This window comes from Acinetobacter sp. YH01020 (assembly GCF_013420275.1).
Classification (GTDB): domain Bacteria; phylum Pseudomonadota; class Gammaproteobacteria; order Pseudomonadales; family Moraxellaceae; genus Acinetobacter; species Acinetobacter amyesii.
The window spans coordinates 1-57,671 of sequence record NZ_VOYN01000011.1 but is presented as its reverse complement, the minus strand read 5'-3'; the positions used below and the strand labels follow the sequence as shown (position 1 = coordinate 57,671).

Sequence of the window (57,671 nt, the reverse complement as noted above, 5' to 3'; positions counted from 1 at the left end):
CGCGCTTCTTTTAAAAAGGCCTGACCTTCTGCAGTCAGTTCAACTTTTCGGTTGGTTCGCATCAATAATTGCACCCCAACTTCCTGTTCTAGATCTTTAATTTGCTGACTTAAAGAAGGTTGCACAGTACACATTCGCTGCGCAGCCTTGGTAAAATTTAGCTCTTCGGCAACCGCAACAAAATATCGTAGATGTCGTAATTCCATTATTCAGCTCCTAAAGCACTGCGTTTGAATTGGTTTGCCACGAATAGACGATACATCCACGTAGTGAACAGCACCATCACCGCACAAAATAAATAGGTTGCCTGAAATCCAAAATATGCAATCAGCGCACCCATAATGACCGAACCGACAGCAAGGCCAATATCAAACAAGGCAAAAAAGGTGGATATCGCATGTCCCATTCGGGCTTTTTCTACCGTTTGAATTGCGACCGTTTGCAGGCATGGGAACACTGAACCGTAGCCGATGCCCATAAAAACGGCCGATATCCAAAGCACCCATTGATTCGTGAGAAAACTAACAATCACCAAACCAAGGGCAAAGCAAATAAAGGATGGATAGATGACTGCACTCGGGCCTTTGCGATCATAAACTTTGCCAACCCAAGGACGGATGATCAACATCGACACAGCAAAAACAATAAAAAAGATACTGGTATAAGCGAGTAAATGCTTCAACTCTGCATAAGCGGTGATAAAACTCATCACACTCGAATATGCAAACGCAGTTAGTAGTGCCACAAAACTGATGGCAAGTACCCGTGTTTCGATCACATCACGCCATTGGATGGCTGCGGATTGGCTCGCTTGATCACTTGATTTAAGTTGTACGTGTTCTTGTATTTGAACTAACCACGTAAAAATATAGCCCACTGCAACCAAGAAGGCTAATACTGCAAATAAGGTACTAAAACTGCTGAATTGAATCATACTCAGCGCTAAAAATGGCCCGATCACCACGCCTAAGTTGGTCGACATGACAAAGTAGCCCATGCCTTCGCCCTTTCGATGATCTGGGATGTAATCATTTACGATGGGAACATTGACCGTGGTTAATATACTGAACCAAAAACCATGTAAAAAACGAATGACCAACAACGACCACATGCTGTCAATCCACAAATAACTCAGCGCAAAAACGACAAAAATAAAGCCTGAAATACGCACAGAATTGGCTTTACCAAAACGTTCAATAATCATGCCGGAAAAGGGACGAATCGCAATGGATGAAACCAAAAATAGCGTCAAAGCCATACCCGCTTGCTGAATCGAACCACCCAATTCTTTCATAATATAAATGGGTAATATGGTCAGCAGCGCAAAGTAATAGCTAAATAAAAACAAGTTATTACTCAGACAAAAAACAAAAGACTTGTTCCATAACGATGCCTGATGTTGAGTAGTCATGAGGTCATTGCCTCGCTGCTACGCGTGGCTTGGTGCTCCGTAAAAATCGGGTTTAGCGCCAACTGCACCAGTCGCTTGATATAGTCTTCATCTGGCTGAGTGTTAAAGAAAATGATCTGATAATGAATCGGGCCATACAACATATCCAACATGAGTTCGAAAGGATAATCCGCGCGAATTTCGCCTCGTTGAATGGCCAATTGGATCAGCTCACGTGTCGCTTCTCGTCGAGGTAACAAATACTGTTTAAAAAACACACCCGCTGCTTCACGATGCTCCGCCAAAACCACGAGCAACGCTCGACCCACGTGCTGATTTAAAGCCCGTGATAGTTTGAGCAATTGTTGATTTAGATTGAACTCTAAACTTTGTGATAAATCGAGTTCAAACACCGACGCGGTGTGTGCTTTAAAAGCATCGAAAACCAGATCGGACTTATGCTTCCACCAACGGTAAATCGTCGATTTTCCCACGCCTGCGCGAGCCGCAATATCTTCAATGGTCATGCTTCGATAATCACTTTCCGCCAAAGCATCTGTGACTGCCTGTAAGATACATTGCTTACGCCGAGAAGTTTTTTCAGTTTCACTCATAATTTAAAAACGAAACGCTACGTATCGTTTCATAATAAACAGTATTGGACTGAATGACTATCTTTAACTGAGCTTTGAAGAATAAACTTTAGTCGCACACTCGGAATTAAAATCCGTACTGCACTTTCCAAACGAATTTCAGATTAAAAAAAGATCGCCTAAGCGATCTTTTCAAATATTCAGCCACCCAAGCGATTAGCTTTGTGTCGATTTTTTATAAATACTGCAAGAAGGATGATGATTTTCCTGTAAACGTGCCACTTTACGATGTTCCGCAGCTTCGAAACGACAACGTTTCCAGTCATTATCTAAATTCAATGCCGGAATTTGTTTCGGTTTACCTTGATCATCAACAGCGACCATTGTGAAATAGCAACTATTGGTATGACGTACTGTACGTTTTTGAATATTCTGAGCTTCAACACGAATACCAATTTCCATTGAAGTACGACCTACATGGTTCACACTTGCAAGGAAAGTCACTAACTCACCCACGTGAATTGGTTCTTTAAAATTCACTTTATCAACTGATAGTGTCACCACGTAGCTACCAGAATAGCGACTTGCACAAGCATACGCGACTTGGTCTAACAATTTTAGAATCGTTCCACCATGCACATTACCCGAAAAATTCGCCATGTCAGGAGTCATTAAAACTGACATCGATAATTCTGACTGGTCGTCTAGTGCATTCGCAATTTGATCTAATGGGGACATCTTGTTTCTCTAGACTCGTGATATAACAATGATTAATGTGATTATTATATAGATTTTAATCAAAATTAAATGTTCAAATCGGCAAAAAAAACATCATTATTATTTATAGTGATCATACCATCATTCAGTAAAATATATATCGATAACGATATACACCCGATAAACAAGTATTTATCACGCTATCTATCAGTTTTTTAATCCAAGCTATGCTGTGTTTTATATTTAAAACATATTCATTAAAACGCGTTGTTCCATCGATTCAACATAGCACGGCATTAAACTTAATCTTCTAAGACTTTTAACATCTCGAAAGATACGTTGTCATAGCTGGTTTTTTGTCCACCATCATTGGTACTTTCTAGCGTATAAGAATTATCTACATGCACATGAGTGACAATAAATACGCTCTCTTCCATCATCGCAAGCTTTACTTTTTGTCCTACATCAAGCGTTTTCATCTACAGCTACCTTTAAAATATTTATTGGTTTTAAGTATTAATAACCTGACGATATTCTAAACACTTCAACAGTATTGGTAAACGTAAGCACATGAATAAAAACGCTAATATAGGTATATACTCTTAAAATCTACGTAAAACCAATTAATATGATTTTCTTAATTAATTTCAATTAATTAACTGTATATTTTCTTATTATTACGATTTTTATATTTGGCAAATCTTTTGATTAAGACCTAAAACCAATCAACATCCAATATATTAATGATTACTAGATACTATTGAGCATGGGAAGAGCTGAGAGCAAAAATTAAAATGCTTAGCTGAAATAAAAATGCACCCTGCTAGGTGAACAGGATGCATGTCAATTTACGGATCGTACCAACCTAGTCTTTGGCTGCTAAATAAGGAATATGATGTCCCTTGCTATATTGATGTTCAGCATAAACCCGAGAAATCTCTCCAAGTTTTTCTAAGGTTGCCTCTTCACCTGCAAGCATCGTCGCTTCACGACCTTTTACATCAAATATATGTGCTTTTTCACGTAAATCAGGTTGAATCACAATGTCTGCTCGCTTGAGTTCTTCTTGAGCTAAACGATTTTGCATAATATTGATATTTTGGTTAAACAAGCCCCAAACATTCGACGTTTCGGTATGAATCGGTCGTGCCAAAATATCCACCGCAATAATAATATCCGCCCCTAAATCGCGTGCAACGTCCACAGGAACAGGGCTGACCAAGCCACCATCGACATATTCTGTGTCTTCAATAATCGTTGGAATAAACATGCTCGGAATCGACACCGAAGCACGAACAGCCTGCCCCGTATTGCCATAGTTGAACACGACTTTTTTGCCATCCTTTAACTCGGTTGCCACCACATACATTGGGGTTTTTAGCAACTCTAAAGGCACGTCATCAACTTGCTCATTGATATAATCTTCAACTTTTTTACCGTCAAAAAAGCCTTTTTTGTCCAAACGTATTTCTCGAACATCATTGGCTTTCATATTTAAGGCGATATCTCTTAACTCATTGGCACTTTTACCTGAAGCATAGATTGAACCCACAATGCTACCCGCACTGGTTCCGACAATGAAATCAGGGTGTATTCCCTGCTGTTCAAGTATTTGAATGGCGCCAATGTGCGCATAACCACGTGCCCCACCACTCCCTAAAACCAAAGCAACAATCGGACGCTTTTCCTGCTTTTTCACTTTTTTAAAGTCAATGCGGTTATTCGCCACCTGTGCAGGTGCTGCTGTATAAGTCCGAATTTGTGAGGTTGTTTCAGCGCTGATCGTTTTTGAGCCCACACTTTGACAACCCACAAGGCTGATTGCTAATGCAGTCATCAAAACAGTTATGCTTTTCATTGAGAGATATTCCAAATGCAACTCGAGATTTGAAGAGAAAAAGTAGTCTAATCAGTCCGCATTCACGTCACTGTTATTATTCGTTAATGCCTCTGACCGATGCACATTATATTGACATACAACCTAGAAAGTCATTGGCTGTCAAAATTTCAATGTCTAGCAGAATTTCCACATCAGGATTTAAGCTCTTATCTAGCAAAAAAAGCCCCGACAACGGAGCTTTTTAAAGTTAATTTTTGACTTTACCAAATATCGGAATTAACACGATCCTTATATTTTGGATGTTCATCCATCTTAAACACTGGCTCTTTTACACCACGTTTTAACTGTGAGGTGTAGTCTTTCATCAACATCAATAAGAATGGAGTCAGCAATAAAATTGCAAAGAGGTTAATACTCGCCATCACGCCCATGAAGAGATCCGCTAAGTTCCAAATCAGAGGCACACTCATGATTGAACCAAAGTACACCATCATGAGGACGAATACGCGGAATACAAACATGACCTTAGGATTGTTATTGATAAACTGCACATTACCTTCAGCATAAGCATAGTTACCGATTACTGAAGAATAAGCGAATAAGAACAAGATAATAGCAAGGAAGTCATCTCCCCATGCGCCAATCTGGCTTTCAAGCGCCATTTGCGTCAAAGCAACGCCTTCAAAGCCTGCATTTTCATACAAACCGGACGCCAAAATAATGATGGCCGTACAGGTACACACCACAAATGTGTCGACAAATACACCGAGCATTTGAACTAAGCCTTGATTGACTGGGTGTTTAACGTCTGATGCTGCCGCAGCATTGGGTGCAGAACCCATACCGGCTTCATTGGAGAATAAACCACGTTTAATGCCTTGCATCATTGCCATAGAAACCATAGCACCGAAAAAACCACCTGCTGCTGCATCAAATTCAAAGGCTTTACTGAAAATTAACTGGAAAATATCTGGGAGAATCGCAAAGTTAGCAAATGCAACATAGAAAGCAACTGCGAGATAAAGCAAAGCCATAAAGGGCACAAATCTTTCTGCAACTTTGGCGATCCGTTTAATCCCGCCAAAAATAATCAGCGCAGTTATGAGCACCAAGAATAAGCCCACCCAAGAGATTTCAAAACCGAAACCACCTAAGTCTAAAATGATGTTGGCTTTATCCCAGCCCCACGCATGTGAGGTCGCACCTGTAATCGCATTGGCTTGCACCGCATTAAAGACAAAACCATAGGTTGAAATCAGCGCGATGGCAAAAACCACACCCAACCACTTTTGCTTTAAACCTTGTGTAATGTAATACGCTGGTCCACCACGGAATTGCTGATTTTGCGTATCACGCACTTTAAAGAGCTGTGCAAGTGAAGATTCCACAAATGCTGAACTCATGCCTAAAAATGCGGTAAACCACATCCAAAACACTGCACCTGGCCCACCAATTGCAATCGCAATTGCAACACCTGCGACATTACCTACGCCGACACGACTGGCCAGTCCCGTCACAAAGGCTTGGAATGGTGTAATCCCATGTTCATCATCGCCTTCTTTACGGCTAGATTTCATCACTTGAATACTATGAAAAAATAGACGAATCTGAACTGCGCCAGTGATTAAGGTATAGAAAATACCAACCGCCACTAAGAATACGACTAAGAAATCCCAAAGCGGATCATTAAAAACTTTGACCCAGCCCATGAGAGTTGCATTTAATTGTTCATCCATAATCAATACCTAAAATGCGAATACAAAAACAAAGGCTCTAAATTAGAGCCTTAGTAGAATTAAGCGAAAAATTTGAGAATTAATTGAATAACCGTCGCATTAATTAAGTCAACAAAGAATGCACCACATAGCGGCACAATTAAGAATGCCTTATGTGAAGGGCCATACATATTTGTAATCGCTTGCATATTTGCCACAGCCGTCGGGGTTGCACCCATACCAAAACCACAGTGACCTGCTGATAAAACAGCAGCATCGTAGTTTTTACCCATGACACGGAAAGTCACAAAAGCAGCATACAAAGCCATCGTCAGCGTTTGTGCACCCAAAATGACTACAAGTGGGCCAGCGAGATCGGACAATTGCCATAACTTTAATGACAACAATGCCATCGCCAAATACAAAGATAGAGATGCATTACCAAATACATCGATAGCGCGGTCAAAAATTTGTACACGGAAAATACCCTCCAGTACATTTCGCAAAATTACACCACCAGCCAGTGCCCAAACAAATGTCGGTAATTCAAATACAGTACCTTTACTAAAATCGGTCATGAAGTCCGCAAATGCTAAACACCCTGCAAATAAACCTAATGTGGTAATCGCATTATCTGCTGTAATAAGACGAACTCGATGCGGATATTCAAACGGCACATATTCTGTTGAATTAATATCTGCTAGAGGAGTGTTATCACTTTTTTCAATTTGTTCATGAGTACGAGGCGTTGCAAGTTGATAGCGGTTAATTAATAGCTTAGCCAGTGGACCACCGATAATACCGCCAATAATCAAACCAAATGTCGCACTTGCCATACCTAAGGCTAATGCACCTTGAATGCCATGTTGAACTTCTAAAATTTCACCCCATGCGCCTGCAGTACCATGACCACCGGTAAGGGTAATAGAACCTGCAATCAAACCAATAAGAGGGTCAATACCTAGCACCGTCGCAAGACTGATACCTACGAGGTTCTGCACCATGATGAATGAAGCAACAGCGACGATAAAGATGACCAAGCCGATTCCGCCCTCTTTTAATTTGGCAAAGTTTGCACTTAAGCCAATAGAAGCGAAGAAAATCAGCATGAAACTCGTTTGTAATTCACTACTCGTTGTAATGCTATAGCCCCAAAGACTGTGTACCACCAAAGAAATAATCGCGGCAACTAAACCACCGGCAACAGGCTCTGGAATGTTATATCGGCCTAAAAAGCCAATACGATTAACTAGAAACCGTCCCAACAAAAGCACAATTACCGCTGCGATTAAGGTATAAAACGCGTTAAAACTAAATTCCATATAATTTGTCCAAAATTATTTGAATATTTTTAAAGCTCTTCTATCAGCATTAGCTGCCTTTATGGTCTGAAATACAACTACATTTTGTAATTTCAAATCAATAATGCAATTAAACGACTCAAGCTAAAGAGTTTGAAAAATATTCATCATCTGATTCAAATAAGTAAGTCTGAGCTTTAAAAATCAACTCAAAATGACTAACAAATCGCTAAAAGTTTTAAATTGAGAAACAGCCTCAAATGAAGCAAATTTAATGACAGAACATTGTGTATGTCTGTACTGTTTCGCACTATTTCTGAAAAGTCGCACATTATGCAGCCTGAACAATAAAATTTCAGTACTTTTTATTACAAAAAGTTAATTTTTCTATAATTTAAAGTTATATCCAATTGTTTTTATTTAAATGCATTCGTATTTTTTATCTATATAAAATATTAAAGATTTAAGCGTGATCTATACACTGTACGTGGTTCAACGCCTGCTTTAACCAGTACGACATCATGACTCAGGCGATTTAATGAATCTATCTGTTTAGTGCTGTGAGTTCATTTGTGTTAATACATCCTCTGTTTAAACAAAAAAAGCCTGAACTAAGTCAGGCTTTTTTGATCGATTCTGATCGATGATTTGAGCTTAGAAGCTATATTTAGCCATTAAGCCAACGCGGTCATCGTTATAAGATTCACCAGCAAAGTTTTTGCGTTTACCGTTCACATATTCCAAGCCAAGTTCAACTGGTTTTACAGGTGCGTAAATAAAGTTAATCCAAGCTTGCTGTGCTTCTTCGTTCGCATTTGAATTCAATGCATCTTTCGCATACGCGCTGCCATCATCCGCAAATAGCGCGCCGTAAGCTAAAGTCGAACGTAGTTTTTCATTAAACTTATAAGTTGCACCCACTTGTACAGCAGTGAATTTGTTTTGCTCGATGTTTCCATCTACAACAGAGTAAGCCGAGTTAGAACCATATAAATAGTTGCTGTTGCCTTCTGTATACGAGACATCACCATTCAATTTCAATTGATCAGTCACTGCATAAGATGCACCCGCTGCTACACCCCAAGCTGTTTCTGTATCATCCGCAGCTTTAGATTTGTAGTTTTCAACCAATGCACGAGCTGAAGCGGTACCTTTACCTGCAGCAAAACCTTGAGTCACTTTGGCAGTTAAGTTTGGAAGGCGATATGTCGGATCTGCAGCAACAGTCCCTTTACTATCCCCTTCTTCCGCAGAAACAAATAGTTGAGTATCTGGAGCTAATTTGTAGTTATAACGAACTTGAGGAATACGTGTAGTACCACCACCCAAGTTTGTATTGAAATCAATCATTTCTGGTGCATGGCTAGACAAGAAGTTAGATGTCGTTTGACCAAATAACCAGTTGTTAAAGGTTAAGTAACCGTGACGTAAGCGAAGTCCATCATTTGAACCACTTGCATCTGCAAAGTCGACTTCAATTTTACCGCCCACTTTATTATCACCACCGACAGGTGCTGTAAAATCTAAACCAAAACGTGTGGTTTTTGCAGTTGCGCGAAGTTTATCTCGTGCTTCTTCTTTAGACGTATGTACGTTGTTGAAGTCGTTATCCGCACCTTCAATGATGTAGTTTGCATCACCACGAACAAAACCATAAAGACTTACATCTGCACCTGTTTTAGATTTCAAGCTTGCAGCTGGAGTAGCTGGTGGCGGTGGTGGTGCAACAGGACGCGCTTTAACTTGCTGAATCTCTGTTTGTTGCTGTTGTTGAACTTGCTGCTGCGCTTTAATCAAACTTTTCAGTTCTGCAACTTCTGCACGTAATTGTTCAATTTCAGAAGTATTGCTGCCTGCATGAGCCATTGAGACCGTAGCCAAACTCATGGCAACAACAAGGGTTTTCATTGGGTGGAATACAGTTTGAGTTTTCATCCTAAGCTCTCTATTGTCCTGTCATTGTTGTATGCCCTAACTCTGGGCGCTTTGTTATTCGCCTATTTGAGCGGACAAATTTCAAGCTGCATATCCGTGCTTTAGTCGCATTAAAGTCCCAACTTGCAGCCCTTAATAACGAAATACTTGAAAGCAAAAAGCAAAAACGCTGAATCCATCACTGAAAATAGACTGAAATATTTAGTTAAAATTCAGACTTAGCCGATTCAGATGGCAAAAAAGCTCAACACTCATACCTTAAAGGTAAATATCCATACCCTATAGGTATGTCATAAAAACGATAAAATCCGACACATTACCGATAGAGGCATTCGATATGTAGTGATCTAGCATAAAGCACTGTGTTTAATGCAAATAATACTTATTTATCAGTTGCTCTATTTCATTACAATGGGACTACAGCGATCCACCGTTTCACTTTTTATTTTCAAGTGGATGATTGTTTAGAGATAAATTTCGAGTAAACAGATACTGCCCTCACAATGGGAAAATAGCACCCTCATTCATCGTTATGGATGATGAACATTTATAATGAGTGACGCGGATATTTGATCAAAATACTAGTACGTTGATGACCGACGTTTAAGTCAAATGACCTAAACATCATCACCTGCATTCAGCTCACCCCATCGTTGAAGCTTTTAAACTGCGCATAGTAATCATTGCAACAACTACAAATAGCAACATAATCAGGGCCATATTGATCAGCGCTGACCATACTAAAAAGTTCAAAAACACTCCGGCCAATAGACCACAGGCAAATTGCATACTTCCCATAATGGCACTGGCTGTGCCAGCTCGTGAGCCTTGTTCAGACATCGCCAATGCCATCGCATTTGGACCAGTGAAGCCGATTGAAGCAACACATAAGAACATGCCCAACATTACAACAATGATAGAGGAAAGATTAAATAATCCTGCCGCCAATAAGATCAGCACACCACACAATTGGAGTGCATTACCCAATTGCAAACGATGGCGAACATCCAGTCGATTTGCAAGTTTCTTATTGAGGGTTGAAAACACCATAATCCCTAAAGCATTCGCCCCAAATACATAAGCAAATTGCTGTTGGCTCAGACCATAACCATCCATTAAAATGGCAGATGAGCCACTGATATAACAAAATAAAATTGCGCCAGAAAAACAGCCTGTGAGCATCGGTTTACGGAAAGTTTCGTCCTGTAAAATCGCACCATATAAACCTAAGACTTGTTTCAAACTTAATTTTAAGCGTCGCTCAACAGGCAGGGTTTCTTGAAAGAAAAAATGTACGCAGAAAAGACAAAAAATACCGACAAGCACCAATACCGCAAATATGTATTGCCATTCAAACACCTGCAATACCCATGCGCCTAAAGTAGGTGCAATGATCGGTGCAATTGTTGTCACGATCATCATACTCGCAAAGGCTTGAGCAGAAGCTTGCATACTTAAGCGATCACGAATTGCAGCACGGGCAATCACCACACCAACACAGCCACCCAAGGCTTGCAAAACGCGAGCCGCGATCAAGCTCCATTCACTATTGGCAAAGACACATAGAAAACTGGCACAAATATATAAAACCAAACCGAAATACAGCGGTGTTTTACGCCCAATGCGGTCGCTGACTGGCCCATAAATTAACTGGCCAATCGCCAAACCCAAGAAATACGCTGGAAGACTATTGGCCACTTGTTGCGTTGTGACACCAAAATCGTCGGCCATTTGAGGCAAAGCAGGCAAATACATGTCGATTGAAAGTGGCCCTAAAGCAGTCAGCAACGCCAATAAGACGATCCAGCGTTGAGAAAATTCCTTTTGTGATTCGGCGCTTTTCATAAGAATAATTCATTTATCGCAAGCAAGTTTTGCAGACAAGTTTACACTGCACATAGTATTATTTCTTGGCTTCAATGTGAAAATTCACACGATACACATTGCTTACTGCCCCATCGCTTTAGCAAAGGAATAATTTTGAACGCCTGGCTCGCACGACTGAAACAAGCAACCTATAACACGACCTTTATGTATAACTTGCGCATGGTCATTGCCTTCGCAGGAACAGCCTTTGTCCCATATTTTTTAGATCAGCAATTGATGACCATTCCCCTCACCTTGGGTGTGGTTGCCGCAGGTCTAAGTGATATCGATGACCGCTTTTCAGTCCGTGTGCTCAATCAAATTTATACTTATATTGGGTTCTTTATTACTGCGGTATCCATTTATCTGTTGTCCCCGCATCCGATTTTATTTGCATTAGGCCTGATCGTTTCTTGTATCGGTTGGATTCTTTTGGGTTCATTGGGTCGTCGCTATGCCACCATTTCTTATGGTTGTTTGGTGATCTCCGTGTATTCCATGCTTGGGGTCGAACTTTTTGAAAATTGGTATACACAAGCAGGTTTATTGGTCATCGGTGCGATGTGGTATGGACTGCTTTCGACTTTGAGCTTTCTGCTGTTTCCAGTGCGTCAAGTTCAGGACAAATTGGCGCAAAGCTATTCGTCTCTAGGTGACTTCTTATTTGCAAAATCTAACTTGTTTGATGTCGATATGACACCGGAAAGTTATCAGCAAAGTTTGATCGAGCTGTCGCTCGAAAATGGCAAATTGATTGGCATTTTCAACGATATGAAAACGGCCTTATTAACGCGTTTAAAAGGCGACCGTGGACAAAAAGATACACGTCGTAGCCTGCAATATTATTTTGTCGCGCAAGACATTCATGAACGTGCCGATTCCGCACATATTGATTATCAAAAATTGACCCGTATTTTTGAACATAGTGATATTTTATTTCGCTTTCAACGCGTGCTCTCGATTCAAGGAAAAGCCTGTAAAGATTTGAGTATCAGCATCTTACAGCGAAAACCTTATCATCATAATCAACGCTTTAAACATGCATTCCACAATCTAAAACTGTCACTCGAAAAGCTGCGTGAAGAGCAAAAATATGATGAAGTTTGGATCAACTCTTTATTTGCTTTATACCAAAACCTAAAAGGCATAGATGCGCAATTACGTAACGTCGAAACCGAGCGTTATATTGACCGACAAGCCCTGATTGAAAATCGTTTAAAAGATGATGATTTAAAAGGTTGGGACGACATCGTCATTCGATTCAAACAACATTTGAGCCCTGAGTCGGTGCTGTTCCGTCATGCTGTGCGTTTATCGACCGTGTTATTTATTGGTTATATTTTTGTCCAAGTGACCAATATCAGTTATGGCTATTGGATTTTATTGACTGCCCTGTTTGTCAGCCAGCCGAACTTTAACGCCACCAAGCGCCGCCTCTATTTACGTATCATTGGCACATTGGTCGGGATTATTTTAGGTTATGCAATTTTATATTTTGTCCCTTCTGTCGAAGGTCAGTTATTACTGCTCATTTTAAGTGGCGTACTGTTTTTTGAATTACGCAGTAAGCAATATGCACAAGCTACTGCATTTATTACCATTTTGGCGCTGATCAACTTTAACTTAGATGGCATGGGTTTTGCCGCAGCTATGCCGCGTATGATTGATACACTGATTGGTTGTGCCTTGGCATGGTTTGGTGTGAGTTTCATTTTCCCAGATTGGAAATTCCGTCGCCTGCCTCGAACCATCAGCCGTTCGATTCAAGCGCAGTGTGATTATTTGGCCGAAGTGGTTGAACAATACAAATCTGGTCGTAATAACGGGTTGAATTATCGTGTGGTCCGTCGTGCAGCCCATAATACCGATGCAGAAGTGGCTTCACTGATTTCCACTTTAGCCACCGAACCCGATACCGATCCGACTCAAAAAGCTTTAGCCTTTGAGTTTTTGTGCCTCAATCATACCTTTATTAGTTATATCGCAGCCTTGGGTGCGCATCGTGAAAAAATTCAAGACCAACAGGTCTTAACCTTATTGGATAAAGCCACAGATGACATTCAAGGTGCATTGCTGCGTGACGAAGTTCCAGACTTATCTGCGCAAAATATGTTGCAAGAAATCCGTCAGCGTTTGTCACAAAACAGTGAGGAAGATCAAAAATCCTTGATTGTGCTACAACAGCTTTCTTTGATGTTTAACGTGTTGAACCAATTTAGCCAATTGAAACAAAATCTCAGTCATGAGCATGATCAAGCATCGACGGAACTGGCTTCACTATAATTTGGATGATTTTGGAACAATATACTCACTGAATTGGTATAAATAATGCTAAACTTTTTACAGTTTTAAATCTGTTACTTTCACTATGACCGCAAAAAATTTATATGCCTACACGCTAGAGCCAGTGGCTTATGAAATTTCTGAAGAAGAACAACGTTATGCTCAACTTGTTCTGTCTCGCAGTAACTTCAAAATTGGCAAAAAAGCATGGCTAATTATGGGTGCAATTCTTGCACTGGCACTCTTGGGCCTCATCTTTATTAAGAACTATTCAACAGTATTTTGCTGGGTAGCTATTGTCTGTGTCGTGATTTACTTCCTTGTGCGTAAATTCGGTATCGAATGGTATGCGAAACGCAAACTGAACGAAGTCCCTGTACAAGAAATTAAAGGCATTCGTATGGGTGTTCAGCCGCATGGGATCTCTATGCAGCAACGTATGGGCACAAACATGGGGACGATGACTGTCGGTTGGAAAGACATTCATGAATGGTATGACACCAAAGACTTCATCCTTTTGAACTTTAAAGTAAAGGGTCAAGACGGCGCATACATCTTGCCTAAACGTATGGATAGCAAGAAGTTTCCATTTTCGACCATTCGTAAACATTTAAATGAAACTGTAGGCCCTGCTAAACCAATTTAAGCCTAACAGACATTTGTGTATAAAAAGCCTCCTCTCTTTGGAGGTTTTTTTATGTGTTTAATTTTTGAATAATTATTGATAATTACAATAATGAGAATGAATATTACTTACTTTTTCCACATTCTCCACTAAATCATCGTTTATAATTCGTCGCAATTCAGCAACCTTTTATCAATATTAAATTCATCATGTTTAAGAAAACCCTTTTCCAGATTCACTGGTTCTTGGGGATTAGTGCCGGCTTAATACTCTCGCTTATGGGGGTTACAGGTGCCATTTATTCCTATGAACAGCAAATACTTAAAGCAATCAATCAGGACAGTTTTGTGGTTCAGGCTCAACAGCAGCCTAAACTAACCCCTGCTGAGCTTTATCAGCACTTTAGTCAGTCTGATCCTGACATGAAAATTAACAGCATCTCTATTGCCTCAGATGCTACCGCCTCAAGTACCGTGAATATTGTCAAAGAAGGTGCTCGTCGTGGCTATAACATGATGGTTAACCCCTATACAGCCGAAGTTTTACCTGAAATCAAAGGTCAAAAATTCTTCCAGTTTGTACAGCAACTACACCGTAATTTAACCGTTGGCCCTGTAGGTAAACAAATTACGGGCGCATGTACACTCATGCTGATTTATTTTGTATTGAGTGGTTTATATCTGCGCTGGCCAAAAAGACATTCTGTAAAACAATGGCTTGCAGTAAAACCGAAGCTCAAAGGACGTAATTTCCTATGGGATTTACATGCAGTCGTCGGCACATGGGTGATTGTTTTTTATCTCATTTTGGCATGTACAGGTCTGTACTGGTCTTATGATTGGTGGCGTAATGGCATGTTTAAAGTCATGGGCGTTGAACGTCCACAGCCCCAATTGCAAGAAGGTCCAAAAACGAATGGACAACCTGCTGAACAGGCGGGCGAAAAGCAAAGCGCTGAAAAACAAGCCACTGAAGCAGGACAAACTCGTGGTGAACACCAAGCACGTTCTGAAAGAAACCCTGCAACGTCGAGTCCCTCTGAACACGGCTCTCAAGAAAACAAACATGGTGCTGAAGGTCGCGGAGAAAAACGTGGTCTAAAACCTAAACAAGTAAATATTGCTCTTACGCAAAGTTGGAACGGCTTTAATCAAAATATTGGTCGTGAATACTCAAGTGTCACTTTTAATATTCCGAAAAAAGCCAATGGTGAATTAGAGATTAACTTCGTCGATGCAGTCCCTCAACATGAGCGTGCTCGCAACAAAGCGACTTATAACTACCAAACGTCTGCACTCACCGATATCGAGTTATACGAAGATAAAAAGTTGAATGAAAAAATCATGACCAGCATGTTGCCTGTGCATCGTGGTAGTTTCTTCGGACCGATTTATCAGTTCTTTGTGGTTATTGCATCCCTCATGATGCCGCTGTTCTTTGTCACAGGATGGATGCTCTATCTCAAACGTCGTAAACAGAAAAAACTGACACAGCAAGCCCGTCAAAGCTTAGCACCAGTTACCATCGACCCCAATGCACAGCCTTGGTTAATTTGCTATGCATCACAAACAGGTCAGTCTGAACAATTGGCATGGCGTACAGCAACAAGCTTGCAAGAGGCTCGTCAGCCTGTCACAGTGAAAGCTGTTCAGCAACTTTCAGCAGATGAATTAACGCAAGCCTCTCAGGTTTTATTTGTTGCAAGTACCTATGGCACTGGCGAAGCACCTGACCTTGCTTCAAGCTTTGAACATAAACTGATGACACAAAACCTCGATTTGAGTCATGTTCAGTTTGCCGTATTAGCTCTAGGTTCTGAAGAATATCCCGATACTTTCTGTAGCTTTGGTAATGCGATTCATCGCTGGATGCAAAGTAATGCTGCGAAGCCCCTATTTAACACGATTGAAGTCAATAATGGCGACACCCAAGCCATTCAAGCATGGAATAGCGCTTTAGCCAAAGCGACTAAACTTGAACTTCAGCACATGCAAATTGAAAAAACTTTTGATGCATGGACATTGAGCAAACGTGATTTACTCAACCCGAACAGTTTAGGTGCACCTGCATTTAATATTGAGTTAAAACCGCAACATGAAGCCAATTGGCAAGCGGGTGATATTGCAGAGATTCAGCCGGGTAATAGTGCTGAACGTATTGCAAACTTCATGCAAAAGTACCAAATTCAAAGTCAGCAAGTGGTTGATTCTACTCAGCAACGTATTGAAGATGCATTATGGGATCGTAACCTAAATACGGATGTTGAACCCTTTGCCAACCTTGATCATTTGCTTGAACAGCTTCCACCGCTTCCAACTCGTGAATACTCCATTGCCAGTATTCCAAGTCAGCAAGTATTACGCTTAGTGGTGCGTCAGCAGTCCAATGCGGATGGTGAACTTGGCTTAGGCTCAGGGTGGTTAACACAACATGCTGCGATCAATAGCACACTACAACTGCGTATTCGTACCAATGAATCATTCCATCTGATTGCAGATAATCGTCCTGTGATTTGTATTGGTAACGGTACAGGTATTGCTGGTTTACTCAGCCTGTTACATACACGAGTTCGTCAAGACTATACGCAAAACTGGCTGATTTTTGGTGAGCGCCAACGCGCACATGATTTCTTTTATCAAGACATCATTGAAGCATGGCAAAACACGGGCTTAGTACAACGCATAGACCTCACCTTCTCTCGTGATCAAGCGGAGAAGCGCTATGTGCATCATGAGCTACGTGATCAAGCGGTCTTATTAAAATCATGGGTAGAACAAGGTGCCGTGATCTATGTTTGCGGTAGTATCAACGGTATGGCAACGGACGTTGACCACGCACTGATTGATATATTAGGTGAAGATGTCGTGGCTGAACTGCGTCAAGCTGGACGTTACTGCCGTGATGTTTACTAATAAGATGTTTACTAATCAATAGCCCCAACTCAAAACCAGACCTCGTGTCTGGTTTTTTTCACGCTATACTTAGGCCAAATACGAATACTGCTTTAATTTTTTGCATGAAAAGAATACTACTGCTTTGTGTAGGCTTGCTGCTCTGCGTAGACGCCATTTGGTTACTTACATTAGATAAAATTCATTTAGGCATTCTTTTACCCTTAGTCATTGGGTGTATTTTTCTTTTATCTGGACTATTTGCAACGCAAATCCACAATATTTTAGATCAATCTCCCAAACTCGAAAGGCTCTGGCATGCTGCATGGTGGTTGTTTTGGCTTTGGCTATTGAGCCTTTTGCTGTTTTTTGCGTATTTACACTTCAATAGCCAGCAATCCAGGCCATTTACTTCCGTCCAAGCCATCATTGTTTTGGGTAGCGGTATTGAAAATGGTCAACCCTCTCCGACCTTAAAGGCACGTCTCGATGCCGCAGCACCGTATGCCTTGAAACAGCCCAATACAATTATGATCATGACGGGTGGTTTAGGCTTTAATGAAAAAATGACCGAATCTTCTGTCATGAAACGCTATTTACTTCAACACTATGATATTTCAGCCGCACGCATATATGAAGAAAGCAGAAGTACCAGTACAGAATTCAATCTGATCAATAGTAAAATGATTTTAAAACGACATCAGATTTCGCTTGATGCCCCCATTGCGATTGCCAGTAGTGATTTTCATCTCCCACGTGCAAAAGCAATTGCACGAAAGTTAGGCTATACACAGGTGTATACCATTGCAGCGCCAACACCGCTGTACATCCGCTACAATTCTTGGCTACGAGAATATTTTGCCTTTTTGAGCGGATTTGTACTCAACGAATATTAAAAAAAGCCCTTGTTCGATTAGTGAACAAGGGCTTTTTTATGCTGTAAATAAACCATTAATTTAAACGAATGCTACGTGGCAAAGGAATTTTAAGGTTTTCAAAGATTTCTGGTCGCTGCTGGTAGACTTGATATAAATAATTTTTAATATCTAACAGCATCTTTTCAGGTGCAACCAAAATATTTTGCCCTTCTGGGGTCAAATCTAAAGACACCGTAGTGCTCTCGCTGCGTAAAAACGGAATGACTTTTTCGATAAAGTCTTTTAATGAAATTTCCTGAATTTCATAATTGGACCAATTGTCTTTAATTAATAAACGTGCCAAACCACGGTTTTGCCAAATGGCGAAGGAACGTTGACCTGTAGGTGTCGCACAAAGTGCCCAACCATCTTGATATAACGCAATCACGCCACCTTGAGCGACCATATTTTCAATAAATTGTTTATAGGTTTCTTGAGGATTGTAATTTGTAGTTTGAGTTTTAGACGCTGCCTTGCGCTGATATGGATTTCTCATAGATCACATACAATATTAAAATTATTATAGAGCGGATTCTATGTAAATCAGAAAATTTAGGCAAGCTTTTGGAGAAAGAAGTTTCTATAGAAGAATATGGTGGGCGCTGACGGGATCGAACCGCCGACATTCTGCTTGTAAGGCAGACGCTCTACCAACTGAGCTAAGCGCCCTGAGCGAAGAGTAACAAAGCGAAGCTTTGTCTGAGCGCAAGAGAAAAATCGAAGATTTTTTCTAAAGGCATTCTCTTGAACAGAGATTTTTAAGATAAATGGCGCAGCGGACGGGACTCGAACCCGCGACCCCCGGCGTGACAGGCCGGTATTCTAACCAACTGAACTACCGCTGCATCACGTAGTTTCTTTCGAAACACAACCAATATCATAAAGATATGGTGGGCGCTGACGGGATCGAACCGCCGACATTCTGCTTGTAAGGCAGACGCTCTACCAACTGAGCTAAGCGCCCTTAAAGGGTACAACAATTATATTCTTTTAAATGGCGCAGCGGACGGGACTCGAACCCGCGACCCCCGGCGTGACAGGCCGGTATTCTAACCAACTGAACTACCGCTGCATCGCAAAAAATATGGTGGGCGCTGACGGGATCGAACCGCCGACATTCTGCTTGTAAGGCAGACGCTCTACCAACTGAGCTAAGCGCCCTCAAAAGGTCTATCATGTAAATGGCGCAGCGGACGGGACTCGAACCCGCGACCCCCGGCGTGACAGGCCGGTATTCTAACCAACTGAACTACCGCTGCACTTACACAATGTCGCTATTGTGGTTCAAACGAATTAAGATTTAAAGTGGCGCAGCGGACGGGACTCGAACCCGCGACCCCCGGCGTGACAGGCCGGTATTCTAACCAACTGAACTACCGCTGCACTCTAAATATCTTAACTCTGAAAAGGTTTGGTGGGCGCTGACGGGATCGAACCGCCGACATTCTGCTTGTAAGGCAGACGCTCTACCAACTGAGCTAAGCGCCCTTTTCAAAACATGTTCATCGTTTGATGAGGTGCATTATAGAGAATCCTCACGGTCTGTCAAACGCTTTTCTAACTCTTTTCCACTTTTTCTGTTTGAGTGATTAAAAAATAAGTTATATTGCGGAAAAATCAGTATTTTTGAACATTTTTTAGCTATAAACCTGTAAATTTATTACTAAAAATATGACTTATATTCTGCATCATTCACATAAAAAACAGTTTTTCGCGTGGACTCATTACTAATCATTCAGCGAACCGACGATTAATTCACCACACACACTGCATTCTAAAACACCTTAGTGTACAAAATACATTCAAACACGATTTTCTGTTAGTTTGCGAGCATTAGTCCTGACAAAAGTCCTGACAAAAAAACGCCTTTCAAACTCACTTTAATTCTTCAAACCCATGGTTTGATGTCATGAACTTCTGTTTTCATGGCTTGTGCTTTTAACGACGTGTTCAATGTTCAGTGATGTAAACCAGCGCATTTAATGGAATCAATTGATAAAGTTCTACAACATCGCTGTTTCGCATGCGAATACAACCATGCGACATCGGTATACCCATAGGCTCTCTATCTGGTGTGCCATGAATATAAATATAACGCTGATAAGTATCACAGCCCTCACCTGCATTAAAGCCGGGTTCTAAACCACTGAGCCATAATATTCGAGATAAAATCCAATCCCGATCAGGGTGTGATGCAGCAAGTTGCTCGTCGTAAACCTCTCCGGTCCACTGACGTGCTTTAAAAACTGCATTTTGAGGATGTTGTCCACCAAACTTTTCAGCCACTTGATGCCAGCCTCGTGGCGTCTTTCCACTATTTTCCTGCTCACCAATGCCATTTTTACCCGATGAAATTAGATAAAACTTATTCAGTTTCGGCAAAGTTAAAGTTTGATCTTTCAAGTTAATCAGGATATCTGCTTGATCTTGGGTATATTCAGACATGCTCTTGCTCTTTCTGCTTATCTTTATCTTGTGGTTGTGTCTGCGGCGATGTTTCAATAGTCCGTATCTGATTTGGCTCAGGTCGTGTCCATAACCAAATGCCAACGATCAACATGGTTAAGTCAGTGAATATCTTGACGGCAATCGGTGCAGAAGTAAAAAGCATAATCAGACCACTCACCAACATCATGATTGATGCAAACCATTTTGCTTTGCGTGGGACTGTGCCATTTTCGCGCCAAGCGCGTAAGGTTGGCCCATATTTAGGATGATTCAACAACCACGCATCCATTTGAGGCCAACCTTTTGAAGCCGCCCATGCCGCTAATATTAAGAAGACTGTCGTGGGCATTCCCGGCAATAAAGCCCCTATAAAGCCTAAAATGACAAAGACAACCACTAAGCTTCGCCAAAACAACGTCTTCATACCGCTACCCTGAACTTTCAATTCAGGTAGTATAAGATGTTTTTAACAATTATCCGTTGTTATTCTGCATTATTCAAAAGGTTTCAATATGGCTGTAGCCCCGACAACGTCGTCTTATTTTGAGCCATGGTTGCAATTTAAACAGCCCTTAGTTCGCCAATTGGCTTTCTGTATTGCTAGCCCAAATATTCTGCAGCAAATTCCCAATGAACTCGAAATCCGTTATCCCTTTCATTTTCATCCAAACGAGCTTTGGCATAAATATTTTGAAGCCTACCTTCCCCGTTTAAAACAACTTGAACAACACCCAAGTGAATTAGTAGAATTTTTACAAAAATTAAAAAGTACTCGCCTTGGTTTACGTTTCGAAATGTTTATATGGTTTTGGCTTCTCGATCACCCATACCATCCCTACCAGATACTCGGACATAGCATTCAAAAAATTGACGGCCCTCGTACAGTAGGTGAACTCGATTTTGTTTTAAAAAATACCGAAAGTGGTAAAGTTGAACATTGGGAAGTGGCTTTAAAATATTATCTAGCCGAGCGCGATTTTCAATTACCCTATTGGTATGGCTTAAATCGTAGTGATACTTTGGCTCGAAAGCTTAATCATTTCACCCAAAAACAATTCCAATTTGATGAAGCACTTGGGCAGCAGATTCAACAACGCTATTGCGTTTTAAAGGGCCAATTATATTTACCTATTCAGCGTACCAGCACATTGCCAAACTGGGTCAATCCTGCGCGTAGAATAGGTCAATGGGGACATGTCATTCCCTCAAAAAGTCAAGGTTACTATCGCCTACAACGACATGAATGGATTTGCGTGCAGCAGCAACCGACAAGTACAACCGCACATTGGTGGACAGATGGTTTATATAAAAAAGACAGTGATGAAAGCTATTATATGTATAGACAGCCACGCTTGATCTTGCCGCAAACGATTTAAGACCCAATGCACCATTTAGTAGAAATTTACATTTATTTACTCAACCACCGTAAAAACCACCTACTGTTTGATACGGCTATTTTTTAATCTAAATCTCACAACAGAATAATTTAGTCTTCTAAAAATTATTCTTTCATAATGGAGATTACATTCAATGAAAAAAATTTTAGCTGCATCACTTATGGTTGCTTTCGTACTGACAGGTTGTAATACAGTAAAGGGTATGGGTAAAGACGTATCTAAAGCTGGAGATGCTGTAACCAATACTGCTGAGAAAACTTCGGAAGAAATTCGCCGCAATTAATTTCTTTCCCAAGAATTTATAAAAGAGCCCTATTTTTTAAATAGGGTTTTTTTACGTCTAAATTTCCCTTCGCTTGTCGATTCGCCTATTATATTGCGACATTTTTGACTTCTGTATTTAGCATGACCTCAACAGCAACTCTTGATCTCAGCCTAGAACTACTTCGCCAACCGTCGGTGACACCGATTGACCATACCTGCCAGAACATTATGGCGGATCGTTTAGCCAAAATTGGCTTTAACATTGAAAATATGCGTTTTGATGATGTAGATAATTTTTGGGCACGTAAAGGGACTGAAGCACCAGTATTTTGCTTTGCAGGTCATACGGATGTAGTACCTACGGGTAACTTGGATGCATGGGGTTCTGACCCATTTCTTCCTGAAATTCGCGACGGTAAACTGTATGGTCGTGGCAGCGCAGATATGAAAACCGCGTTGGCAGCTATGGTTGTGGCTTCAGAACGTTTTGTTGCAAAGCATCCAAATCATAAAGGTTCGATTGCATTTCTTATTACCTCTGACGAAGAGGGTCCTTCGATCAACGGGACTGTCAAAGTTGTTGAAACTTTAGAAGCGCGTAATGAAAAAATGACTTGGTGTTTGGTGGGTGAACCATCTAGCACCAACACACTTGGCGATATTGTTAAAAATGGTCGTCGTGGTTCGCTAAATGCCAATTTAACGGTTAAGGGTAAACAAGGGCACGTTGCTTACCCACATCTAGCGGTCAACCCAATCCATACTGCTTCAAAAGCCTTGGCTGAGCTTTGCGATACCGTGTGGGACAATGGCAACGAATACTTCCCTGCAACGTCTTTCCAAATTTCCAATATCAATGCCGGCACAGGTGCAACCAACGTTGTTCCGGGCACGATGAATTTACTCTTTAACTTCCGTTATTCAACAGAAGTAACGGCAGATGAACTCAAAGCACGTACTTTGGAAATTTTAGATCGTCATGGCGTTGAGTATGACATCTCTTGGACCTTATCTGGTCTTCCATTCCTCACCCCTGTCGGTGAGTTAGTGAATGCCGCACGTGATGCCATTCGAGATGTTACAGGGACTGAAACAGAACTTTCGACCAGTGGTGGTACTTCTGATGGTCGATTCATTGCACCTACAGGTGCGCAGGTGCTTGAATTGGGTGTTTTAAATGCCACGATTCACCAAATCAATGAACATGTCAATGTGGAAGAATTGGAGCCACTTTCTGAAATTTACGAAAAGATTTTAGAAAACCTGTTGGCTTAAATATTCCCTGCATAGTCAAAAAAAAGGAACTCCATTGAGTTCCTTTTTTTATATCGCGTTTTGCAAATATTAAGCTGCTTGAAGCCCAATACTGTTTTGAATATTAGCTAAATTTGGAATATGAAATACCTGATCGGCCATGCGTACATATTGGAAAATATTGGCGTCTTTCACAGCTTTTTCTTCATCAACCACTTCAGAAATACGCAGACGAATGGTTTTCGGCATTTCATTACACATCAGTGCAAAACGCTGCCCAACATCATCACCTTCAATCACCAAAGCCACACCCTGATTTTTGGCAGGATCATTGACTGAGAAAACAGGCAATTTCAATTCATGCCATTCAACAAAAGGAACCTTGGTTGCACTATCGAGCGCTGATAGCACAATATTTTGTGGCAACAACATTGGCTCTTTACCATGACAATCAATGATATATGCATCGATAAACCCGGTAGATACCGTAATGAGATGTTGCAGTTCCTGTTGATCAATTTTATCGCTGACAATCTGAGAAACAGTATTTTGGCTCATAGATTACCCCTGCTTTTCTGCAATTAAAGCTTCAATATTGGCAAGCAATTCAGCTTCTTGGAATGGTTTACCCATATAGTGAGTCACACCTAAGCTAAATGCACGCTCACGATGTTTTTCACCTGTACGTGATGTAATCATAATGATTGGCAGCTCACGGTGAATGTCATGGTGACGGACTAAGTTAGTCACTTCGAAACCATCCATACGTGGCATTTCAATATCGAGTAGCATCAAGTCTGGACGGACATTTTCAAGCTGTTCAATTGCATCCACACCATCTTTCGCTGTCACAATGTCATAACCTTGACGTTCAAGTAAGCGTGAAGTCACTTTACGTACAGTTACCGAGTCATCGACAATCATCACTAAACGACGCGCATTGGCTTGACGGCCCAAATCACGCTGTTCAGCTGAATGTTTAACACGCTGCGTAGTTTGAATTTGACGTGCAATATTTTGCCCATCCAAAATCAAACATACATGACCATCACCTAGAATCGTGGCACCTGCAATCGCGGCTACACTGGTAAATTGTTGACCAATTGGTTTCACCACGATTTGAGAACGTGAACCCACCAGCTGATCGACCAATAAAGCAATGGTTTGACCACTGTTGCCTTTAATTAGTAGTACAGGCAATGAATGGCCGACATTATTTAAACGTGGAATTGGCTGATTACCCACAAACTCTGATAGATAACGTAGTTTGTAATTGGTGTTGTCAATTTTAAACACGTCATCCTTACTATTGAAGTAAGTTTCGAGTGCCGTAGGTGCAATACGGACAATACGTTCAATTTGCGCTAATGAAATCGCATATTGCTGATCGCCCGCTTTCACCATCAAGGCATCGCTGACCGCTACTGTGGTTGGTACACGAATGGTAAAGGTCGTCCCTTTACCTAACTCAGACTCAACGGAAACATGACCACCCAAGGCTTTAATTTCACTTTGCACCACATCCAGACCAACACCACGACCCGAAATTTGCGTTACCGATTGTGCCGTTGAGAAACCTGGATGGAAGATCAATTGCAAGATTTCTTGTTTATCGAGGAACTGATCCGCTTTGATTAAACCAAGTTTTAAGGCTTTGTCTTTAATTTTGGTTTCATCAATCCCTTTACCATCATCACTGAAAGACACCAGTACATCAGTACCCTGACGACTAATGTTCAAGACGATGCTACCTACTTCTGGCTTTTTTAAAGCCAAACGGTCAGCAGTATCTTCTAAACCATGGTCGACCGCATTACGCAGCATATGTTCAAATGGTGTCACCAAACGCTCTAAGATCGTACGGTCCAATTCACCTTCTGTATTTTGAACAATCAATTCTGCAGGACGGTTCAAGGTCGAAGAGGTTTGACGCACAATACGTTGTAAACGTGGTAACAAACGATCAAATGGCACCAAACGGGTACGCATCAGACTTTCTTGAATTTCTGACTGAATACGTGATTGTTGTAATAGCAAACCTTCCGCATCACGGATTTTTTCTGCCAAAGTACTCTTGAAGTCAACCAAATCCGACGCAGATTCGGCTAGAGATTTTGACAATTGGTTAATCGATGAATATTGGTCCATCTCCAATGGGTCGAAATCCGCATAGCGTGAATTTTCAGAACCATGTTTGGCAATAATTTGTGACTCAAGCTCACCATCCATTCGACGTAACTGGTCAGCAAGTCGCTTAATTGCTAACTCCATTTCATTCAAGGTATTGCCTAGCTGACCTAAGTCCATCTCAATACGTGAACGGTTAATCGAGTTTTCGCCTGATAAGTCAATCATCTTCTCGACGAGATCAGCCGAGATACGAATCATCTCATTGCTGTTATCAGACGAATTGGCTTCAGACCATTCACCCAACATAGATGGAGGTTCAACACCATCACCTTGAATAAATTCAAAGCCTTTACTGACAATACCTTGTTCTAATTCTGCAACACGGTTTGGCAATTGAACCGTAACATCCACATACTGAATGGATTCTAGGCTCAATTTGATGCTGTCAAAATTACTATAGTCGTGGTTGAAGATCGCTTCTTTTAACCATGCCAACGTCGTTTTGAGTAAGCCGTCATATGCATTTGAGTTGAAATGATGAACCGCGAAATGCTCAAACGTCGTCTCAAGTTGATACGCAATTGCGGCAACAGGTTCATTTTCAACCATACGCGCACCACCCTTAATACTGTGGGCAGCACGTTGTAATTGAAGCAATACGTTACGGTCACTACGTTGTTCAGTCCATTGATTTAATAATTGAACGGCTTGTTCAAGAATTTCCTCAGACTCTTCAAGGAAGGTTTCTTCCATGACAGAACGTAGATCGTCATCTGGATGCTCAACATGTTCAGCAACCGCATGTTCAAGATGTTCAACAGCAGACTCAGTGTGAGCAGTCGTTTGAGCTTCAACCACTGCTTCTGCAGTGTCTTCAGCAACATCCATCGGCTCTGACACCGATACATCTGGTTCTACTGCTGTTTGTTCAGTTTCAGCAGAAATAGGGGCCGAAGCCAATGCAACAGCTTCTGAACGCTCTCCTGCCACAATTGACTGAATATTCTTGAGAATATCGATCACATTATTCGCTGGGTAGTCGATCCCTTGGTCACGAATGGTTTGAATACGATCTGAAATATCATCCTGCACTAAACGAATAATTTGAATTAACGCAGGCGTAATCGAAATTTGCTGACGAATAATGCGCTCATAAATCGACTCTAATTCATGCGAAATTAAACCCACATGAGACGCGGCAATCATATTTGCACCACCTTTTAGGGTATGCAAATAGCGCATTAAATTATTCAAAGCTGAAGTATTGGTCTGATCACGTGTCCAAGTACTGAGGTCTTGGTCAATCCCCACCAATAATTCTTCTGCCTCTTCAATAAAGATCCCTAAAAGATCTTCATCAAAGTCATTATTCGCATCAGCCGCTTGCATCTGTTGATGATCAAGTTGAATACGCTGACTTAATTGTGCAAAGTCTACTGCTGTTGTATTTGCAACAGCGGCTTTATCTTCTACTGTGGCAACAGGTTCAGCAACTACATGAGCTTCTGATGTAGTCGTCGCTGCAACTGCTTCAATGTCTTGTTGAACAAATGCAGTCAGCTCATTTAAGAAACGCTGAACCTCTTCACTTAACACTACACGCTGACCCGCAGCTAAAGTGTCAAATAAGTGAATGAACTCTTGATGTGCTTGCGCAAATAACTCATAGCCATAATCAGCATGGAGCAATTCAGGCTTTTCAACTAAAGACTGATACGCTGCACACAGTTGAGTTGTGAAATCATGAATACCAACAGACGCACGATTATCCGTATGTTTAATCAACTCTAAAGCTTGCTGACTAAGCTGTTGAATATAGTCTGGGAATTCAGCAAGTGCACGTTTATCAAACTCAAATTCAGCATCTAATAACTGATCAATATTTAATTCGATTAGTTTAGAAACCAAACCTTGTGGATTATCTTCAGGCGCCAATTGATCTTGGCTAGCAAAACCATAATCATCCCAAGCGGCTTTGAAGGTTTCATAAATAGATGCAAGATTTGCCTTATCTCCTGAACGCAGCACGTGTAAATAATCACGAACAAATTCAGCATATTGAATCAATAAAGCAGTTTCTTTCGAGCTCGATACGATTTCGTCTTGCAATAAAGTTTTGAATAAATTTTCAACTTTTGAACTGGCTTCAAAAATCTCTTCGATTTGTGCCATCGACGAACTACCACGTAAGGTGTGTAGCGCGCGAATCAAGCCATTATAGTCTTGTGATTTACTGTCATCAGATTGGAGGAACTGATCAATCGTTTGTAGATGTTCTTCAGCTTCTTCAATAAAAATGCTCACTGTCTCTTCGACCAGTGACGCATCTGCATCCACTTGCTCAAGAACAGGTTCTGATTCAACGACCACATCAATCGTGCTTTCAAGCACTTCTACAGGTGACGTAGCTTCAACATCAGTCAGTTCTAAACCAGTGACATCATCTTCAGATTTTAATTGATCTGCCAGTTTTAATAATTCTTCGAGTGCAGGCTCAAGGCTGATATTTTGTTGTAATTGTTGCCCCATTAAAACCAATGGACGTAAGTCAACATCCAATTCGGCAACATTTTTAAACCGTGGATAGAGCTTATATTGATAAACATTTAAAACTGTTTGTGCAAACTTTTGAACGGTCGGCGTTAACTGTACCGAACCCGCAATAACACGGTTCAGCGTATCTTCAACTGCCCATGCAGTTTCACCCGCCGATTTTGCCCCGACCATACGACCCGAACCTTTCAGGGTATGGAAATGACGACGAATCGTCGTTAAAGTGTCTTTATCTTGTGGATTTTCCAACCAAGTTGTAAATAAACCCGCTAGTTCTTCAAAGATTTCTTCTATTTCTTCAACAAAAATCTCTAAAATTTCTGCATCTTGATCAAGATAACTATCTTCAGGAAGCGTAGTTGTTTCAACTAAATTTTTTAATATTTCTTTCATAGCTAAGGCTTCTTATGTTTTGCCACCAAGAAGGTTGCTCAAACTTAATTGTAACCATCACCTAAGACTTAACTGTGACGTTAAGTTCACCTTATCGATGTGTTATCTGTAATCGGTGCAGTACCCTAACCGTAGCTAAGGTACTGCAGGTTTGCGCCTGACTTACTCTGGGAGTTTAAAGTCAGATACAGATTCACGTAATGATTCAGCCATGTTCGCCAATTCAGATACCGAACGTGCAGTATCAAATGTTGCACTGGTGGTTTGCGAGGTAATTTCTTGTACAACGTTCATCGTTGTCGCAATATGACCTGCTGAAGCAGACTGAAGTTTTGCAGCATCCGAAATGTTTGCAATCAGTTTCGCCAAGTTACCCGATACAGACTGAATTTCATCCAGTGCTACGCCGGCATCCTTAGACAAGTTCGCACCACGTACAACTTCCGAAGTCGTTTGTTCCATTGAAATTACGGCTTCGTTAGTATCCGTTTGAATGGTTTTTACCAAGCCTTCAATCTGTTTGGTTGCAGACGCTGAACGTTCCGCAAGACGCTGTACCTCATCCGCTACCACGGCGAAACCACGACCTGCCTCACCCGCCATCGACGCCTGAATTGCTGCGTTTAATGCCAAGATGTTCGTTTGGTCGGCAATATCGTTAATCAGTGCGACAATGTTACCAATCTCTTGAGAAGACTCACCCAAACGTTTAATACGTTTTGAAGTTTCTTGAATCTGCTCACGAATCGTGTCCATACCTTCAATTGAACGGTTTACAACATCTGCACCGTTTGCAGCAATTTGTACTGAACGTTCTGCTACGACAGCTGATTCTTCAGCGTTCGAAGATACTTGGTCAATCGACATTGCCATTTCGTTAATCGCGGCAGATGCACCAGCAATCTCTTGCGCCTGATGTTCAGATGCTTCTGCAAGCTGGTTGGTAATACCCTGCGTATTCGCGGTATATTGCGCAACTTCTTGAGAAGTTTCTGTAATACGCGATACAAGGTCACGTAATTGGTCGATTGCGAAGTTAATCGAGTCGGCAATCGCACCAGTAAAGTCTTCAGATACCGTCGCATACGAACGTAAGTCACCGTCTGCAAGATCGGCAATTTCATCGAGTAAACGTAAAATCGCGTTCTGGTTACGGTCATATTCTTCTTGAAGACGGGTTACACGGAATTTATCCGATTGACCACGTAAAGAAAGAAGTTTGAACACACAGATCAAGAAGGCAGTTAAAGCAAGAATCAACAGTACCGCAGGTAAAATGGTTTTCAGACCAGTACTAGAAGACAATTGATTTAGGTTACCCAACAATTTGTCTGACTCAGCAAAAATTTGTGAAGATGCTTTACGTACGTTCACAATTTGTGTTGAGTTTTTCAAAATCGTCGCAGCCGCTGATTTCAATACGTCATCATATTCAGCTTTAATACCTTCAAGTGACTCACGTAATTCAGGGCTTTCAATACGTTGTACACCAAGCTCTGTACTACCATCCAATTGAGCATTTAAGTACAAACCGAAGGTTTCAGTATCGGCACTGAAGTCATCCGCAGACTCACGTGAGCTATCAGAACCTGAAAGTACCGAACTGATCGAACGTAAAATACGTTCTGCAATGAATACTTGGTTTTTCGCAATAACCACCTGGTTCGAAGGCATGTCTTGACGTGCCATTTGGTCGACCATCAAGTTATATTCAGCCTGAATCCCCGGAATGGTTTCACCAATCGCGATGTTCGTGTCATATAACTTGTTAATGATTTTTTTTTGCGAAGTAATCAAGTCAATACTTTTTGAAACTTCAGCCCACTGCGTATCTACAGATTTCAGCGCATCGGTATTTGCATGAATATCTTTTACAGTTTCTAAGTTTTCTTTGAACGAATCTTGAGAAGCAATTAATTTTTTCATTGCATCTTCAGTACCTGAAGCAGTTGCCTCAGTTGCTTGACGCGAAATTGTTTGCGAAAGAAGACGGAGTTCACCCAAACTTTGCGTTAATTGGTTACCGCGAGGAACGCTATAGAATAGGTATAATAAAATGATCGTTGCCAGTACTAATGAACCAATCGCACCATAAATAAATGGTTTGGATTTTTCACTATCACCAAAAACTCGAGATAATTGATCTGTCTGTGATTGCAGTTTTGCCAGAAAAGCATTACCGCCTTTACGACCACTGGTGCTTTCACCCGTATTTTTCTTTTTAAGTTTAAAGCCCATTCAGCTTCTCCCCGATTACGCCTTCTTTCGTTCGTGCGCGACAATTAATTTATAAATTTTATAGATGCGTTCATGTATTTTGGATTTTGCAGTAAACGACTGAAGAGAAATACATTCCACTGCTGGTTATGCTGGTGGAAATACCCCTGACAATATTCCTGTAAATTTCGATCCAACTCATTATGTTTAGAAAAATAACTTTTCTTATTAAAGTGTTGAATACCCAAAACTTGATCGACTACCAAACCGACATAATGGTCATTATGACTAATACATAAAACTTTTTGAGTGGGTGAAAAACTACTTCGATGCCCGGTTATATATTGTGCTAGGTCAGACAAAGAAAGTAAGCGTCCCCGAATATTGGCTAGTCCCATCACCCAAGGTTGGGTATTGGGAACTGGCGTATATTTTGGTGGGTAGATCACTTCAGCTACTTCACCTAAAGGAGCAACGTAATATTGCCCCATCATCTCAAAAGCAATGCCTGACCATCGGTTTACTTCATTTTCAGTGGAAACGTAGTTTTTGTTTCCTCGTTTTGCGATTCGAAGTAATTCGATAAATCCATTTGCTGCCATAGAGCTTTATCCTGCATTGAGGTGTTGCTTAATCACATCAATTAATTGTTTTTCGTCTACAGGTTTAGTTAGATAATCAGAAGCACCTTGGCGTTTACCCCAAACACGGTCAGTTGCCTGATCTTTGGTACTTACAATGACAATCGGGATATGTTTGGTGGTCGCACCACGTGCAATTTGACGTGTTGCTTGGAATCCATTCACACCCGGCATTACCACATCCATTAAGACCAAATCAGGTAACTCAGCTTGAGCCATTGTCACCCCATCTGCCCCATTTGAAGCTTCAATCACTTCAAAACCGTGTTTACCTAAAATTTCTTTAAAACGGAATGTTTCTGTTGGTGAATCATCAACGATTAGGATACGTGCCATGCTTTTTCCCCAAAAAATAAAAAATCTAATTAAGCTGTAACGTGATTACGGATTGCATTCAGCAATTCATCTTTACTGAATGGCTTAGTCAAGTATTCATCAGAACCTACAACACGACCCTTCGCCTGATCAAATAAACCATCTTTACTTGAAAGCATAATCACAGGAATATTTTGATAATTTTGAGAGTTTTTAATCAGGGCACAAGTTTGATAGCCATCTAGACGTGGCATCATTATATCGACAAATACGATATCTGGATTCGCATCTGCAATTTTTGAAAGTGCTTCAAAACCATCTACAGCAGTGACTACTTCACATCCTTCACGCTGAAGCAGCGTTTCGGCCGTACGACGAATGGTTTTTGAATCATCAATTACCATGACTTTTAGATTTTGGAATTTATCGTCCATTTATTGACCCTACCCATTGAGGATGTACAAACAATTAAGTTAGCAGCATTATTATTTACAAGTTGTGAACATTTTTAACATATCTTTACTTGCGTTTTCAATGAACATTTTCTGCGCAAACACACAAGATTTCTTGTTTTTATTAACTGCTTCACACTTTCCGATGACCAACGATTTTTTTTTAACTTGGAATAGTATTTAATTGTCTTAATTAAGCATATTATAGCAAGATTATTACTTTAAAATAAGTAATTTAGTCAACTTTAAACTGGGGAGTACAAGGTTGAGTCCGCTTACAAAAAAAATTCACTTGATTAGCCTTAAACATTTCTCAAAAAAAATCATTCTGACGACTTGTTTACTGGCTTATACCCCGCTTTTATTTGCTGCACCAAACAATATGCAGCAACCACAAAAGGCGACTTGGTATCGCTACTATGACAGTAAAGGTGTAGCAAACATCAGTACCAATGTGACACCAAATCACATCCGCTATGGTTATGAAGCACTTGATCAAAATATGCAAGTGATTAAACGTAACCGCCCCTACAATGCTGAAGCTGACGTTAGACAAGCTCCTCAGCGTGCTGCCCAAGCACGTCAGCAAGCATCAGATATCAAACTTAAAAAAGCCTATACCAATAGCCGAACTGCGGCCATCAAAAAGCGTGATGCACTGACTGGTATACGTAAACAGATCGTGTTTGAACAAGAACAATTAAAACAATTACAAAATGATCGTGTATTATTTGTTCGCCAAGAACGTGAACATTTTCGAAAAGGTGAAACCGTTCCGGCAAAATTAAAAACAATGTTGGATAATAATCAAAAAAATATGGTAGCGAAAAAAGAATACATTCAATCGTTACAAACTCGCTATCGAAATACAGAAGCTGAATACGACAGAATTATTACGCGTTTAAAAGCGATGGAATAAACTTGTTATTCAATTGCTTTTGTAGACCGCTGATATAAGGACCATTATGCACTCTGCACAGCAATCATCCCCATTTTTAAAGCTTAGCCTGCTTTGCATAAGCCTGACTTTGGCTGCATGTCAAAAAGAAGATCCGCAGCAAAGTGTTAAACCAGAAAATAAGATTGAATTGATTCAACAAGATCTGGTCACGATCGAACAAGGCAACGCCATTTCAAAAACAGCCTTTACAGGTACCATTCGGGCGGTCAATCAGAGCAGTATTCAAGCCCAAGTCACTGCGACTGCAACCAATGTTAATGCAGAAGTCGGACAACGTGTCAGCAAAGGCCAAGTGTTGGTGCGTTTAAATAATCAAGACAATGCCGCACGTCTTGCTCAATCTCAAGCAAACCTTGCATCAACGCAAGCTCAAGCCAATCAAGCCAAACTGATGATGGAACGTAAACAGCGTTTGCTGAATCAAGGCTTTATTTCCAAAGTAGAGTTTGAACAAAGTCGTGTCGATTACCAAGCTCAAATGGAAAATGTTCGTGCCCAACAAGCTAATGTCGATATTGCGCGAAAAGCCAATCAAGATGGTACCATTTATAGCCCTATCCAAGGCGTGATTACCAAACGTGATGTTGAACCGGGACAAACGGTTGCTGCCGGACAAACCCTTTTTGAAATTGTCAATCCAGACCAATTAGAAATTCAAGCCAAATTACCAAGTGATCAGCAAGCTGCACTGAAAATTGGACAAAAGATTGAATATAGCATCCAAGGTAATAGCAATTTACTCACAGCACAAATCAGCCGGATTTCACCGATTGCCGATCAAGCCAGTCGTCAAATTGAATTTTTTGCAGCCCCAAATGAAACTATTACTTCATTAAGTATTGGTGCTTTTGTCGAAGGTCACATCTTAGGCACGGATAATATTTCAGGCCAAAAAATTCCACTCGATACCATTCAAAGTTTAAAAAACCAACCTTATGTCTGGGTCATTCGTCAAAATAAAATTGCCAAAGTGCCTGTACAAATTTTGAATCAGAGTTATAGCAATAACACCGCGATTGTTCAGGGCTTACAAAATAGTGATCTGATCAGCCGAATTAAATTTAATGATTCAGATATCAAACAAGATGTAAGTATCAGCCAAAATTAAAAGAATAAGGCAGGACAGTTGTTATGTGGTTAACCCGAATTAGTGTGAAATATCCTGTTTTCACCATCATGATGATGTTCTGTCTGATGGTACTAGGACTCGCATCTTGGCAACGTATGGGTGTTGAAGAGTTTCCTGATGTCGACTTCCCTTTTGTTGTTGTCTACACCAACTATCCGGGTGCTTCTCCTGAGTCTGTCGAATCTGAAATCACCAAGAAACTTGAAGATCAGATCAATACCATTTCAGGCCTCAAGCAAGTCATTTCTCAATCCAGTGAAGGTTTATCCACGGTTATTGTCGAATTTAATCTAGATGTCTCGTCCTCTGTAGCTGCACAGGATATTCGAGATAAAATTGCACCAGTAACCGCACAATTTCGTGATGAAATTGATGACCCCATCGTAGAACGTTATGACCCTACTGCCAGTGCAATTATGTCGATTGTTTTTGAATCGAAGGACATGTCTTTACGTGATTTGAGTTCCTATCTGAATCAACGGATTGTGCCCCAGCTTAGAACGGTTCCCGGTGTCGGTACGGTCAATTTATTGGGTGATGCACAGCGTCAAATTCGTATTCAAGTAAATCCGCAAAAATTACAAAGTTTCGGGATTGGGATCGATCAAGTTATAAACACCCTAAAATCTGAAAATATTGAAGTTCCGGGAGGAACCTTAAAACAAAAGAATTCAGAATTGGTGGTCGAAATTAAATCTCGGGTTATTCACCCAAATTCTTTCGGAGATTTAGTGGTTGCCAATAAAAATGGCGCGCCGATTTATCTCAAACAAATTGCCGAAATAGTAGATAGCCAAGCTGAAATGGAGTCGAGTGCTTATCTGAATGGTAAAACAGCCGTCGCTGTCGACATTCTGAGAAGTTCGGACTCTAATGTGATTGAGGTGGTTGATAATACCCGTAAAACCTTAAGTAAAATCCAAAAGCAATTGCCGCAAGGCACGACCGCAGAAATTGTGGTTGATTCTTCAAAAGGTATTCGTGGCAGCATTAAAGACGTGGCACGTACGATTATTGAAGGTGCAGTACTTGCGGTACTCATTGTATTGTTATTTCTCGGCTCATTTCGTTCGACAGCCATTACAGGTTTAACCCTACCGATTTCGCTACTAGGTACCCTCACCTTTGTTTGGATTTTTGGTTTTACCATCAACATGATGACCCTACTGGCTCTCTCACTAAGTATCGGTCTCCTGATTGATGATGCCATTGTGGTTCGTGAAAATATTGTCCGCCATGCCGATATGGGCAAGGACCACGTCACCGCTGCACTCGACGGCACGAAAGAAATTGGTTTAGCCGTATTGGCCACAACATTGACCATTGTCGCGGTATTTTTACCTGTGGCATTTATGGGCGGCATTATTGGGCGTTTCTTCTATCAATTTGGTGTAACCGTCAGTACCGCTGTACTGATTTCGATGTTTGTGAGTTTCACCCTTGACCCCATGTTGTCTGCTCACTGGGCAGAGCGCCAAGATCCAAATAAAAAGCCGGGTAAAATCAAACGTTTTTTTAACTGGATTTCGAGCAAGCTCGACAACCTAAGCCATCATTATGAAAAATTACTCAAGCTTGCTTTAAGATTTAGGCTCATTACCCTTTTAATCGCCGTCGCGTCTTTATTTGGCGCATTAGCTTTATCCAAAATGATCGGAACTGAATTTGTACCCGTACCAGACAAAGGTGAAATTCGGATCAAATTTGAAACACCCGTTGATGCAACCCTTGAATATTCGCAGGCTAAGCTTAAGCAAGTAGATCGTATCATTCGCCAACATCCAGAAGTCAAAGCCACTTATGGTGCAATTAATAGTGCCACTGATCGGGGTAAAAACCATGCCAGCATTCGTGTCACCGTTTCACCACGTACAGAGCGTAGTCAAACCCTAACAGATCTCAACAATGAATTCCGTACCCGCTTAAAACATGTAGCAGGTATTACCATTACCTCGATTGCCTCAGCTGATGAAACAGTATCGGGCGGCCAAAAGCCGGTCATGATCTCGATTAAAGGCCCCGACTTAGATGAGTTACAACGTATTTCTGACCGCTTCATGAAAGAAATTTCGAAAGTCGACGGTATTGTCGACTTAGAAAGCTCACTCAAAGAACCTAAACCGACCTTAGGTGTACATATCAATCGCGTTTTAGCCAGTGATTTAGGTTTATCCGTCAATCAAATCGCTAATGTATTACGCCCTCTTCTTGCGGGTGATAATGTAACAACGTGGAAGGATGATAAAGGCGAAACCTATGATGTAAATTTAAGACTCACTGAAGATCAGCGTCGACTGCCAACTGACATTCAAAGCATGTACATCACATCACAAAAAACCGATGCTGCAGGCTTACCTATTTTAGTTCCATTGGCAAGTGTGGCAAGCTTTGAAGAAACACTCGGTGCTTCACAAATTAACCGTCGTGATCTGGCACGTGAAGTGATGGTTGAAGCCAACACAGCAGGACGTCCTGCGGGTGATATTGGTGCCGAAATCAATGAGATAGAGAAAAACTTCGACTTGCCACCAGGTTATAGTTTTGTCACGCAAGGTGCCAATAAAGATATGGCTGAGTCTGCGGGTTATGCAATGACAGCGATTACCCTCTCTATTGTATTTATTTATATTGTTTTGGGTTCACAATTTAATAGCTTCATTCACCCTGCAGCCATTATGGCTTCATTGCCCTTATCATTGATTGGGGTTTTCTTAGCCCTATTCTTATTTAATTCAACCATGAACCTCTTTTCCATTATCGGGATTATTATGCTCATGGGCTTGGTGACAAAGAACGCAATTCTACTCATCGACTTTATTAAAAAAGCCATGGATCATGGTGTAGATCGTTATGAAGCGATTATTGAAGCAGGTAAAACCCGTTTACGTCCCATTTTAATGACTACCAGTGCAATGGTGATGGGTATGGTTCCGCTTGCACTTGGTTTAGGTGAAGGCGGTGAACAAAGTGCACCAATGGCACATGCCGTGATTGGCGGGGTGATTACCTCTACCCTACTAACACTTGTGGTTGTGCCGGTGATTTTTACCTATTTGGATGATTTCCGAAACTTCCTTGCACGTCAGGCCAAAAAAATCATGTCATAATGACAAAATCTAAAATGAGGTGACTTTGGAAAATGTTCACCTCATTTTTTATTGTATACTCTCCACTTTAACGCTTAATTTTTTAGGACAGTTTCCATGCGCGCGAGTCGCTTTTTATTTGCAACGTTAAGAGAAACCCCAAACGATGCTGAAGTTATTTCACATCAGCTTATGCTTCGTGCCGGGATGATTCGTAAATTGGCTTCAGGTTTATACACTTGGCTGCCGATGGGCGTTCGCGTATTAAATAAAGTTGAAGCGATTATCCGCGAAGAGATGGATCGTGCTGGTTCACTTCAAGTCCTGATGCCTGTCACTCAACCCGCATCTTTATGGGAAGAATCAGGTCGTTTCGTACAATATGGTCCAGAACTTTTACGTTTTAAAGACCGTCATAACAATGACTTTGTACTTGGCCCTACACATGAAGAAGTGATTACAGATCTTGCTCGCAATGAATTGAAAAGCTATAAGCAATTGCCTGCAAACTTCTACCAAGTACAAACCAAATTCCGTGACGAAATCCGCCCTCGTTTCGGTGTGATGCGTTCACGTGAATTCATCATGAAAGATGCCTATTCTTTCCATGTTGACCAAGCTTCTTTACAAGAAACCTATGACAAGATGTATGCAGCTTACTGCAAGATTTTCACTCGTTTAGGTTTAAATTTCCGTCCAGTTCAAGCGGATACAGGTTCAATTGGTGGTTCTGGTTCACACGAATTCCACGTCCTTGCGTCTAGCGGCGAAGATGACATCGCATTCTCTACAGAGTCAGATTATGCTGCTAACGTAGAAATGGCGGAAGCAGTATTAGTAGGTGAACGTGCTGCTCCGACTAAAGCACTTGAGATTGTTGATACACCAAATCAGAAAACCATTGCTGAGGTTTCTGAATTCCTTAAATCAGACCCTACTCAATCTGTCAAAGCATTATTGGTTCAAGGTGTTGCTGAAGAAGGTAAAGCTGCACCAGTGGTTGCCTTATTCCTACGTGGCGACCATGAACTGAATGAAATTAAAGCAGAAAAACACCCATTAATTGCTGCTCCATTAACTTTTGCAACTGAAGCACAATTAGCTGACTTAGACTTAACTGCTGGTTTCTGTGGCCCTCAAGGCTTAACCGAAAAAGGCATTACCGTTATTGTTGACCGTGCAGCGTCTGTACTTTCAGACTTTGTTGCTGGTGCAAACCAAGTTGATAAACATGCTGTAGGTGTAAACTGGGAACGTGATGCACAATACACCGAAGTTTATGACCTACGTAATGTTGTTGAAGGTGACCCTTCTCCAGATGGTCGAGGTACAATCTTGATTAAACGTGGTATCGAAGTTGGTCATATCTTCCAGTTGGGTCAAAAATACTCTGAAGCGCTTGGCTGCAAAGTTTTAGGTGAAGATGGCAAACCTCTCGTTGTGACTATGGGTTGCTACGGTATTGGTGTAACTCGTGTTGTTGCTTCTGCGATTGAACAAAACTTCGATGACAAAGGTATTATTTGGCCGTCTGCAATTGCTCCTTTCGAAGTTGCTATCGTGCCAATGAATGCACATAAGTCACCACGTACAATGGAAGCAGCTGAAGCACTGTATGCAGAATTAACTGCTGCTGGTTATGATGTTCTTCTTGATGATCGTAATGAGCGTCCTGGTGTTAAATTCTCTGATATCGAGTTAACAGGTATTCCACACCGTATTGTCATTGGCGAGAAAGGTTTGGATGCTGGTACATTTGAGTACAAAGGTCGCCGTGATGAAGAATCAAGCAACTTAAGTAAAGAAGACCTTTTAGCGAAAATTGCAAAATAATTTGCGCTAAACATAAAAAATCCCGCTAAGTGCGGGATTTTTTATATGAAATATTTTAAGCCTTAACAGAATTTCAGACCGCCGAAGCAGTTAGAACGAAACTCCTGTCCAGACAGTTTTAAATTGGTTAATGGGAAATCAATTAATGACGGGTTTTTCATCTCTTTAACATCCAAAGAAGAACCTGCAACACAACCAAAGAGTAAATCTCCACAATTACGAACATTGGTACTTAAGTCATGGTTAATTCCAGCGATCGTTTGTTTCAATACTTCATCCGTAATCGCCACTTTATCTGAAGGTGTAATACTCCCCAAATCGACCTCATCTTCCATCGCCAACCACCAACCTCTTTCTGCTGCAACTGCAGCACCAGGCCAGAGTATTTTTTGAGCTTGTAAGGATAACGAAGCAGGGTTATTTAGATAAAGTGCATGGATCAAACCTAAACTTTGATTTACCGTAATATCGGTTTGTAGTCCAGTAAGATAGCCTGTTACGTCTTTATTCAAATTAATATTTAACCCAAGTAGAGAGATCTGAGCTTCTAATGGACCACTAAAATCTAGACGATCAACTGTACCTGTGCCTTTTAATACCGCAATATTATCCTTAATTCTATTCCCGCTCACGACAGTGGCTGGAATCGTAAAAGGAGCCGTGGTTGATTTTAAATTAAAAGAATAATTATCTGATTTGTAGTGAAGCGGTAGATCAACTTCAGCACCAAATAATGTCCCCTTAACAGCCCCTTCAATGTATTGCTGCGTAGAAGCATAGTCCATCACACGCTCGGCAGTTGTTGCAACACCCGCAGACGCTTTTGTTTTCATATAACCACTAAAGGTATTGATACCATTGGGTGTATTGCTATTTTCTGTACCTAATGTCATTAATCCAGAAATTTTTTCAGCGCTCAAACGAAAGCCCATCACTTCACGTGTTGCCGCTGATTTCGGATCTTTAATTGCAATTTCGATAAAAGGATTGGTCAGCAAAGCTGAAGTTGCCGCACGTTCATCCGACGTATAATTGCTATTTGCAGGCAAGCCACTCAGTGAAATATGATCAATATCAATATCACAAGCACCTGAGCCATTTGCGCCACCACAACCCAATTGGAGCTTTTTAATATTGGCATTGAGCTCCATTTCAGCTTCCAAACCAAGTTTATAAAAGCCAACTTTGGATTGGTCAACGGCTTGTCCACTCTCATCCACAGAATTATACCCCTGCGTATATTCCATGGAGAGTAAAGCTTGACCATCAACTTTTGATAAGCTTTCATCATCTAAAGCCATCATTGCATGGGATAAGCTACTCATCGCAAATGTCGAGAATATCAAACCTCTGATTAACTTCTTTTTCATAACAAATTCCCTGTTCGTTATTTTATTTATTTGTTATTGATTTAATTTTACTAGCGTGGAGTAATCCCCATCGTACTTCGCATTGTTCCACCGGTTAGGGCAATATCCGCCATCTTTTGCATATTGCCATTTGTTAACATCGAAACTTCTGCACGAAACGCTTTAGACATATTATTGGTTGGATTGAATTTTACCTGATTATCAAACTCTACCGAATCTTGTTTCATTTTAATTCGAGCATCAAAGCCTAGATCGCCCTGCATTTTATTAATATTGATACTTGAAGCTGAAACGACACCGCTGGCATTTACATCTTCATTCATCAAACTTAAATAGCTTCCCATAACTTTTTGATCTTTCTTTTCAGCATCAGTTAATGCTTTAAATTCAAAGCTTCCACGGAAAGACAAATAGTTATTTTCTGCACTGTCATTTAGACCCGGCACTATAAATAGCTCACCCTTACCATCGAGTTTAAACGCAATATTCGTCAACACATCATCACGTTTAGAGAAATTATCTAAAGGTACTGTAGTCCCACATTTGGCAGAAGCTGTAGTCGCACAGTTATAGGTTGAACCCGGAAGTTGACCAATCGCTAACTCGGCATTGGCTGCAATCAATAAATTATCTGCACGTACATAGATGCCATCATTTTCATAGCCAATCACACCATCAGATTGAATAAGTGCATTGATGTTTCGTAAGCCTGCATAATAATTAACTTCTTGACCATTAATACCTTTTTTACCATCAATCAAAATAATAGATGTTGTACTTGGTGTTCCTGTTTTTTTATCAACACCATAACCATCTGTGCTCATTACAAGGTTATAGCCAATACCTGATTTTTCAGCCGCATTTTTATAACTGTATTTTTTCTCTGATAATGCAACATTGGCATTCATATTATAAATCGGGATACCAATCCCCCAACTGTTGTCATTACTTGCAATTGCGGCAATTGAGTTATCAGAAATAAATCGTGCGGTACGCGCGATAGACTGAAAATCCATACCACGAATCGCCACTAGTGCAAAATTTCCGCCCACCGTTTGATTTGACAGATTCTGGGTTAAAACATTATTGGTTAAACCTAATGTCGCTTTTAATTTATCATTTACCAGAAAATCAAGGCTTTTTGCTTGAATGGTATTGATATAAATATCGCCAAAATCAATATAGGCATTTTTATCAGCAACTAAAGACGTTAAATTAGAAAACTCAATGGCATAACTACCAATACCCGTATGGCCAATTTCTAAGGTTGTCGGTGCTTGACCTGCAACAAGGCTAGGATCATCCTTTGAAGTGAAATCCGCGCGCACACCTAAATGTAAACCACCTGAACCAACGGACTCATATCCAGAAGCCTTCGTTGCTAGACCAAAATCTTTGATTCCATCTTGATTGGCATTTAAGGCAACTCGTGCATTGGTGACAGCACCCGATGCTCCCATACGAATTAAATTGCGCTGCGCACCACCATCAGTACCGTAGCGTAGATCGATATTAACGCCGGGGTTTGTGGCATCGCTACGTGAACTATGCACATCTGAAGTGTCCTTTACCCGCCCCAAATTGACCGTATGGTCTTTGCTCCCTGTGGATTTTGTGGTGAGAACAATGCCTTCATCAGCTGCGACATACATATAACCTGAACCAGCAAAGTTAAAGTTAAAGTCCTTTAAGGTTACGCTATGCCCATTCATACCATGACTAATACTGGCATTTTGCAATTGAAATTCCATATATGCCGTATCATTACGGTTAAATAGACCATTGCTGGTTTCAAGTAATACTTTTAAAGGTGAAGATGTTGCAATCGTAAGTGAACCTAAATTTTGTGTAGGCGTTTGGCACGTTGCACCTTGACACAGCAACATAATATTTTGTGCAACAGCCGTAAATGGGCTGACACTCGCAGCTAAACGCATGCCTACACCAGCATCCGTAGTCCCAACATCAAAATCTAATTTTGATGTAATGGTGCTTTGCCCAACACCATCTATTTGTACATTGTGCACACCCATTTTCATCTTATTTTGGTCAGTTGGGTCAACCCAATTTAACTGATCAACTTTGACTCTAGAAACTTCATAGGTAATCGAAATACCATCTTGGCCAGTAACTGCACCCAAGCTTTCATCGGTCATCGCTTCAAAAGCATATGCATGTTGAGCAAGTAAAATACTGGTTGCGAGTGCCGTTAAAGTTGTTATTTTTTTCATCACTATATCCTTATATTCAGTCACAGCTGATTAACAGCGACCTGCACCATTTCCAGTGCAGTTAAAACTGAAGATGTTTAACTTTCCACTCATGTGCATGTTGCCGTGCACATTAACACCCATAAATCCTTGTTCTGAACCACGATCAAAATCAGGCACAGCTAAAGTTGAAGTTGTTCCATCAGCTTTCTTTTCAGTATAGGTCGTATAAGTACTGGTATTCTCATAACCTTCCTTACCTGTCGTACCTGTTTCCACCGCCAACGTAGCAAAGCCTAAATTCCTAATTTTTAATGGCTTATCATCATAAAATGTCAACTGCATAGCCGTTTGTGGATTACCTTCACGATTGATAATCGTCACACCATCTAGTGAAAATTGATCGATCTGTAACGTTCCTTGAAACTGTTTAAACACCAACCATTTCTTATTACCATTTGCATCCACATGATTATTGGGTGCAAGAGCTAAGCGACAAAACTCATTGGATGAACATTGATATCCATAAAAAGCCTGAGTAGTTTTACCATTCGCATCCATGATAGAAATGTTGTTTTTCGACATATCATTGGCGTATTGATGGTTTAATGAAAGCGTCCAACTGAGATCTGCACCGCCTTGACCGGTTGCAGCGGTAAGTTCGCTATTATCCATAGACACTAAACCTGCATGAGTTTGTGTCAGTGCAGCACAAACAACAGCGCATAAAATTTTATACATGTGATTTCTCCTACAGCCCTGTTGTTCTTATTTTTAAGTGCTGAATCAATACGCCATCTATGGCAACAGATCCTAAATTCGTGCTTTGTCCATTGGCACCTTTAAACACCACACCTGTCGCAGTATCCGTACTTTTTGCATTCAACAGATTACCAGGCAAGCGCTCTACTGTACCGATCGCAATGCTACTGTGTGTTGCATTACGTCCTTGATATAGTGCTGTCGCATCTGAAGAGTTTGCTTTTAACTCCGTGCCACAACTATAGACATTACAGGTTGAACCTTTAAAGTCTGCAGCAGTTAAACCCGATGTACCTGTGGTATTACCAGCGATATCCGTATAGTAAGTATAAATTTTACTGTAAATAGAAGGTACATTTGGAATACGTGTCACTTCCAAAATAATATTTCGACCTTCTGAACCCACAATAAAGGGCTGATACATATTTCCTAAAACTAAATTGATATTTGGGCTATATAAATATAGACCTTCAGTTTCATGGAAGATCGGAGCGACAGAACGATCCATCGCTGGTGTCGCTGCTGTTCCATCATCCAATTCAGAGCGTGCAGCTGTACTGATACGCATGCCGCGAGCATCCAAATCTCCATCATTGATACTCAGTGACTCAGCACGATCATTGGTATTAATACGAATTAAACTGGCTAAACCTAAAGTTTGGTTATAGTTGGTATTTGTTGATTTCAGGGTTTGGAAAATGCGAACTTGTGAACCATTTAAACTCAGGCCATTGGCAACAATTTGAGTCCGTAAACGATAGTCTTTATCTAAGCCGCTAGTCGGCGCACCGGTAATCGGATCAACAACATTGCTTGAATTCAACGACCGTGAAAATACATCCATCCACAAACCAAGCTTGATGTTGTTAGATGCATCATCTGCCGCAATTTTCTTTAATGGTGCCTCAATCGCTAAGTAACCAACATTCCCCTTATTATCTTTCGCAAATTGTTCAACATCTTGATTACCCGCATGGAAAAGCCATGGGTTTTCTGCTGTACCCCAATTAAATCCTTGGTCTGTATAGCGCGTTGCTAATGAACTTTTTCCATTTTTATCTTTGCTATTGGACAGGGCTAAGCCATATATAAATACATCTGCTTTCGATCTGAGGCTCGATACGGTCGCAGTCGAGGCAATTTGTTTTGCTGTAATTTCAGCATTTTTTTTCACCGTTGCTAATGCTGAATCACTCGCCTTTTGAGCTTCAAGCTTGGCATAGTCCGTTGCCAACTGATTGAGGGTTTCTGCAGCTTTGGCATTTAACTGAGCATCTTTTGTTGGATCAATAAGATTTGAACGTGTAATTTTTCCTGAGACATAATTTTTATAAAACGTAGACCCAGTAGGTAAATTACCCGTACTATTGTTACCGTATAGTAACTCAATCATTTCATAGGTATTTTTTAAAGCAGCAGCTTGAGACTTTTCTTTTAACCACGGTGTAATTGATTCTTTCGTTGTACCATCATCTTCTAATTTCAAACCAGACGATGAACCATCATAATAATCTGCATAACGCTGATCGTAATATGCCTTCATCGTTGGTGATTCAAGATAAGACTGTACTAATCGGCCACGATATTCTGTTGAATATGTTGCGATGGTTTCATTGGTAATACGTGTAGCATTATTGGTCTCATAGGTGCTTTTAGAACTTAAGAAAGTGGAGTCATAAACACCGTTATAGCCCGTAACTCGGCCTTGCTGATAGGCATCAACATATGCTGCTTTGTAGATTTTATCGTAAGCACGCTGGCCTAATTGTTCATAGTTTTCACCAGTAGGAATAATCCGAATAAAACCTGTATCGTTTTTCCCTGGATCAACCATACCAGACGCATAACTAGAAGCCGTAGAACGGTCATTTGGCCCTTGAAAGACCATTTTGAAATTTTCTAAAGTGAGTGCAACACCTTCACCTGTTGTGGCTGAAAGTGCTTCATCTGATAAATCTTGAAGCGCATAAACAGATGGTGCAGCAAACATGCTGACTGCGGCTGCTAAGCAACTCTGGCGGAATAACTTAGCCTGGGTGAATTGAGTCATCTCGACCTTCCTTTTATCAGATGCTCTGCATCTCTCTTATATTTATTCCTGAGAACTGGCTTTGATGTTATTGTCCATTTATTCCTTAAATGGAGACTTGTGATAGACCAGTCACTTAACTTTTTATTATGCTGAATAATTACTCAATTGCAAAAACTTCCCCACCGAATGGTCTATTTTCCGATGAATGACCCAACAAAAAAGCGGGCTAATTCGCCCGCTTTTTTTAAACTCAATCCAAAGGATTAAGCTTTCGGTAATGTCACACCGGTTTGACCTTGGTATTTACCACCACGGTCTTTATAAGAGGTTTCGCACACTTCGTCTGATTCGAAGAACAACATTTGTGCGACACCTTCACCCGCGTAAATACGTGCAGGCAAGTTGGTTGTATTCGAAAATTCTAAAGTCACGTGACCTTCCCACTCTGGTTCAAGAGGCGTCACATTGACAATAATACCGCAGCGAGCATAGGTTGATTTACCCAAACAAACGGTTAACACATTACGTGGAATACGGAAATATTCGACTGTACGTGCTAGTGCAAACGAGTTCGGCGGAATGATACAAACATCTGATTCGATATCAATAAAGCTTTTATCGTCAAAGTTTTTAGGGTCAACAATTGCTGAATGAACATTGGTAAAGACTTTAAATTCACGAGCACAGCGCACGTCATAACCATAGCTCGACACGCCATACGAAATAAGCTTTTCGCCAGTTTCATCATAACGGACTTGGTTTTCTGCATACGGTTCAATCATGCCGTGTTTTTCGCTCATTTCGCGAATCCAACGATCAGACTTAATAGCCATTTATCTCTATCCAAAAACTTAAATCAATTATTGCGTGGTACTTTAACTGAAATCCGACTTAATGAAAATAAGCTTTGCGGAACTAAGCGGATTTAGTCATTTTCAAATCAATTTAGAGTTTTAAAATCGCAGAATAACTCAGTGGAATCGAAAAACTGACCAAGACTAGCGATGCTGTTCGTTGTAGATTGGCTTGATTGAGCCAACTAATTTTATTCGATGCCAAAACGGAACCAAGAAAGGTCCAAAAAAATGCAATAGGAACGATCAACAACAAAAAGATCAGCATGTGAGCTACATAATACTGCGCATTTTGCCAAGCCAATGCAGGAAAAATCGCAGATGCAAATAATAGTGCTTTAGGATTTAATAACGTCGCAACAAAGAGTTCGCGTGCACGAATGCCCTTTTGATTAAAATTTTCAGCAACAGTTGCTGTACGCCATAATCGCATAGCCAAAAATAGAATATAGCCAGCACTAAACAGTTTTAAAATGGTCGGCAGTAAAGGCAGATGTACGGAAATTTTACCAATGAGAAAACCCCATAGGCTAATCGAAATAAGATAACCAAAGGCTTCCGCTGGAATGAGTCGGAATGATTTACGTAGCCCAACTTGAATACCCGAAGATGCGAGTAGCGTATTGGTTGGTCCTGGCGTTAACAAAATACTGATAACTAGACCAATAAAAAACCATGAAATCATACTTTGACCTCAAACTTAATCCGCGAAGATTAATTCAGTTGTTTCGTATTAGCAAAATAAAAAATAGAAATGCTTATAAAAAACTCCTTATTTAATTATAAATTCAGTAACTTAAATAGAAAAACAAAACCTTAGCTGAACAGTCATTCAGAGCACCTTACAATTCAAAGAAATATCTTGAACTTATATTTATAAAAGAAATTTCACATGATTCCATGTATACCCTACAGTTTTTACACGTAACAAAATATTATTAAAATAAACGATATAGCTCCATGCCATTCTTACGCATAACCATTATTTATTGGAGACTAAAAAATCAAAAAAAAATACTTTTCAAAAATAATTGATTAAGTTATGTTCAATTGAGTAGTGGAAATTAAAATTAAAACTCATCAAATCAATATTCAAAATTTATGTGTAAAAGGACGTTTCTATGAACCAATGGACAAAACTCACGTTACTCTCGGTTACTTTGGCGTGTATTACTGCTTGCTCAAATGATCAATCTACTTCAAAAAATACCACGGAAGGAAAAAGCGCAGAAACTGCTACATCTGACAAACTTCAAACCAAGTTCGTAACCATTGCAACTGGTGGGGCATCAGGACCTTACAATGTGATTGGGACAAGTCTTGCAGAAATTTATAACAAAACCTTTGGTGTAAATTCTAAGACTCAAACTACAGGTGCATCCGTCGAAAACTTAAACCTTCTGAAACAGAATAAAGTTGAAATGGCATTTGTTATGAGTGACAGCTTAACAGAAGCACTGAACGGAACAGGAAGTTTCGCAAATGGTAAAGTTGAGAATGTCAGCCAAGTCGCAGCGCTTTATCCCAACTACGTACAAATCGTAACCTCTAAAAAATCAGGGATCAAAAATATCGAAGATTTGAAAGGTAAACGTATCGCTGTAGGTGCACAAAATTCAGGTGTAGAAGTAAATGCACGTACACTGTTGAATGGTTTTGGAATCACCTATAAAGATATTAAAGTTGATTATTTAGGCTATGCTGAAGCCGCTGATGCTTTAAAAGGTGGCAAGCTTGATGCAGCATTCCTGACTAGTGGCATTCCAAATTCATCACTCATGGAACTTCAACAAAGCTTTGATCTACAGTTAGTTTCAATCAATGCAGATAAAGTCAAAGAAATAGCTAAAGATCAAAGTTATTTCTTACCGATGATTATTCCAAAAGGCACATATGGCAATACTGCGGACATTCAAACTGCCGCAATTAAAAATGCATTAGTTGTTCGCACAGATATATCGGATGATGATGTCTACAAACTAACAAAAACTTTCTTTGACAGTTTGCCTCAATTGGCAACTTCACACCAAGCAGCAACAGAAATCACGCTTGAAGGTGCTCAACAAGGCCTTGTAGCGCCTCTACATCCAGGCGCGAAACGCTACTATGATGAAGTGGCTAAAAAATAATAAGCTTCAAAAAAATGCAGTTTATACTGCATTTTTTATATTGTTCTTCTTAATCTATGCTAGCTATCCAACACTGTATACGCAGATTAGAGTTGAAACTGATATATGCAAAATTTCAACTGATCAATTTGATTTACAGTGGAAGCATTCAGTAGAAAAGACGGCTTGGTCTGAACAATATCAGCGTCAAAAGAATAAGTTTTTACTGCGCCACACCGATTTGATTTCATTTGGTGCAGGTACACCCTCAAATTATCCCATTGAGTTTCAAAAAAATGGTGTGATTAGAATGCGGGTCAATCAAAATATAGATGAAATCAACTGGGTGATTTCTAGAAATATGCAAGGCACGATCCTCGCTGACCAAAAAATTTGGTCTATTTTTCAAAGTTACCCAGACTATAGTTTGGTCAACATCTCGGTTCAATATCAACCCAAATGGAAGTCTTGGTGGATTGGAGAATGCCTATGAATTCCAAAGAAGATAAAGTTGTATTAGAACAACTCGATGAGAAACAACAACAAGCCATATTAGAAAAATTTGATCGGGAATCTGTTACTCGAATCAATATGAGCAAATCTGTTACCTACTTTGTTGCATTTGTAGCGATCTTTTATTCATTATTTCATTTATTTATTACGTTTAATCCTTTACCTGAGTTAATACAGCGTGCAGCCCATGTCGCTATTGGCCTAGCACTCATTTTTTTACTCTATCCAGCTCGTCAAACAAGCTCCCGACAGCATATTTCACTTCTCGATTGGTTCTTGGCTTTGCTTTCCATCTTCAGTTTTTTATATTTATGGAAAGAATATCAATCTATTATGACCACTCGAGGTGGTATTCCAAATACCTTAGATATCGCGTTTGCAATTATGAGTGTGGTATTAGTCATAGAAGCAACTCGCCGGGTCATGGGGTGGATGTTGCCCATTTTAAGTTTAATTTTCCTGACCTATACATTTATCAGTCACTTTGATTGGATGCCAGATCGATTACTTACTCGCCCTTATACAATCAGCGACATTTTCGGACATATGTATTTAAAAACCGAAGGCTTATATTCTTCGGCAATTGGTGCATCCGTCACCTTTATTTTCTTATTTATCCTTTTTGGTGCTTTTCTTGCAAAATCAGGTATGGGGAAATTATTCAATGATCTTGCCATGGCGCTGGCTGGACATAAACAAGGTGGTCCTGCCAAAGTTGCTGTAATTTCAAGTGGATTTATGGGCAGTATTAATGGAACTGCTGTTGCCAATGTTGTTGGCACAGGCTCATTTACCATTCCATTGATGAAAAAAATTGGTTATCACAAGAATTTTGCTGGTGCCGTTGAAGCCAGTGCATCCGTCGGTGGACAAATTTTGCCGCCAGTCATGGGTGCGAGTGCCTTCATTATGGCCGAAACAACTGGCGTGAGTTATGGCACGATTGCACTAGCCGCATTATTACCTGCTTTATTGTATTACCTTGGCGTCATGGCTCAAGTTCATTTCCGTGCGGGTAAAGATGATCTGAAAGGCGTACCTAAAGCTGATTTACCTAAAGTAAAAGAAGTTCTAAAAGAGCGTGGACATTTACTTATTCCAATTTTGGCACTGGTCTTTTTCTTATTTCAAAATATTCCTGTGAGCTATGCTGCTGTCTACACCATCGTCCTGACCATCTTTGTAGCAGCTTTAAGAAAATCAACACGAATGGGTGTAAAAGATATTTTAGATGCGCTCGTTGATGGAGCCAAACAATCATTATCTGTGATGGCTGCTTGTGCTGTCGTTGGTATTATTATCGGCGTAGTAAGTCTGACAAGTTTTGGTTCAGTAATGACTTCTTCAATTATGAGTTTAGGTGCAGGTAGTCTCTTTCTCACTTTATTTTTAACCATGATTGCATCGATGATTTTAGGCATGGGGCTTCCATCTATTCCGGCCTATATCATTACTGCCACCATGGCAGCACCAGCACTCGCAAACTTTGATATTCCTGTATTAGTCGCGCATATGTTTGTGTTCTATTTTGGTTTATTTGCAAACATCACCCCACCAGTTGCCCTTGCCGCCTTTGCGGGCGCAGGAATTGCAGGCGGTGATCCAATGCGCACTGGGTTTCAGGCCTTAAAACTATCTCTTGCTGGTTTTATTGTTCCATTTTTATTCGTTTATAACCCTGCCATGCTGATGATTGATACCACCAATGTTGCAGTCAATGCTCGAGAATTTGCCTTTCCTGCATGGACAACTATAGTGAGTATTACTGTCACTTCAGTGATAGGAATTCTCGCTTTAGGCTCCGCAGTTGAAGGTTATTTCAAGACTTATCTCAACTGGTTCTGGCGTATTTTTTTAGGTGTGGGTGCGCTGTGTATGATTATTCCAGAAACCATTACAGATATTGTAGGCATTATCATGGTCATCATCGCAATTACGGTGAATATTATCACTGCTAAACGTAAAGCAAACCCGTCTCTTTCCTCCTAAAAAACCAATTAAAAAGCCCGGTAATTACCGGGCTTTTTAATTTCTTAGACTAAGGCGTACCCTCATTTGATGGGTGGGTTTTAATGACTTCAAATAATATTTAAAATTATTTGTTCCTCTATATTTTTTCAATGCTAAGCCCCTTGTAACAGAGGACATTTGGCAAAAAATCTAAGACACAATGCGTTTGTACAGTTACTGCCGTTCAAAGAATTGATCCTAGCCAAAATAATAGAAATATCGTGAAAGCTATTTTGTAAAAACTAAGTACAAACGCGACATCCTTTGATATGCCTCAAGAATTTTATCCTTGGCATACGGCTTATAATCGCAGGAAAAATAAGAAATTGTGCAAATCGTTTTTTAGATGTGTAATTCATAGACATCGTTGAATGTCTAAAGTTCAGTACTCATAATTTTCAAACACTCCCAATACCACGTTATAAAAAATCTGGCACGAGGCCAGATTTAATGCGAGCAACTTAAATTTCAGTAAACCCTTAGAAAATACGGTTTTTATCTTTTTCAACTTGAGGCAATGCATCTGCAATTTTTTGCGCAATCGCCATATAGCTTTCAGCAGCATCATCACCAGCAATCACAGACGGTTTCCCTGCATCGGCATTTTCACGAATTCGTACGTTCAGCGGTAAACGACCTAAAAGTGGAATGTCATATTGGGCTGAAAGTTGGTCACCACCACCTGTGCCAAAGATTTGCTCTTCATGCCCACAGTTCGAACAAATATGGGTCGACATATTTTCAACCACACCCATCACTGGGATGTGTACACGGTTAAACAACTCAATGCCTTTGGTCGCATCCATTAATGCAACATTTTGTGGTGTCGTCACAATCACAGCACCTGTCACTGGTATACGCTGTGCAAGCGTCAACTGGATATCACCTGTGCCTGGTGGCATATCAATGACCAATACATCCAGATCAGGCCATAAAGTTTGGTTAAAGAGCTGCATTAACGCCCCCGTCGCTTTCGGCCCACGCCAAGCCACAGGGGTATTGTTATCACCTGTTAAATGGCCAATCGATAAGACTGCCATACCATATGCTTCGATAGGAACAAATTGCTCAGCTTCAATCATCGGCGTGCGGCCTGCATTGCCGAGCATCGTCGGAATACTTGGACCATAGATGTCTGCATCTAATATCCCAACTTTTAAACCCAGCTGTTGTAATGCAAGCGCCAAATTCACAGTGGTGGTCGATTTACCCACACCACCTTTACCAGATGACACCAAAATGACATTTTTAATGCGTGGGTGTTTCGGTACATCACGCTGTTGTGGAGCGGCTTTTTGAATCGGTGGGTTATTCGGATCAACTTCGGCAGGTGCTTCGGGTGTTTTCGCAGACGCATCCACAACTGGAGGTAACTGACTTTTTGCTGCTGAACTCTCAGCTTTTTCTTGGCTAGAACAGCTTTCGCCTTCTGCATGATGATGACCACAACCACCTTCAGATTTATGCCCTGTTTTTTGTTGAATCACATGCATATTCAGCTCGTTAATGCCGCATTTTTCTAACGCATCAGCCAAATCATCATGGATTTTTTGTAAGTCATCGGCTTCTGAAGGAAAGGTATTAATCGTGATCTGTAAGATCTGACCTTGCACATTCACCTGAGTAATACGGTCTTTTAAGGCATTATTTGAATTGGGAAGTACATAGTTTTGTAAAACCTGTTGGATTTCCTCTTCTTTCACCTCTTGGGAGGGTGAAAACACAGATTTTAGAGAAGAAAGCCACGACATTATGTTGTCTCCAAACAGGAACATCAAAAGATAATAGCGATAGTTTACCTGTTCATTTGCCACAGAGTAAGAGGGAGATGAATGACTTATCCCTATAAGCTTATAAAGTTGAGTAATTTAGTCAGCTTTCAAGCAAGTTTTCAAGCGTGCGCCACTTAAAATGCCTTTGTAGTTGATCTATACGGCTAAACCAATGCCATTAAATTTTAAATTGATTACATATCAACCATACATTTTCAGCGTAATTTCAGTTTATATTTCAGTCGTTTCAACAGAATAATCATCGCGATGGATGTGCAATCTAAAGGCACATTTTGTGCTTTTTAGTTTTTAAAATGGGGATGACGATGTATCCGAAGACTATCTATAAGAAGAATATTTATAAAACGACTTTATGTGCCTTGATGCTCCTGACTTCAGCAGCCTATGCAGAAATTGCGACTGAAGCCATTCAAACACCTGACCGACAAACTGTAACGATTGGTGATAGCATCGATCTCATGCGCTCGCGTATGCAAGCTTCTCCGATGAAAATGGTGTCTTATCCGCTGCAAGAGAAAAATCTGCCTGCGAAACTAGCGGTAGATTACACCTATGAAATTGCCAATATGCGCTATGTGATTACCATAGTCGATGATCAAGTCAAAAATATTAAGACTGAAAATTTAGATGGATTAAAACAATGAATCCTAAAAAAGCCGCTCTTGATAGAACGGCTTTTTTGATCAGCCCCAATTAAGCTTGATCATCTTTTTTAAACTTATTCAGTGTGTCAGTGGCTTTCTTTTTTAACTCGTCAAATTTCTCTGTCGCCTGCACTTTGAGTTCATCAAATTTTTCGACAGCCTCATGTTTAAGTTCGGAAGCTTTGACTTTGGCTTCATCAAATTTATGACTCGCTTCTGCTTTTAACTGCTCTAGACGGTCTTTGGTTTCAGCATGCTGTTCTGCATGTTCATGTTTGGCGTCATTTAAGGTTTTTTCACCCTCAAGCTTGAGTTCTTCAACTTTATGCTTTGTACCATCGAGTGCTTTTTTACCTTCAAGTTGAGCCTCTTTGGCTTTGAGCTTTAGATCATCACCCAACTCTGACGCTTTATCTTTCAATTGATCAATTTTATTTTCAGTTGTCATCGTTCTCGCCTCTTCTCTGTTATTGTCTAACAATAGTTATAACGCGATTTGAAGCAGATACCTGAATTAGACGCATTTAGAAACAAATCAACCACAGGAAAATGCCATGTGATTGCCTATTTTCACAATGGTTTGATGCAAATATGTATGGTCGATTTTACTCGAAGCTTTTTAATTTTAAAGGATGATGTTATGCAAAGAGACCAACGCCATTCCGATGCATTGATCTCTTGAAAATTTGCTTATTTGCTGACCGTGCTCATAAAGCTTACTGCGGAAAACAGCCAAATAAATAGGATGAAACTCCGTCCCTGATTAAAATGCGCGACATCGGTACCATGTAAAATATTATGACGGGTCATGGCTACGGTAGAGCTGCTATCCATTTGGTAGGCTGCCAATTCGGCAAAATACGGATTCAGCTCATTGGCAATTTTAGATTTGTGCCATAGGCTTTTAATTTCACTGCCTTTTAGACCGGGTACAATTTTATATACATCGACAAACTTGGTACCGCTCTGCTTTAAAAAGCCCATTTGAATCAGTACATCCGTTAAAATGCCTTCTAACTGTGCATACAAGACAGGGATACAACCGGCATGGAAATTCAGCTTATACAGTTTAAAAGCTTCAAGTAGAACCAAACGACGTTGCGCTTTATTTTCACCATTCTCTAAGGCATCAAAGGCTTTCAACATTTCTGTCTGAAAAAACTCGCTATTGATGACATTCAGAAAATCAAAGTCTGCATCATTTTCATGTTGATGAAGCAGTTGCCAAAAATACAATAAATTTAAAGCATCATTCGCTACTTTCATTTCTATAGGCTGATCTAGTTCATCGGCCAAAATATCGAAATAAGGCTCATCTTGTGCCAAATGACGCAGGGTTTGAATCAGTAAGGCATGCTCATCTGCAGAAATCTGTTCTAAATATTGCTGCGCATCTTTAATAATGTGATGCCCCAATTTATGACGCTGTTCATTTTGAGGAATACGAGTGATTGGCTGATCGTCATCATAGTCATCTTCATACATGGGCTTGTTACTCTTAGGCATCACAGTTATGCCCTATTATCACTGTAATTGTGTCAGCAATATAGATTTTTTTACTTTTGCAAAGATTTCACCTATTCCCTTGTGCAAGTACCAGCTATCTCATGTAAAATTACAGCCCATTGCATAAATACGAATGAGAGAGTCATATCCGTGCGTAATATTTTAGTTACTAACGCCCTTCCATACGCGAATGGCCCAATTCATATGGGTCATTTACTCGGTTATATCCAAGCTGATATTTGGGTTCGTGCCATGCGTGCAATGGGTCATAACGTGACTTATGTATGTGCGGATGATGCTCACGGTACAGCGATTATGCTGCGCGCTGAAGCCAATGGTATTTCGCCTGAACAGCAAATTGCCAATGTGCAAAAAGAACATGAACGTGACTTTGCTGGCTTTAGAGTTGACTTTGACCATTACGACTCAACTAATAGCCCTGAAAACCAAGCACGCGCTTCAGAGATTTACATTAAGAACCGTGAAGCGGACAACATTGCTGTACGCCCTGTGACGCAATTGTTTGACCCTGAAAAAGCAATGTTCTTGTCGGATCGTTTCATTAAAGGTACATGCCCGAAATGTAAAGCGGAAGACCAATACGGCGACTCATGTGAAGTGTGTGGTACAACATACAACGCAACTGAATTACTCAATCCAAAATCGACTTTGAGCGGTGCGACACCTGTAGAAAAATCTTCAGATCACTACTTCTTTAAACTGCCAAACTTTGGTGAATACCTGCAAAAATGGACACGAGACGAAGGCCGTCTGCCTGTGTCAATTGCCAACAAACTTGATGAATGGTTTGAAGCAGGTCTGTCTGATTGGGACATCTCCCGTGATGCGCCTTACTTCGGTTTTGAAATTCCAGATGCGCCAAACAAATACTTCTACGTTTGGGTAGATGCGCCAATCGGCTATATGTCGAGCTTTGAAAACTACATCAAAACTAAACGTCCTGATTTGAGCTTTGACGATTACTGGAAAAAAGATTCTAAAAATGAGGTGTATCACTTCATTGGTAAAGACATCGTTTACTTCCACGCGTTGTTCTGGCCTGCAATGCTTGAAGGTGCAAACTACCGTACCCCAACAAGCTTATTCGTAAACGGTTTCTTGACTGTAAATGGTCAGAAGATGTCTAAATCTCGCGGTACGTTCATTAAAGCGGAAACGTATCTTGAGCATTTGAACCCTGAATACTTACGTTACTACTTCGCATCTAAACTTTCTGACAAAGTTGAAGATTCTGACTTAAATCTTGATGATTTCGTTCAGAAAGTAAACTCTGACTTGGTTGGTAAAGTCGTGAACATCGCAAGTCGTTGTGCCAAGTTCATCAACACCAAGTTTGATAACAAACTTTCTGCAACGTGTGCAGAGCCTGAATTGGTACAAAGCTTTATTGATGCAGGTGCATCAATCGCTGCTCAATATGAAGCACGTGAATTCTCTGCAGCCATCCGTGAAATCATGGCGCTTGCTGACAAAGCTAACCAATACATCGATGAGAAAAAGCCTTGGGCTTTAGCGAAAATTGAAGGTGAAGAACAACAAGTACATGACGTATGTTCTGTAGGTATTAACTTGTTCCGTCAATTGGCAGTTTACCTTGCTCCAGTTCTTCCAACTTTGGCTGCTCAAGTTCAAGACTTCTTGAAGCTTGAGTCTTTCGACTTTGCTTCAGGCAAAACGATTTTGGTGAATCATGAAATTGCTCAATTCCAACCATTGATGCAGCGTGTAGATCCAAAAGCAGTTGCTGCAATGGTCGATGCATCTAAAGACTCTTTAGCTGCACCTGCGGAAGCACCAAAAGCTGAGAAGAAAAAAGAGAAGAAAGCTGAAAAGAAACCTGAGCTTAAAGTTGGCGAAGCTGAAATTATCGGTATCGAAGACTTTATGAAAGTTGACCTGCGTGTGGCTGAAGTTTTAGAAGCAGCTCATGTTGAAGGTTCTGACAAACTGCTTCAATTGACTTTAAATGTTGGTGAAGCTGAACCGCGTAACGTATTTAGCGGTATCCGTGAGTTCTACCAACCTGAAGACTTAAAAGGCAAATTGGTGGTCATGGTAGCTAACCTTGCTCCACGTAAGATGCGTTTTGGTATTTCTAACGGTATGGTTTTAGCTGCGGGTAATGGCGAAGGTGTTTGGGTGATTTCACCAGAAACTGGTGCTAAAGCTGGTGATAAAGTGTCTTAAGCTTTAAGTCTTAAATAAGAAAAAGCCTCTACGATGTAGGGGCTTTTTTATGCCTTTAGGTTCCCTCTCCTTTTTTAAAGGAGAGGGTTAGGGAGAGGATTTATTGAATCACTGCCCATTTTGGCTGTAGGAAAAATTAATTGCTTTGCGTAGGCATTACCTTACTTTTGAAAGATGAGCACTGCTTCGTAAGGTAACAAAAATCTTTTGTTCACTTGATGATACGTCCATGTATCACAAGTGAACGGCGACATCCATGTCGCCTTCTCACTACATTAATTACGTTTGAGAGTTTTGCTTTTTTATTACATCTAATAAAGCTGAGGTTGATTTTAGAACTTCTGTATTCGCTTTTGCATGCTCTAGAATGGAAGCTGAGTCCTCTTTATGAACCGTACCGGGTTTGTCGGAGACTTTTTTATTTAAGTTAGGCCACCTGACCTAACGGGTTAATCTTATCATAGTACATTGCTTCAAACTCAAAAGGTGATACATAACCCAGTGCACTGTGTACA

At 40.5% G+C, this 57,671-nt stretch carries 44 protein-coding genes and 8 tRNA genes (1 of these 52 running past the window's edge); 16 read left to right on the top strand and 36 right to left on the bottom strand.

Going from position 1 to position 57,671, the window contains the following annotated elements:
* From FTT85_RS06535 to FTT85_RS06490, 10 genes are all read right to left on the bottom strand, one after another.
* On the bottom strand, positions 1-206 hold the 5' end (the start) of the coding sequence (locus tag FTT85_RS06535) for a LysR substrate-binding domain-containing protein (RefSeq protein WP_078191428.1). Its footprint begins 688 nt before the window's first position; the window shows 206 of its 894 coding nt (coding positions 1-206); it begins with the start codon at positions 204-206; its stop codon lies beyond the left edge, outside the window.
* A complete protein-coding gene (locus tag FTT85_RS06530) occupies positions 206-1,411 on the bottom strand; it encodes an MFS transporter (protein WP_180183151.1) in 1,206 nt (401 codons plus the stop codon). The genes FTT85_RS06535 and FTT85_RS06530 overlap by 1 nt, the downstream gene beginning before the upstream one ends.
* On the bottom strand, positions 1,408-2,004 hold the full coding sequence (locus tag FTT85_RS06525; RefSeq protein ID WP_180183150.1) for a TetR/AcrR family transcriptional regulator: 597 nt from the start codon (positions 2,002-2,004) through the stop codon (positions 1,408-1,410). The genes FTT85_RS06530 and FTT85_RS06525 overlap by 4 nt, the downstream gene beginning before the upstream one ends.
* Before the next feature lie 195 nt (positions 2,005-2,199).
* Complete coding sequence (locus FTT85_RS06520) at positions 2,200-2,721, bottom strand: acyl-CoA thioesterase (RefSeq protein ID WP_078191431.1); 522 nt, start codon at positions 2,719-2,721, stop codon at positions 2,200-2,202.
* A gap of 281 nt (positions 2,722-3,002) precedes the next feature.
* Positions 3,003-3,179 (bottom strand): hypothetical protein, encoded by a 177-nt coding sequence (locus tag FTT85_RS06515; RefSeq protein ID WP_171262670.1) that lies wholly within the window; start codon positions 3,177-3,179, stop codon positions 3,003-3,005.
* 386 nt (positions 3,180-3,565) lie between these two features.
* Complete coding sequence (locus FTT85_RS06510) at positions 3,566-4,558, bottom strand: patatin-like phospholipase family protein (RefSeq protein WP_180106562.1); 993 nt, start codon at positions 4,556-4,558, stop codon at positions 3,566-3,568.
* Positions 4,559-4,800: 242 nt separating this feature from the next.
* A complete protein-coding gene (locus FTT85_RS06505) occupies positions 4,801-6,276 on the bottom strand; it encodes a sodium:alanine symporter family protein (protein ID WP_180183149.1) in 1,476 nt (491 codons plus the stop codon).
* A 59-nt stretch (positions 6,277-6,335) separates the two neighbouring features.
* Positions 6,336-7,577: a sodium/glutamate symporter gene (gene gltS / locus FTT85_RS06500; protein WP_168379287.1), complete on the bottom strand. Its 1,242-nt coding sequence runs from the start codon at positions 7,575-7,577 to the stop codon at positions 6,336-6,338.
* A 633-nt stretch (positions 7,578-8,210) separates the two neighbouring features.
* Complete coding sequence (locus FTT85_RS06495) at positions 8,211-9,491, bottom strand: DcaP family trimeric outer membrane transporter (protein WP_180007538.1); 1,281 nt, start codon at positions 9,489-9,491, stop codon at positions 8,211-8,213.
* A gap of 642 nt (positions 9,492-10,133) precedes the next feature.
* On the bottom strand, positions 10,134-11,336 hold the full coding sequence (locus FTT85_RS06490) for a multidrug effflux MFS transporter (RefSeq protein ID WP_180183148.1): 1,203 nt from the start codon (positions 11,334-11,336) through the stop codon (positions 10,134-10,136).
* A 135-nt stretch (positions 11,337-11,471) separates the two neighbouring features.
* Here FTT85_RS06490 and yccS point away from each other — a divergent pair, with 135 nt between their 5' ends.
* The 4 genes from yccS (at position 11,472) to FTT85_RS06470 (ending at position 18,052) form a co-directional block, all read left to right on the top strand.
* Positions 11,472-13,640: a YccS family putative transporter gene (gene yccS / locus FTT85_RS06485; RefSeq protein ID WP_180183147.1), complete on the top strand. Its 2,169-nt coding sequence runs from the start codon at positions 11,472-11,474 to the stop codon at positions 13,638-13,640.
* Positions 13,641-13,725: 85 nt separating this feature from the next.
* Positions 13,726-14,286: a YcxB family protein gene (locus FTT85_RS06480; RefSeq protein ID WP_180183146.1), complete on the top strand. Its 561-nt coding sequence runs from the start codon at positions 13,726-13,728 to the stop codon at positions 14,284-14,286.
* Between the two features lie 188 nt (positions 14,287-14,474).
* Positions 14,475-17,177 carry a PepSY domain-containing protein gene (locus tag FTT85_RS06475; protein WP_180183145.1) on the top strand — a complete coding sequence of 901 codons (2,703 nt, stop codon included), beginning with the start codon at positions 14,475-14,477 and terminating at the stop codon, positions 17,175-17,177.
* 104 nt (positions 17,178-17,281) lie between these two features.
* On the top strand, positions 17,282-18,052 hold the full coding sequence (locus FTT85_RS06470) for a YdcF family protein (protein WP_180183144.1): 771 nt from the start codon (positions 17,282-17,284) through the stop codon (positions 18,050-18,052).
* Positions 18,053-18,107: 55 nt separating this feature from the next.
* Here the strand turns inward: FTT85_RS06470 and FTT85_RS06465 are convergent, their stop codons facing one another.
* The 11 genes from FTT85_RS06465 to FTT85_RS06415 all read right to left on the bottom strand — a co-directional run bounded on the left by FTT85_RS06465 (position 18,108) and on the right by FTT85_RS06415 (position 20,945).
* The gene (locus FTT85_RS06465) at positions 18,108-18,569 is read right to left on the bottom strand and encodes a DUF2750 domain-containing protein (RefSeq protein WP_078191441.1); all 462 of its coding nucleotides are present in this window, start codon (positions 18,567-18,569) and stop codon (positions 18,108-18,110) included.
* Positions 18,570-18,666: 97 nt separating this feature from the next.
* A tRNA-Val gene (locus tag FTT85_RS06460) sits at positions 18,667-18,742 on the bottom strand.
* Positions 18,743-18,841: 99 nt separating this feature from the next.
* Positions 18,842-18,918: transfer RNA gene (locus tag FTT85_RS06455), tRNA-Asp, on the bottom strand.
* A 43-nt stretch (positions 18,919-18,961) separates the two neighbouring features.
* Positions 18,962-19,037: transfer RNA gene (locus tag FTT85_RS06450), tRNA-Val, on the bottom strand.
* A gap of 31 nt (positions 19,038-19,068) precedes the next feature.
* A tRNA-Asp gene (locus tag FTT85_RS06445) sits at positions 19,069-19,145 on the bottom strand.
* 13 nt (positions 19,146-19,158) lie between these two features.
* Positions 19,159-19,234: transfer RNA gene (locus tag FTT85_RS06440), tRNA-Val, on the bottom strand.
* A gap of 21 nt (positions 19,235-19,255) precedes the next feature.
* Positions 19,256-19,332 (bottom strand) — tRNA-Asp (locus FTT85_RS06435).
* A 47-nt stretch (positions 19,333-19,379) separates the two neighbouring features.
* Positions 19,380-19,456, bottom strand: a tRNA-Asp gene (locus FTT85_RS06430).
* 29 nt (positions 19,457-19,485) lie between these two features.
* Positions 19,486-19,561, bottom strand: a tRNA-Val gene (locus tag FTT85_RS06425).
* A gap of 462 nt (positions 19,562-20,023) precedes the next feature.
* Positions 20,024-20,518: a cell wall-recycling L,D-carboxypeptidase ElsL gene (elsL, locus tag FTT85_RS06420; protein ID WP_180156266.1), complete on the bottom strand. Its 495-nt coding sequence runs from the start codon at positions 20,516-20,518 to the stop codon at positions 20,024-20,026.
* Complete coding sequence (locus tag FTT85_RS06415; protein ID WP_180183143.1) at positions 20,511-20,945, bottom strand: YbaN family protein; 435 nt, start codon at positions 20,943-20,945, stop codon at positions 20,511-20,513. Before FTT85_RS06415 ends, elsL begins: the two co-directional genes overlap by 8 nt.
* An 88-nt stretch (positions 20,946-21,033) precedes the next feature.
* On the opposite strand from FTT85_RS06415, the gene FTT85_RS06410 reads away from it, so the two are divergent.
* The 3 genes from FTT85_RS06410 (at position 21,034) to dapE (ending at position 23,457) form a co-directional block, all read left to right on the top strand.
* On the top strand, positions 21,034-21,897 hold the full coding sequence (locus tag FTT85_RS06410) for a DUF1853 family protein (protein WP_168379294.1): 864 nt from the start codon (positions 21,034-21,036) through the stop codon (positions 21,895-21,897).
* Between the two features lie 154 nt (positions 21,898-22,051).
* Entirely contained in the window at positions 22,052-22,201 is a 150-nt protein-coding gene (locus tag FTT85_RS06405; RefSeq protein WP_168379295.1) for an entericidin A/B family lipoprotein, read from the top strand.
* Between the two features lie 122 nt (positions 22,202-22,323).
* Positions 22,324-23,457, top strand: coding sequence for a succinyl-diaminopimelate desuccinylase (gene dapE, locus FTT85_RS06400; RefSeq protein WP_180183142.1), 1,134 nt, complete (start codon positions 22,324-22,326; stop codon positions 23,455-23,457).
* A gap of 69 nt (positions 23,458-23,526) precedes the next feature.
* Here dapE and FTT85_RS06395 read toward each other — a convergent pair whose 3' ends face one another.
* The 6 genes from FTT85_RS06395 to pilG form a co-directional block, all read right to left on the bottom strand.
* Positions 23,527-23,994 carry a hypothetical protein gene (locus FTT85_RS06395; protein ID WP_078192254.1) on the bottom strand — a complete coding sequence of 156 codons (468 nt, stop codon included), beginning with the start codon at positions 23,992-23,994 and terminating at the stop codon, positions 23,527-23,529.
* A gap of 3 nt (positions 23,995-23,997) precedes the next feature.
* Positions 23,998-28,512: an Hpt domain-containing protein gene (locus FTT85_RS06390; RefSeq protein WP_180183141.1), complete on the bottom strand. Its 4,515-nt coding sequence runs from the start codon at positions 28,510-28,512 to the stop codon at positions 23,998-24,000.
* Positions 28,513-28,674: 162 nt separating this feature from the next.
* The gene (locus FTT85_RS06385; protein ID WP_180183140.1) at positions 28,675-30,750 is read right to left on the bottom strand and encodes a methyl-accepting chemotaxis protein; all 2,076 of its coding nucleotides are present in this window, start codon (positions 30,748-30,750) and stop codon (positions 28,675-28,677) included.
* A gap of 44 nt (positions 30,751-30,794) precedes the next feature.
* The gene (locus FTT85_RS06380) at positions 30,795-31,331 is read right to left on the bottom strand and encodes a chemotaxis protein CheW (RefSeq protein ID WP_078191058.1); all 537 of its coding nucleotides are present in this window, start codon (positions 31,329-31,331) and stop codon (positions 30,795-30,797) included.
* Between the two features lie 6 nt (positions 31,332-31,337).
* Entirely contained in the window at positions 31,338-31,706 is a 369-nt protein-coding gene (locus tag FTT85_RS06375) for a response regulator (RefSeq protein WP_078191059.1), read from the bottom strand.
* A gap of 29 nt (positions 31,707-31,735) precedes the next feature.
* Complete coding sequence (pilG, locus tag FTT85_RS06370; RefSeq protein ID WP_078191060.1) at positions 31,736-32,119, bottom strand: twitching motility response regulator PilG; 384 nt, start codon at positions 32,117-32,119, stop codon at positions 31,736-31,738.
* A 361-nt stretch (positions 32,120-32,480) separates the two neighbouring features.
* On the opposite strand from pilG, the gene FTT85_RS06365 reads away from it, so the two are divergent.
* From FTT85_RS06365 to FTT85_RS06350, 4 genes are all read left to right on the top strand, one after another.
* Positions 32,481-33,056: a hypothetical protein gene (locus FTT85_RS06365; RefSeq protein WP_257232104.1), complete on the top strand. Its 576-nt coding sequence runs from the start codon at positions 32,481-32,483 to the stop codon at positions 33,054-33,056.
* A gap of 46 nt (positions 33,057-33,102) precedes the next feature.
* The gene (locus tag FTT85_RS06360; RefSeq protein WP_180183138.1) at positions 33,103-34,206 is read left to right on the top strand and encodes an efflux RND transporter periplasmic adaptor subunit; all 1,104 of its coding nucleotides are present in this window, start codon (positions 33,103-33,105) and stop codon (positions 34,204-34,206) included.
* A 23-nt stretch (positions 34,207-34,229) separates the two neighbouring features.
* A complete protein-coding gene (locus FTT85_RS06355; protein ID WP_180183137.1) occupies positions 34,230-37,334 on the top strand; it encodes an efflux RND transporter permease subunit in 3,105 nt (1,034 codons plus the stop codon).
* Between the two features lie 96 nt (positions 37,335-37,430).
* Complete coding sequence (locus tag FTT85_RS06350) at positions 37,431-39,146, top strand: proline--tRNA ligase (RefSeq protein WP_180183136.1); 1,716 nt, start codon at positions 37,431-37,433, stop codon at positions 39,144-39,146.
* 62 nt (positions 39,147-39,208) lie between these two features.
* Here FTT85_RS06350 and FTT85_RS06345 read toward each other — a convergent pair whose 3' ends face one another.
* The 6 genes from FTT85_RS06345 to FTT85_RS06320 form a co-directional block, all read right to left on the bottom strand.
* A complete protein-coding gene (locus tag FTT85_RS06345; RefSeq protein ID WP_180183135.1) occupies positions 39,209-40,516 on the bottom strand; it encodes a hypothetical protein in 1,308 nt (435 codons plus the stop codon).
* A gap of 50 nt (positions 40,517-40,566) precedes the next feature.
* Positions 40,567-42,747, bottom strand: coding sequence for a DUF6160 family protein (locus FTT85_RS06340; protein ID WP_180183134.1), 2,181 nt, complete (start codon positions 42,745-42,747; stop codon positions 40,567-40,569).
* 30 nt (positions 42,748-42,777) lie between these two features.
* The gene (locus FTT85_RS06335; RefSeq protein WP_111884916.1) at positions 42,778-43,467 is read right to left on the bottom strand and encodes a hypothetical protein; all 690 of its coding nucleotides are present in this window, start codon (positions 43,465-43,467) and stop codon (positions 42,778-42,780) included.
* Between the two features lie 10 nt (positions 43,468-43,477).
* A complete protein-coding gene (locus FTT85_RS06330) occupies positions 43,478-45,538 on the bottom strand; it encodes a hypothetical protein (protein ID WP_180183133.1) in 2,061 nt (686 codons plus the stop codon).
* 245 nt (positions 45,539-45,783) lie between these two features.
* Positions 45,784-46,353 (bottom strand): dCTP deaminase, encoded by a 570-nt coding sequence (gene dcd / locus FTT85_RS06325; RefSeq protein ID WP_086174816.1) that lies wholly within the window; start codon positions 46,351-46,353, stop codon positions 45,784-45,786.
* Between the two features lie 112 nt (positions 46,354-46,465).
* Complete coding sequence (locus tag FTT85_RS06320) at positions 46,466-47,059, bottom strand: LysE family translocator (protein WP_078192265.1); 594 nt, start codon at positions 47,057-47,059, stop codon at positions 46,466-46,468.
* Positions 47,060-47,495: 436 nt separating this feature from the next.
* Between FTT85_RS06320 and FTT85_RS06315 the strand changes: the two genes are divergently transcribed.
* Genes FTT85_RS06315 through FTT85_RS06305 form a run of 3 tightly spaced genes read left to right on the top strand, consistent with a single transcriptional unit; the run spans position 47,496 to position 50,984 of the window.
* Positions 47,496-48,503, top strand: coding sequence for a TAXI family TRAP transporter solute-binding subunit (locus FTT85_RS06315; protein WP_168379308.1), 1,008 nt, complete (start codon positions 47,496-47,498; stop codon positions 48,501-48,503).
* Positions 48,481-48,975 (top strand): DUF1850 domain-containing protein, encoded by a 495-nt coding sequence (locus FTT85_RS06310; protein WP_257232101.1) that lies wholly within the window; start codon positions 48,481-48,483, stop codon positions 48,973-48,975. Before FTT85_RS06315 ends, FTT85_RS06310 begins: the two co-directional genes overlap by 23 nt.
* Positions 48,972-50,984 carry a TRAP transporter permease gene (locus FTT85_RS06305; RefSeq protein WP_180034517.1) on the top strand — a complete coding sequence of 671 codons (2,013 nt, stop codon included), beginning with the start codon at positions 48,972-48,974 and terminating at the stop codon, positions 50,982-50,984. Before FTT85_RS06310 ends, FTT85_RS06305 begins: the two co-directional genes overlap by 4 nt.
* 500 nt (positions 50,985-51,484) lie before the next feature.
* Here FTT85_RS06305 and apbC read toward each other — a convergent pair whose 3' ends face one another.
* Positions 51,485-52,756 carry an iron-sulfur cluster carrier protein ApbC gene (apbC, locus tag FTT85_RS06300; protein ID WP_180183132.1) on the bottom strand — a complete coding sequence of 424 codons (1,272 nt, stop codon included), beginning with the start codon at positions 52,754-52,756 and terminating at the stop codon, positions 51,485-51,487.
* A gap of 347 nt (positions 52,757-53,103) precedes the next feature.
* Between apbC and FTT85_RS06295 the strand changes: the two genes are divergently transcribed.
* A complete protein-coding gene (locus FTT85_RS06295; protein WP_180183131.1) occupies positions 53,104-53,442 on the top strand; it encodes a hypothetical protein in 339 nt (112 codons plus the stop codon).
* 49 nt (positions 53,443-53,491) lie between these two features.
* Here the strand turns inward: FTT85_RS06295 and FTT85_RS06290 are convergent, their stop codons facing one another.
* Both FTT85_RS06290 and FTT85_RS06285 read right to left on the bottom strand, forming a co-directional pair.
* Positions 53,492-53,890: a hypothetical protein gene (locus FTT85_RS06290; protein WP_180183130.1), complete on the bottom strand. Its 399-nt coding sequence runs from the start codon at positions 53,888-53,890 to the stop codon at positions 53,492-53,494.
* A gap of 242 nt (positions 53,891-54,132) precedes the next feature.
* Positions 54,133-54,927 (bottom strand): hypothetical protein, encoded by a 795-nt coding sequence (locus FTT85_RS06285; protein WP_180183171.1) that lies wholly within the window; start codon positions 54,925-54,927, stop codon positions 54,133-54,135.
* Positions 54,928-55,098: 171 nt separating this feature from the next.
* Between FTT85_RS06285 and metG the strand changes: the two genes are divergently transcribed.
* Positions 55,099-57,156, top strand: a complete 2,058-nt coding sequence (gene metG, locus FTT85_RS06280) for a methionine--tRNA ligase (protein ID WP_180183129.1) — start codon at positions 55,099-55,101, stop codon at positions 57,154-57,156.
* The last annotated feature ends 515 nt before the right edge of the window (positions 57,157-57,671 follow it).

Coding starts and splice junctions, on each gene's coding strand:
- FTT85_RS06530 (WP_180183151.1), bottom strand. CDS start 1,411: ATGACTACTCAACATCAGGCATCGTTATGGAACAAGTCTTTTGTTTTT.
- FTT85_RS06525 (WP_180183150.1), bottom strand. CDS start 2,004: ATGAGTGAAACTGAAAAAACTTCTCGGCGTAAGCAATGTATCTTACAG.
- FTT85_RS06520 (WP_078191431.1), bottom strand. CDS start 2,721: ATGTCCCCATTAGATCAAATTGCGAATGCACTAGACGACCAGTCAGAA.
- FTT85_RS06515 (WP_171262670.1), bottom strand. CDS start 3,179: ATGAAAACGCTTGATGTAGGACAAAAAGTAAAGCTTGCGATGATGGAA.
- FTT85_RS06510 (WP_180106562.1), bottom strand. CDS start 4,558: ATGAAAAGCATAACTGTTTTGATGACTGCATTAGCAATCAGCCTTGTG.
- FTT85_RS06505 (WP_180183149.1), bottom strand. CDS start 6,276: ATGGATGAACAATTAAATGCAACTCTCATGGGCTGGGTCAAAGTTTTT.
- gltS (WP_168379287.1), bottom strand. CDS start 7,577: ATGGAATTTAGTTTTAACGCGTTTTATACCTTAATCGCAGCGGTAATT.
- FTT85_RS06495 (WP_180007538.1), bottom strand. CDS start 9,491: ATGAAAACTCAAACTGTATTCCACCCAATGAAAACCCTTGTTGTTGCC.
- FTT85_RS06490 (WP_180183148.1), bottom strand. CDS start 11,336: ATGAAAAGCGCCGAATCACAAAAGGAATTTTCTCAACGCTGGATCGTC.
- FTT85_RS06480 (WP_180183146.1), top strand. CDS start 13,726: ATGACCGCAAAAAATTTATATGCCTACACGCTAGAGCCAGTGGCTTAT.
- FTT85_RS06475 (WP_180183145.1), top strand. CDS start 14,475: ATGTTTAAGAAAACCCTTTTCCAGATTCACTGGTTCTTGGGGATTAGT.
- FTT85_RS06470 (WP_180183144.1), top strand. CDS start 17,282: ATGAAAAGAATACTACTGCTTTGTGTAGGCTTGCTGCTCTGCGTAGAC.
- FTT85_RS06465 (WP_078191441.1), bottom strand. CDS start 18,569: ATGAGAAATCCATATCAGCGCAAGGCAGCGTCTAAAACTCAAACTACA.
- elsL (WP_180156266.1), bottom strand. CDS start 20,518: ATGTCTGAATATACCCAAGATCAAGCAGATATCCTGATTAACTTGAAA.
- FTT85_RS06415 (WP_180183143.1), bottom strand. CDS start 20,945: ATGAAGACGTTGTTTTGGCGAAGCTTAGTGGTTGTCTTTGTCATTTTA.
- FTT85_RS06410 (WP_168379294.1), top strand. CDS start 21,034: ATGGCTGTAGCCCCGACAACGTCGTCTTATTTTGAGCCATGGTTGCAA.
- FTT85_RS06405 (WP_168379295.1), top strand. CDS start 22,052: ATGAAAAAAATTTTAGCTGCATCACTTATGGTTGCTTTCGTACTGACA.
- dapE (WP_180183142.1), top strand. CDS start 22,324: ATGACCTCAACAGCAACTCTTGATCTCAGCCTAGAACTACTTCGCCAA.
- FTT85_RS06395 (WP_078192254.1), bottom strand. CDS start 23,994: ATGAGCCAAAATACTGTTTCTCAGATTGTCAGCGATAAAATTGATCAA.
- FTT85_RS06390 (WP_180183141.1), bottom strand. CDS start 28,512: ATGAAAGAAATATTAAAAAATTTAGTTGAAACAACTACGCTTCCTGAA.
- FTT85_RS06385 (WP_180183140.1), bottom strand. CDS start 30,750: ATGGGCTTTAAACTTAAAAAGAAAAATACGGGTGAAAGCACCAGTGGT.
- FTT85_RS06380 (WP_078191058.1), bottom strand. CDS start 31,331: ATGGCAGCAAATGGATTTATCGAATTACTTCGAATCGCAAAACGAGGA.
- FTT85_RS06375 (WP_078191059.1), bottom strand. CDS start 31,706: ATGGCACGTATCCTAATCGTTGATGATTCACCAACAGAAACATTCCGT.
- pilG (WP_078191060.1), bottom strand. CDS start 32,119: ATGGACGATAAATTCCAAAATCTAAAAGTCATGGTAATTGATGATTCA.
- FTT85_RS06360 (WP_180183138.1), top strand. CDS start 33,103: ATGCACTCTGCACAGCAATCATCCCCATTTTTAAAGCTTAGCCTGCTT.
- FTT85_RS06355 (WP_180183137.1), top strand. CDS start 34,230: ATGTGGTTAACCCGAATTAGTGTGAAATATCCTGTTTTCACCATCATG.
- FTT85_RS06350 (WP_180183136.1), top strand. CDS start 37,431: ATGCGCGCGAGTCGCTTTTTATTTGCAACGTTAAGAGAAACCCCAAAC.
- FTT85_RS06345 (WP_180183135.1), bottom strand. CDS start 40,516: ATGAAAAAGAAGTTAATCAGAGGTTTGATATTCTCGACATTTGCGATG.
- FTT85_RS06340 (WP_180183134.1), bottom strand. CDS start 42,747: ATGAAAAAAATAACAACTTTAACGGCACTCGCAACCAGTATTTTACTT.
- FTT85_RS06335 (WP_111884916.1), bottom strand. CDS start 43,467: ATGTATAAAATTTTATGCGCTGTTGTTTGTGCTGCACTGACACAAACT.
- FTT85_RS06330 (WP_180183133.1), bottom strand. CDS start 45,538: ATGACTCAATTCACCCAGGCTAAGTTATTCCGCCAGAGTTGCTTAGCA.
- dcd (WP_086174816.1), bottom strand. CDS start 46,353: ATGGCTATTAAGTCTGATCGTTGGATTCGCGAAATGAGCGAAAAACAC.
- FTT85_RS06320 (WP_078192265.1), bottom strand. CDS start 47,059: ATGATTTCATGGTTTTTTATTGGTCTAGTTATCAGTATTTTGTTAACG.
- FTT85_RS06315 (WP_168379308.1), top strand. CDS start 47,496: ATGAACCAATGGACAAAACTCACGTTACTCTCGGTTACTTTGGCGTGT.
- FTT85_RS06310 (WP_257232101.1), top strand. CDS start 48,481: ATGATGAAGTGGCTAAAAAATAATAAGCTTCAAAAAAATGCAGTTTAT.
- FTT85_RS06305 (WP_180034517.1), top strand. CDS start 48,972: ATGAATTCCAAAGAAGATAAAGTTGTATTAGAACAACTCGATGAGAAA.
- apbC (WP_180183132.1), bottom strand. CDS start 52,756: ATGTCGTGGCTTTCTTCTCTAAAATCTGTGTTTTCACCCTCCCAAGAG.
- FTT85_RS06295 (WP_180183131.1), top strand. CDS start 53,104: ATGTATCCGAAGACTATCTATAAGAAGAATATTTATAAAACGACTTTA.
- FTT85_RS06290 (WP_180183130.1), bottom strand. CDS start 53,890: ATGACAACTGAAAATAAAATTGATCAATTGAAAGATAAAGCGTCAGAG.
- FTT85_RS06285 (WP_180183171.1), bottom strand. CDS start 54,927: ATGTATGAAGATGACTATGATGACGATCAGCCAATCACTCGTATTCCT.